Raw genomic sequence first — 54,871 nt, forward strand, 5'->3', positions numbered from 1 at the left:
GAAGTCGGGGTTTTGGAAGTCGCCATCGTTCGCCGCCGTGCAGGCGGTTTAGAAGACGCGATCAAGAGAGCCGGCCGGGATGCCATAGTTCGCCGCCGTGCAGGCGGTTTAGAAGTGAGTCTCTCGGAAGCCGCGCGGAGGCTGGGAGTTCGCCGCCGTGCAGGCGGTTTAGAAGAGCTGGCCAGCCAGCCCCCGGTGCGTCTTGTGGTTCGCCGCCGTGCAGGCGGTTTAGAAGCGCACCGTCATGGACCATATAACCGGCGCCTGGTTCGCCGCCGTGCAGGCGGTTTAGAAGACTTCATTGGGTGGCTCCCGGCCAGGCGGGGTGTTCGCCGCCGTGCAGGCGGTTTAGAAGTGAAGGGGCCGCTGGTTGAGCGCCGGGTGCGTGTTCGCCGCCGTGCAGGCGGTTTAGAAGAAAGCGAAGTCGGGGTTTTGGAAGTCGCCATCGTTCGCCGCCGTGCAGGCGGTTTAGAAGGGGCCATGCCCATCGATCGCCGAACCGCTCTCGTTCGCCGCCGTGCAGGCGGTTTAGAAGACATCCGCGCCGCTCGTAAAGTTTTCGGCATGGTTCGCCGCCGTGCAGGCGGTTTAGAAGTGCTGCGATCCGCAGCATCGGCAATTGCCTGCGTTCGCCGCCGTGCAGGCGGTTTAGAAGTTTTGCAGGTCGGCCCCGATGCGCCGGGCGAGGTTCGCCGCCGTGCAGGCGGTTTAGAAGTACTTGTGGCGCTGCTGGCTACCCTGCGCTACGTTCGCCGCCGTGCAGGCGGTTTAGAAGGCGACGCTGAAGGGCACGATGGTGGGGGCTTGGTTCGCCGCCGTGCAGGCGGTTTAGAAGCCCGCCATGAACGCCGCCGCGGCCGTTGGCACGTTCGCCGCCGTGCAGGCGGTTTAGAAGAGCGCGAAGTCATGCTCATCTGGCCCGAGTTCGTTCGCCGCCGTGCAGGCGGTTTAGAAGAGCGTCCGCAAAATCGGCTACGACATCACCCTGTTCGCCGCCGTGCAGGCGGTTTAGAAGACGATTCCACGCATCGAGTAGTGCAAATAGCAGTTCGCCGCCGTGCAGGCGGTTTAGAAGACGCGGCTTGCCATGACGTGGGACGACCGCATGTTCGCCGCCGTGCAGGCGGTTTAGAAGTTCACCCCTGCTTTTGGGGCGAGTGACGGCCTGTTCGCCGCCGTGCAGGCGGTTTAGAAGACGGCGGCGAGCATGCGCAGGCCGTCGCTTGGGTTCGCCGCCGTGCAGGCGGTTTAGAAGATCGGCTGCGCCTTGAGCCCCTCGCGGTTGTAGTTCGCCGCCGTGCAGGCGGTTTAGAAGAGGGTCGGGACGCGGCCGAAGATTTCGCGGGCGTTCGCCGCCGTGCAGGCGGTTTAGAAGATCCCCCGACAGGGTGTTTCCGTTGCCGCCACGTTCGCCGCCGTGCAGGCGGTTTAGAAGAAACGACGAGCTACCATAGTCCGGGGCAAACGGTTCGCCGCCGTGCAGGCGGTTTAGAAGACGGCCCCAGGGGGCGCGGCGGCCGATGCGGGGTTCGCCGCCGTGCAGGCGGTTTAGAAGAAATGCGGCAGACGGCTATTTCCGGCCTGACTGTTCGCCGCCGTGCAGGCGGTTTAGAAGTTGCGTGGTGCCGTTGGTCAGTTGGTCGTTGCGTTCGCCGCCGTGCAGGCGGTTTAGAAGTCGGCGGCAACCGTCTGACGTGAGAGAGCTTCGTTCGCCGCCGTGCAGGCGGTTTAGAAGAGTTCGATCTGGTGGCAAGATCTGAGCGACGAGTTCGCCGCCGTGCAGGCGGTTTAGAAGAATCAGGCCGATCGTAACGTTATACGGACGTATACGGATGCTTTAGCCTGACTCGCTCCACCAAGAGCGACTCCGTTGAAGCTACGCTATGCGGTAGCCACTCCACCGACTATCACCCCCACCCTGGGCAGCAGCGAAACCAGTGTCGCCGGCGGCGTGTCATACACCGTCTGCCGTGTCATGTACGCCAGCACCGGCAGCGTCAGCTCCCTCACCCCGAACTTCCCCGCCACCTTCCGCGCCTCGGCATACAGCTTCAGCACCTGCCCCCGCACCCCGGAGAACATCGGCATCATCGCCAGCGCCGCGATCTCCTGGGTGAGCCCTGCCACATCATGCCGCTTCGCCCGTTCAACAATCAGCGCCTCGTGCGCCTTGTAGTGCGGGCGGGTGATTCGCCAGGTCCACGTCGTATCCCGCACCTTGCCGATGCGCTTCTCGGTGTGCAGGAGTTCATACAGCCCCCAGCGCAGATGCTGGCCTTGCGCGGTGGTGTCGTAGATCGTTCCGATGTCAGGCGCTCCCGGATCGCCCAGCCCCTGACGCCCTTGGGTGGAAACCAGCACCCAGTCGAGCACCTCATCCTCCGAGTCGGTGATGACCAGATGGCAGGAGGCCAAGCCCCGGCTGCGGTCATAGGCCCGCCCCGGCACGTTCCGGTCAATCCGGAACGGCGCGAGCTTGGCGAGCAGGCGCTCCAGCTTGCCGCGCACCACGCGGCCGGCTGTCCAGAGGACGTGGCCCGACTGGGCGTAGAGCTGAAGGAGCTGCATGGCAGCGGTTTGATTGCGCGGCACCTTCACCGCGCGCAGGACATCGAGCATTCAGGGTTCTCCAAGAGTGAGTCTGATGGAGAGGTATAGGCGCAACGCCCCCGGATGCTGCATGCGATCAGAAAACGGCTCAGTGCATAATGAACTGGGAAACATGCAATCCCGTCATCCCTGCCTTCTGACGCTATACCTTTACGAGGCCATACGGATCGAATCCGTATCGGCAGGAGCGCCAACTCCCGTAGTACGCCATCACGATGGTCCCGGCGCGCCAACGCCGAACCATCACACTCACCGCTCGAGCCGTGCTCGAACCGCCCTTGCCCGGCGGAAGTCTTGTGGCGCCGTATGCTCGTAATGGAGCCTGTACGGTGCGAGGGGGAGGTTGCGGAGTAATCCCGGGCGCTCATCGCCCGGCGTAATCCCGCTGCTTTATCCCATGGCGGCCAGGTGCCTCTACCTGGCGGAAACGGTGCGAACACGAAACGGGCGCGGGGAGCAAATGCCCCGATGACCCTGACACGATGACCAGCGGGTGTGAGTCCCGCCCAGGGCATGCACGGAAGTGCATGACCTGTGCTCGTCAGGATGGCTGCGTAATCGCCTGCCGTGAGGCAGGCCTCGGCCGGATACAGGAAGTCCTGTAGACCGGCCGGGCGAGCGCGACAGTGACCCAGAGTAGCGCCTGGGAAGCGTCGAGCCGCGCTGAGAGCTTAAACCTGTAATGGCGCCGAGTTCCGGTGCTAACGAGAAAGCAAGGAAGCCGCATAGGGCCTACAGTGCCTGCAACGTGGTGGAAGCGACAGACCAGCAACGACATTTGAGTAAGGCAGGGACTTCTCCCGGTTCTCCCGCCTGAAATCCGGTATCCAGCCCGGTTGTCGATGTCTGTCGTGAGCCAGCGGCGTTCCCTTGTGAACGCAAGAACGTGTCTAAGTGGTGCGAAATGCGCTCGGAGGTTCGGTCAGGTGGCACTGACCGGAACGGGGGTAACGACCCCGCCAATCCCGAGAGCGTATGAGCGTGGTCCTTCGATGACGACGCTCGGCCGAAAGCCGAGTCGAGTTGTGGGACCGACAAGACGCAAAGCGATGTGTAGTGATGGCAGTAAAGGCGGGTCTGGTTGGCGCCAGACTCGCTGGATGACGCTCTTGGCAGAGCATCATCCCGGAACCTGTCACGCCCTTCGGCGTGTCAGGTGCGCCCTTCCGGGCGCGGGAAATAGCAGGGCTGCGGCAGTGCCACGGTCCGCCGATATTGCAGGTCATACGTCCGACCCTCAAGGGGTGTGTTTCTCAGTGGGCATACAGCACACCATTGGTCGGCGGTAAGGACATTTATCAACGCTCAGCCACCCCTGCAAAGGGGTGGCTGTTTTGGCGTGCGGGGCTGCGCGCCTCAGTCGTCGCGTGCACGCTCGCTGACGGGCGGATGCGTGGCCACACGATCTTCGGCGCGGGCGATCAGTTCCGATGCGCGCACGCCCAGCGCATCAGCCAGCATGAACAACGTCCCGACGGTGGGAACCTTGCCGTTACGCTCTACGACGCCAACATAATTCCGGCTAACCCTCGCAAGGGATGCCAGATTTTCCTGGGAAATGGCCTGTTCCAGCCGCGCTTCGCGCAAGACTGCGGCAAGGGCTTCGATGCGATCCATTGATACGTCCTGAGGCTAGGCTCCGGAGTATTCATGGATTGGACCCGGCAAGATACACCACCATAGTGTTGCACACTATGGTGTTTTAATGAGAGGCTTCGGCTTGTGGCGATGTGCGCCCTGGACACACTGGAGAACACGACGATGAAACCCGAGTACGAAGCCCTGTCAGGGCTGCCATTGATCTATGCCGTGCTGAAGCGGACTGGCTATGAAATGCTGGGGCGAGCAGAAGGGCCTTTTGCATTCACGCCGCACGGCGAGCCGGCCTTTTCCATCGTGACGGGCGATGCGCGAGCGCTGGTAACGCTGGGTCAGGGTGAGTGCGAGTTGTTCATGCTGGAACAGGCGCGGCAATTGGGCGCCCATTTTCACGTCTCGGAAAATCAGGTGAGGTGCGTGATCGACCAGCATCTGGCCACTGGCGCCTCCTATGCGGAGGCTGCGGGGCGAGCCATGCTGATGTGGAGTGATCCTGGGACGCCTGAAAGTTTGGAGGAATGAGCAGCATGGTTACATATAGTTACAACTTTTCTCTTGTGACCCGCGCGTTTTTTCGATGGTTTTTCCTATACCTAGTCCCGGATAACTGGACTTACGTACATGGAGCACCACCTCGAGACCGCCGACAAGGACGCGCTCTCACCCGCTGAAACCCGCCTCATCGACCTGATCGCCGAGATTGTCGTCGCGCAGATCCTCGGTGAGACGACCCCTTCCCCCCAACTCCCCCCAGGACGCACCCCATGAAGGCCGCCATCTACGCTCGCAAGAGCACCAGCAAGCAGAGCCAAACCTCGATCGAAGATCAGATCCGCAAATGCACGGTCTTTGCAACCCATGAGGGGATGCGGGTGAGTCACACCTTCGTCGACGACGAGATCTCCGGCACCGTCCGGGCCCGCCCGGACTACAACGCGATGCTTCAGGCCGCCGAGAAGCACGAGTTCGATGTGCTGCTGGTCGATGACCTGAGCCGCCTCGCGCGGGATGCGACGGAACAGGGGCTGACGCTGAAGCGCCTCAAGTTTCTGGATATCCGGCTGGTGGGGGTGTCGGAGGGCTATGACTCGAACGCGCCGGGCGAGAAGATCCACGCTGCGGTCAAGGGGCTGCTCAACGAGCTCTATGTAGACAACATCCGCTTCCAGACCAAACGCGGCCTGGAGAGCCGGGCGCTGAAGGGATTGAGCGCGGGCGGCAAGTCCTACGGCTACGACACTTACCCGGTTCTCGAGAACGGGCAGGTAGTCGGGCATGCGCTGTCGATCATTGCAGAGCAGGCGGCGGTGATCCGGCGGATTCACCGCATGTTTGCAGACGGCCATTCCCCGATGGCGATTGCGGCGCAGCTCAACGAAGAGCGTATCCCTTCACCGCGAGGCGGGATGTGGGCGCGCTCGGCGATCCACGGCGACCCGAAGGATGGCAGCGGGATTCTGAACAATGCGCTGTACGACGGACGTCACATCTGGAACCGTGGCCGCTTCGTCACCAATCCGGATACCGGTAAGCGCGTTCGCAAGGCGAACGATCCATCCCTGTGGGTGCAAACGGATGTGCCCCATCTGCGCATCGTGCCGGAGGATCTGTGGGCGAAGGTCAAGGCACGCCAGCAGGCGATCTCGGACAGGAGCGCGCTCAAGCAGATGGCGGCCGGCGAGCGGGCGCGGACTGGCGCGGGGCCGAAGTATCTGCTGAGCGGCTTGCTGGCGTGCGCCGAATGCGGGTCGAACTACGTGGTTGTCGACAGCTACCGATATGGGTGCGCACGGCACAAGGATCGGGGTCCGGCGGCGTGCTCGAACCACCTGAAAGTGGATAGGAATGTGGTGGAGCGTGCAGTGCTGGAAGCGCTGAAGCATCGCCTCCTTACGCCGTCGGCGCTAGCGCACTTCGAGCGCAGCCTTGCTGAGGAGGCGAGCCGCCAGCTTGAGGAGGCGGGCAGCGACGTGAAGCGCACGGATCGGCGCCTGGAGGAGGTGCAGCGGCAGATCGGCCGGATGGTGGAGAGCATCAAGGCGGGGATTGATCCGGCGATTCTGCGCGATGAGCTGAACCGCCTGCATCAGGAGCGCGATGCGCTGGAGAAGACGCATGGAGCGTCGAAGGACGCTGCGCCGCTTGTCTCCGAGATCATCGCCTCCGCCATTGCGCGTTACGACGACCTGATTGCCCACCTGGAAACGTTGCTGGCTACGCGCATTCCCGAGGCCCGGGAAGTGCTGCGGGCTCTTTTCGGCGGGTCGATCCCGCTGCTGCCGAAGGAAGATGGGACGCTAGAAACAAAAATGGCCGGCATGGCTGCCGGCCTTTTTTCGCTTGCTTCTCTGACACCCGATGTACTCACCGAGAGTCAGATAAATGTGGTTGCGGGGGCAGGATTTGAACCTGCGACCTTCGGGTTATGAGCCCGACGAGCTGCCAGACTGCTCCACCCCGCGTCAGAGAGGCCGAACTATAGACATAGACGCATCTAAAGTAAAGATTTATTTGAATAAATCTCAAAAACAAAAAACGTAATCTGGTGCCGGTGAAAGGAATCGAACCCTCGACCTTCGCATTACAAGTTAGAGGGGTCGCACCTTAATTTATATGCTCCACCCTTAACAAACCCATACACAGCAAGGGTTTCGGCTTATACTCACCTTAACGGGCTAGCACGAAAATAGCCCGAAATTGATAGCCCGTGCTAGCCCGGTGCTAGCCCGAAGAATCCAAGGTGGGTAAATGGCAAATCTGAAGTTCTCCAAAACTGCGCTGCTTGGACTTAAAGCGCCCGAGGCCGGGAAGCGACTGACGATCTACGACACCGATGTTCCGAAGCTGGCGATCCGCATGACACACGCCGGAGCACAAACCTTCTACGTGGTGAAGCGGGCAGGCGCGTCCATGGCCTGGGTGAAGCTGGGCAGCTTCCCGGACATGACCGTCGAGCAAGCCCGGAAGGAAGCCGCCAAGGTGCTGGGGGAGTTTGCTGGCGGCGCAAATCCTGCCGCCGTGAAGCGAGCCATTCGGGAAGAGCCCATCTTTGCAGACGCCTTCGAAGACTTCCTGACCGGCAAGCGCAAGCGCGACGGCTCGCCCCTGGCGGAGAGCACCAAGCGCGACTACCGCGACGTGCTGCGGCTGTACCTCGCCCCCATCAAGGGCAAGAAGCTGTCGCAGATCGAACGGACCGACGTGAAGGCGATCCACAAAAAGACCGCGATCAAGAGCGCGGCACAGGCTGACAGGGCCGTTGCTGTCGTTTCGTCCGTCTTCACTTACATGGCGGATCAAGAGGTTTTCACCGGCACCAACCCCGCCAGCCGAGTGCAGAAGAATCCGCCCCCCTCCCGCGACCGATTCGCCCAAAGCTACGAACTGCCGTACCTGCTCGAAGCCGTCGCCCGATCCGACCAACGGGATTACTTCCTGCTGTCCCTGCTCACTGGTGCGCGGCGCTCAAACGTGCAGGCGATGACCTGGCGCGACCTCGACCTGCCCGGCGCCGTCTGGCGCATCGGCAAGACCAAGAACGGCACGCCGCAGAATGTGCCGCTCTCGCCCGAGGCCATCATGGTGCTGAACGCCCGCAAAGAGAACGCCGGCACCTCACCCTTCGTCTTCCCCGGCACCGGCAGGACGGGGCATCTCGTGGAACCCAAAAAGGCATGGGCCACGATCCGACGCACCGCCAGCCTGTTCCGCCTGCTGGATGCCCTCAAGCTGGACGACGACGCCCGCACCGAGGCCGACACCCTTGCCCTCGAAAGCATCGCCAAAGCCGAGCGGAAATATCAGGCCCAAGCCAAGGCCGCCCAGATCGACCCGGCGCACTTCGCCATGACCGACCTACGGATTCACGATCTGCGCCGCACCCTGGGGAGCTGGCAGGCCAAGACCGGCGCATCCCTGACCATCATCGGCAAGAGCCTGAACCACAAGACCCACCAAGCGACCGCGATCTATGCGCGCCTCGACCTCGATCCGGTTCGCCAGTCGGTGAACACCGCAACGGCCGCGATGCTGGAGGCTGCCGGCCTGAAGGAAGGGGCGACCGTGCTGCCGCTGCCCAAGAAAAGCCGCGGTGGTGCGTGAAGCCAGCATCTCGACATGCAGCAGGCCCGACAGAGAAGCAGGCGGCCGGGCTACGGGTGGTGAAAGCATAAGCAAGGGCCTATCGATGCCGCTTGATTTTCTCTCCATCAACCTATAAAAAATATAGGTAATGACGAATCCTGTACCCTTTCGGCTGAACGACGCCAACGCCCTTCGCCTCCTGCGGGAGATTGCCGCCGACTCGGCCCGGGTCGTGCTCCTGACCCACGCCAAGCAGCGAATGCGACAACGGCAAATCACGCTGGCTCAGGTGCTTGATGTGATGCGCAAGGGGAGGATGGCAGAACCGGCAACGGTCGACATTCATGGCAACTGGAAGCTGACGGTTCGTGGCTCCAGTTGTGGACAGGAAATATCGGTGGCGGGTGCCATCGACATGAACCACGAGCCCGGCAAGCGGGTGTTTGTGATAACGGTTTTTGGGAGCGACTGATGTACCACTACACGGAAGGCGGGCTGACGAATGTCTGGCTCTCCAACGGCTTCAGGGAGGAAGACACGCCCTATGGCAAGGGTGTGTCCATCGAGGATATTGAAGGCCTGCATCGCGCGATTGGCATGAAGCTGGTCAAGGAGCGGGCGCAACTAACGGGGGCTGAGTTTCGATTCCTGCGCAAGGAACTGGGGCTGTCCCAGGCAAAGCTCGCCCACTGGTGGGGCTACGAGGCGCAGAGCGTCGCCGGCTGGGAGAAGCGGGGGCGAGTGCCACGCATTGCCGACCGCTTCATTCGTGCGTTCTACCTTGAGAAGGTTTCCGGCAATCCGTCCGTACTGGAGATTGTCGAGCGCCTGGCCGATGCCGACCGGGAGGATGCCCCTAAGCTGACCTTTGAGGAAACGTCGGAAGGCTGGCGGCTCGCCGCCTGATCGAGCACCACCGCCGCGCCTACTCCGACGGGAGGAAAACCGGGTTCCCTTGCCCGGCTGGCGCGGCACCTTTTACAAGGATGAGCGCAAAGGGGCACGACAGTGGGAGTACGCGACCTACTCGCCGAACATGACGACGAGTGTTTCATTTCACTGACAGATTTACTCGATGTTGTCGCTGAAGCAGAAGGTGTCCCAACCAAAGAGGTCGCACGTGCATTCAGCGTTTGCCGTCTGCTGCACAAGGTTGAGATCCAATTGCGCAAATACGACAACAATGAAATTTCTGCAGGTGGCTTGGCCTTAGCCTTCCATAATCTTCAGGAAGCCATCTTAAATACACACATCAACGCATCGGCAGACGTTCTATCCGAAGCTAGGGAGGCTGAGCCTGGTTTTCTCCGCCAAGAGGTTGCCGTCACACTCCAAGAATGTGGAATCAAGGTCCCCCCTTGCTTGTTGAAAGGTCGTAGAACACCACTGTGGAAACACGTATATGCGGTACGTGAATGGGTAAGCCTACAAGCAGCAGCTTCGATCCTTACAGGCAAGGAACCCGGCGCCGCAGATTCAGAGGACCACCAAGATTTCTATCACTGGCGCGAAGCGCTTCAGGATGCCGCAAGCTCTCAACTAATTTCTGTTAAAGATGGCAGAAGCGCCCTTCTAAATAGCACCGAACTGTCCCAAGCAGACATTCGCACATGGTGCGACAGAAACGGTTTTGTGTGGCCAATCCCCATGCATGCGCCCATTTCCGACGCATCGTCGGCCACGTGCATTTCATCGCCCTCCACTCTTGAGGAAGTTACCCGCGAACGCGATGCACTTCGCGCTGAACTGGCCGACGTCACCAAGGAGCGCGATGAAGCCAAAGCCGAAGAAGCTCGAAGATATGACTGCTATTTGACCGAGTGGGAGGGTCGAAAAATCGTCGCAGACGAACGCGACAAGGAGCGCGCGAGATCCGCCGAACTAGCCGCCGAGGTGACTCGCCTAAAGGCAGAGGTGACTAGGCTACAGGCGACGCCTTCTCCGGTCACCATTGATCACTCAATGATCCGCGGGGACACGTTCAAGAAGCTGGCCAGCGCTATCGAAGCCTTCCCCAACCAATACCCCGACCGGGCGAAAAACATTAAGCTGGATGCAGATCTGCGTCCGTGGCTGGGCTGCGTGTTTTCCTGCAATGAGCGGGAAAAGTTGGTCTTCAGTAACATCATCGTCGACCACTTCACACCCGAAGGATGGGATATCGGAAGCTGACAGGCCGCCCACTCCATAACTTTTACCTGACAGGGTTAAACCCCAGCATTGGCGCGCCTGTCAGGCGCCTGACAGGCACCTGACAGCCAGTTACCTGACAGGCTTTTGTGCTTCCTGTCAGGTTCTCGATTAATCAATAGTTCGCTCCGTTACCGCACGCCATCTAGGCAAAGCGGGGTCAACCGGATGCGAACCATGCACACTCAAGCCAATACCCAAACCCGCACCCTGCGGGCCGTCATTGAGTCCAGCGCGGACCTACTCGACGACAAGGCCGCAGCCACAATCCTGGATGTCTCCCCTGGCACCCTGTCCGTCTGGCGCAGCACTGGACGCTACGCACTGCCCTTTTTGAAGGTCGGACGTAAAGTCCGCTACCGCCGGGCTGACCTGATAGCTTGGTTAGACAGCCGCACTCGTGCCACGGGCGCCACGGCGTAAGGGGCAATCATGTACAGCCCCGATACCCCCGCCATGGCCGCCGAGCGTCGCGCGGCCGACATGGCCGAAAACACCCTCGACGCTATCGCCCGCGCAAGGAACCAAAGCGAGGCCGCCGCGAAGCTGAAGGCGCTCCTGATCCTCGCCAGCGGCATGGACCACGCCACCGCGGCCGGCATTGCGGGCAGCCTTGTCGATCCGATCGTGCGCGGCCTGGCGTCCTTGCGTCAGGAGGTCTGACGATGACCACCCAAGCCACCGCGACAGAAGCACAACGCCTGCGCATCCTCGACATGCTGCGCACCGGCAAAAAAACCACGCTCGACTTCCGGCGGGCAGGCGTCATGCAAAGCCAAACCCGCATCTTTGAGTTGCGGGCCCTCGGCTACGACCTGCCCACTATCGGCCGCGTCACCGTCTATGACGACCGGGGCTATCCGCACCGGCGTGTTGCCGTCTATGAGCTGCTGGCCGAGCCGTTGCCCCTCCCGACACCAGGTATCCGACAGCAGCGGGGCGACCGATGACCACCGACGCCCGTCTGTCCGTCGGCCTACCTGGCCACCCTAAAACCAAGCGGCTGATCCGCCGATTGGGCGACGGCGCCGCCTGGAAATTGGTCTGCCTGATCTTGTGGGCGGCCGCAAACCGCTCAGACGGGCAGCTTACCTCCATGACCGCCGACGACATCGAACTAGCCGTGGACTGGGCCGGCGACGAGGGCGCATTTGTCGCGGCATTGGTCGAGTTCGGATTTTTGGACGGCGACGAAGGCAGCTACTCGCTGCACGACTGGGCCGAGCACAATCCCTGGTCTGCGGGAGCCGCGGCCCGGTCCGAAAAGGCCAAGTGGCTTGCGCTCTGCAAGCATTACGGACGCGTCAAGGCTGCTGAGCTGATGCCAGACTATGCTGCCGGCTTGCAGAAGCCTGCTAGCAGCATGCAGGATGCAGACGACAGCATCCATGCGGCAGGAGACAGCATGCGGGATGCTCCGGAGAGCAGTGCACCGTTACCGATACCGTCTCCGATACCGTCTCCGATACCGTCTCCGATACCGATACCGATACCGTCTCCGTCTCAAAGGGCACCGTCCGTCGCTGTCGCGCCGCGCCCAGAAAATCGGTCGCCAGACGAAACAGCGCTTCAGCAGGCTTGCCGGGAGACGTGGAAGGCGTACTCCGATGCCTACCAGACCCGATACGCCACGACACCGGTACGGAATCGGACGGTCAATGCCCAGGTCAAGGGCTTCGTTGAGCGTGTTGGCGGAGCCGAGGCGCCGCAGATCGCAGCCTGGTTCGTTTGCCACCCCGGGCAGTTTTACGTCTCGAGGGGCCACACCATCGGCTCGCTGCTGTCCGATGCCGAAAAGCTGAGGACCGAATGGGCGACAGATCGCGTCGTCACGTCGGGGCAAGCCCGGCAGTCCGACCGGGCAGGGACCACGGCGAGCAACGTCCGGGCAATCCTGGCAGCACGGGGAGAGACGGCATGAGCACCGAAACCCTGAAGGCGATTGCCGTGGTCGCAGAGCTGTCGCCAATCGCCGACGCCATCCGCAGCGCACCGCCAGCCGCCTGGCTCAGCCCCAACACCCCGAAAAGGAAAAAATCCATGACCTCCCTCCTCACCACCGCGACCACCACCGCCACCCCTGGAGCACGCCTGCGCCTGCGGCAGCTCGACCTGGTGAAGACCGTCGGTGCGCGCCTCAGGGCGTCACGCGAGATGAACAATCTAAGCCAGTCGGAAGCCGCGCGGAGACTGGGCTACAGCAATCCGAGCAAGCTGTCAAAAGTGGAAAACGCGACCGACACGAACTCGGTCCCTTTGTGGTTGATACGCGACGCGGCCCGCCTTTACGACGTTTCAGTCGATTACCTTTTCGGCCTGGCTCAGGATTGGGAAACGGGCGTTCCGCGCGGCATCAGCGGATGGGTGCTCGATGAGTGGGAGTGGCAACGTCGCCGCGACGCCGCGGCTCTGGCAAACCTTGCGGCGCGTGTCGATGCATGCGTAACGCTGATCCCCGCGCTGGCAGCAGATGCGGTGGCCGTCCGGGCTGCGCTGGACCGAATCGCCGAATTTAACCCCGAAAGCTGGCCCGAGATTCGCGCGGCCGGAAGGCTATTCACGGCGATCGAGAGACTTGAGCAGAGCACCGCCGCTGCTTCCATCGCCGAACGCCGCCTGCGGCTCGACATCACAAGATCGAAGGCTGCCCGCGCGACCAACGACGCCGCCCCGGCCGCGGAAGACGATCCCCAGGGAGGCCGCCAATGACCCCGACAACCAAATCAGCACCGGTTCTTTCGTCCAAGTGGGACGGCCTGTCCAAGCACCTCCTGGCGAGTTTCTTTGAAGTCGACAACGAAAATGGCACGTGGAAGCGCACGGACAAGACTGATCCGGCCACCGTCATGGCGCCGCTGACCGAGGCCTCGATGGAAATGGCCCTCAACTGGCAGTCTCCATTCGAGCAGGCGGGCCCGGAGACGAAGGCCCCGGCGCTGATGGCAATGCTGCAAAGCGGTGTCCTGCAGCCCATTATCGACGCCGCAATGGCCGGCAAGGGCAATTCGTCTGACGCGGCCGCCGCGCAGAAGAAGTCCGGCGACTTCCTCAAACAGTTCGAGGGGAGGACCGGCATAACCAAACTTAACAGCACCCAAGTATTTTCAGGGATGCCGCCGGTCAAGATCCAGGTTGTTGCGCTGTTCCGCGCCTGGAATGACCCTGCATCCGAAGTGATGGCGCCGGTGGACAAGCTGATGGAATGGGCCTTGCCTGTGGAGCTGTCTGCGGATGGTTCAATATTGGCCCGTGCAGCCAAGACCGCAAGGGGAGAAATGGGGTTCATCGAGGCCCTGCTTCCCTCGCGTGCGCCCGTGCGAATTGCGATGCAGTACAAGGGGCGGACCTACGCCCCGCTGGTCATTGAGAGCATCGGCCAGCCGATGGACGCGCAGGTGGACAGGAACGGGCGTTACGTGGAGCAGCTCATTCCGATGACCCTGTGCACCCTGACTGCACTGGACCGGCAGACGTGGGCGAACTTCAAGACCAGCCCTCTCTGAACTTTCCAGCCCGGAAGCTGCGCGAAACTTTCCCGACCCGCGAAAGTTTCGCCAGTTTCGGCCCCGGCATTAATTTTTTTGCGCCATCGATGAAGCCTTGCAGTGTCGGCAGACCGCGTGCACCAAGGGCTGGGGCTGATGGCTGGGCGTCGGCATCAGCAATACCCATTTCTTGGGTATTGCTACCCACGGCACCCAAGAAAACCCAATACCAACCAGGAAACCCGAAAATGCCCGAAACGATCATCACCCGTGCCGATTCAAACCAAATCCTCGCCGCCGGCTGCATGGACCTAATCCGCCGGCTCGCAGATCGCGTGACGCCCGAAGCCGTCCAGGCCGCGGCCCTCGCCGTCACGGCTCGAATGGGCGACGACTCGCCGAAAGCTGTTGGCATCGCCCTGTTTTTTGCCCACGAAGCCCTCGAAGAGATAGAGCGCGCCACGGCCGAAGCGGAGGCCGCAAGATGAGCCGTGGTCTGACACCGAAGCAGGCCGTTTTCGTTCGCGAGTACCTTGTTTGCCTGAATGCCTCTGAGGCCGCCCGGCGGGCCGGCTACAGCGTGAAAACGGCCACTTGGATAGGGCCGCAACTGCTCGCGAAAACTCACGTCGCGGCAGCGATCGAAGAAGCCCAGCGCGCCCGGCTCGCGCGGCTCGATCTTGATGCAGACGGCCTGGTCAAGCTGTGGTCAACCGTGGCCACGGCCGACCCGCGCGAGGTCGTGCAGTACCGCAGGGATTCCTGCCGGCATTGCTGGGGTGAGGGTTTCAATTACCAATGCACGCCGGCCGAGTTCAAGCGGGCGCAGCTTGTTTTTGAAGAACGTCGGGCAAAGATCATCGCGGACGGCGGCGCCGATGTTGGGGAGTTTCCATCCGTGGCCGGCGACTGGTACGACCGGAGGCGCCGGCCGAACCCCGAGTGCCCGGAGTGCTTCGGGGATGGGGTCGGGCAGGTCCGTATTTCCGACACCCGGGAGTTGAGCGAGGCGGGGAAGGCCATTTTTGCCGGCGTGAAGGAAGGCCGAGACGGCATCGAAGTGAAGCTCCACGACCAGCAGGCGGCGACTGAAAAACTCGGCCGCGCCCTTGGTGTGTTCAGGGGCGGCGAAGGGGCGGACCAAAGCGGCGCCATCACAAGCGAGCTGGCCGCCCGCTATGTGGAACTGATGGAGAAGTCCCGCGCGATGCAGCAAAGGGTGCTCGAAGAGCGCGGGTTGGCAAGCGACGGGGACGAGGCTTGAAAATGCCGCCCAAAGCAGAAGTCACCAGACCAAAACGCCCAAGCGCGCAGGCGGTGCGCGACATGGAGGCAAAAATTGTCGCCTTGGAAGGTGAGCTTTCCCAGCTCAAGCAGCCCCCCGTGACGTACAAAAAAATGCAAGATCGAGTGCGCTTCCTTACGGATGCAAACCATCGGCTTTGCGCCGACCTGCAGCGGCTCCAGGCGGAACTGAGCGCCCTCCGCTTCACCGCCAGCCGGCTTCGCGACGCGACACCAGCAAGCGCTGAGGCGGCCATCGCTCCTGAAATGCTGGCGCGCTTGGTTCGGCTGTGCCACCCCGACAAACACTCCAACAGCGCGGCGAGCAACGAGGCCACGGCGTGGCTGCTGGGCCAGCGAACCTAATCAACGAATCCGGCCCCTGCGGCCTGACGGACAAAAACCCGGAAAACCCGTCATAAAATCAAGAATCGAGCCTCGAAAATCAAGTTTTTCAACATTCAGAGGCCGAAATGACCAACACCGACACCACCCACACCGACGACTTCGAAGACTCGCAACCCCGCAGCTCCGAAGAGCTTGCACGCGACGTGCGTGCCCTTCATGGCGACGTGCCTTCGATGGCCGCGGCAACCGAGCTCCTGGACCGGATGCGCGCCGCGCTGGCCAAGACTGACCCGACCACGATCGCGTTCTTTGCGATGCAGCGTTACGAGGGCCGCGTCGTTGATGGAATCGCCGCGCTGGGCGAGGAGTTTGGCGAGATCTTCGCGGACATGGCCTTCATCTCCGAGCGCCTGGCCGAGGCTGTCGCAGAAGATCGCACCCGAACCGAGCCGCTGGTAAATGAAGCGGCGAGACGGGTGCTTCGGGGCGAGGGCCGACTGAAGGACATCGCGAACCAGATCAAGGCGGCGAAAATGCCCGACCCGTACCAGGTCCGCCAACGCTTCGAACGCGCCGGCCTGTCGTATCCCGAGATCGAAGCACTGACGGCCAAAGGCGATTCTGAACTCGCCGAACGCGTCGCCGCTCTTGAGGGCGAGCGTGCCACCCTGGAAGCCGAGCTTGAAATCATGCGCGCTTACCTGAAAACGCGCGACGAATCCCTGCTGCCAGAGGGCTTCGCCCCGACCCCGGACGCCGGCAAGGTTATGCCGCCGGTTCATCCGCTTATTGCCGCTGCGGGGGCCTGACAATGCCCACGATTGACGAACAAATCGCGGCCGCCGGGCGGCGGATATTGGAACTCAGCTACCCCGCCTGCCAAGCCGCCCGATGTGACGGCGGGAAAAACGGGGAGTTTTACATCCAGGCCGAACGGAACGAACCGGAAATCGCAGCCCTGGTCAAATTCACCCGCACCAAGAATCCGGCCGACCTTCCGCCTGGTTTTAAGGTTCCCGCTGCTGTGCAGCCTATCCAGCCGCCCGCGGCGATAGAGGTGAACTGGAAATGACGGCCGCCACCGCGAAAGCCGCCCACGGCGGCCAGCGCTCCGGTGCCGGTCGCCCAATCGGCGCCGCCAGTATCCGGTCGAGCGCGGCGCAGAAGGCGCGAATTGCGCTCGATGCGCTGGCCCAAGTCGCTGCCGATGACCAGGCACCGGCCGAAGCACGTGTGCACGCTGCGCAAGCGCTGCTTGAAGCGGCCCGTGCGCCCGCGAAGGAGGCTTGAGCATGGCTCAGAACAGCGATAACGAGGGCTTCCTGGTCGGAACCCCGATCACCAGCCTGCGGCGTTCTGGTGCGGGCCAAACCGATTCACTGCTTTACGACATTCGCGCGGAGGTGCGGGGCGTTCACCGGGCGATCCTTGACGGCGTTGCCCGCCCTCTCGCGCTCGCCGGGCGGCAGGCGGTTTCACCGCGACCACTCGGCGGCGCGCGGCCCGAAAAGTCCGCCGCCGTAGCTTCGCCAGCGATGCCGGCGGGCCGGGTTAAGGGTCCGCGGGCTGCGGCTCAGTCGGGAACCCTGCCCAGCGGTGCAGCGGCTCGCCGTGCGCTTGCTGCGGCAACGCCACCGGTAAAGCCTGGCCAGCGGGACGGCAAGGGGCGTTTCGTGAAGCGTGACGGCTCTTCCGGCGAAGGCGCATCGTCGCCGGATACCGGCGGCACAAACTCAGGGGCGGTTCGCAACCTGGCCGAACGGCTTTCAGCCGCGATAGGCCCCGCGTCCGGGCTCGAAGAGGCGGACCCCACTGCGAAGGCGTTCAACGAGGTCGTAGCCCCGTTCTCGCGCGGCCTGGACATGCTGGGCAGGAAGTCCGATGGCCGGCAGGAAGGGCTGCTGAAAAAAATATGGAAAACGCTCAAAGGCATCGAAGAGAAGGCCGTCAATCCAGCTCAAGCAGAGTCCGGCGGCGGAATTTTTATGTTGCTGGGGCGGTTTCTGCCGCTCCTGCTGCCGGCGCTGGTGGGTCTGACGACGGTTGTGGCGGGCGTTGCGGCATTTTTGGGGATCAAGGACTTCTTAGAGGACGATGAAAAGGCCGCGAAAGCAGCAGAGGGAATCAAAAAGGATGTCTCGGAGCCCCTCAAGGAGAACTTGAAAGCCGTTGGCATCGATTCGGACAAGCAGATAGCCGACACCCGGGCCGCTACGCTTGAGAATCGCGATGGAGAGTATGCAAAGGAGGACAAGGCACGGGCCGCCTTCGCCAAATCCAGCGGCATGAAGCCGGGCAACACGGCTTTCGAAGACGCGTTCTACAAGGATCAGCAGGCCAAGGAAGCCGCAGCGGCCGAGCAGGCGAAGAAGGGGCTTGTCCAGCGCGGGTTTGAAAAGGTCAAAGAAGTCGGCAGGTCGCTGTTTGGCAACCGGCAAAAGGATGCAATGGTTGCGCAGATGGCCGCGTCCGGCATCACCGACCCAAAAGAGCAGGCAATGTTCATGGCGCAGCTGGACCACGAATCAGGCGGCTTCTCGAAAACCGAAGAGAGCTTCAGATACAAGAGTGCTGACCGCCTGATGCAGGTGAGCGCAAGCGCTCGAAAGATGGGTAAGCCGGCTGTTGAGCAAGCCATGGCGAAGGGGCCGGAAGCTATCGCCGAACTGATGTACGGCGGACGAATGGGCAACAAGAGCCCTGGCGATGCCTTTGCCTTTCGGGGGCGCGGGGCCATCCAGCTTACCGGCCGAGACAATTACACCCGTGCCGGTAAGGCTTTGGGAATCGACCTGGCGAACCATCCCGAGCTTGCCGCAGAACCTGAAAATTCCGCCAAGATCGCGGCTTGGTACTGGAAAACAAACAAGCTCACCACGGCCGCGAAAAACGGCGACGTTCGCGCCGTCACTAAGACGATCAACGGCGGAACCAATGGCCTCGCTGATCGCACCGCGAAGTACGGGCGGTACCTGTCTGCTGCGACGGCTGGCGCCTTCAAGGTGTCGCCCGCAACGGCCAGCATTCCGGCGGTACGGCCTGTACGGGCCCCTTCCATGCCCGCCGTAGCGGACGCGCCGGCCTTGCAAATTCCGCTTGGAAGCGGTGCCCCTTCAGGGCCGGTCATGGTGAGCCTTCAGGGCGGTGATGTTCGTCAGGATCTGAGTGATCGCCGTATGGCGCACATTGCTACCGGCGGAGTCGCGAACTGAATATCGGAAGCTACCCGGATTCCAGGTAGTTTCCAAAATGATGGACAGGTGCTTGACGGCGCGGCGATTCCGGGCGCATGATTCATTCGCCGCTGCAAACAACAGCGATACAGGCTTGGCAGCCTGGATTACTTGGCGGACAACCGCCCTCAAGCGGTTTTTTTACGTCCGTCGCATGGTGACGCCCCAATGGGCGGGGCCGTGTGGGAGGGGAAACCCTGCCGGTTCCAAGTACCGGTCTGCCAACCTGCACGGTTCCGCCCACCTCGCTTGGCAGCGAGTAAGCGGAGAACATAGCCGCTACTTGGAGCACCACACCATGGCAACCCACGCCCCCAGTGCGCCCGCACTCTGCAGCACCGCACGCCCCAAACACAGCCCTGCCCTTGTCCGCGGCCCGCATCGCCGTATCGGTCGCCCCCGTCCCGCTGCGCCGTCACCGGTAACCGCCCTGCGCGCCATCGTGCTTGAAACGATGGACTACCCGCCCGTGCGCCCGCGCTCCGCTGACAGCTTCCTGCCGGCCGCGCTGCTTGAGGCCGCACAGCAGGCCATCGCCGCCGCTGATCGCAGCACGCGCCGCCCTGGCCGTGCCCGCCTCGCCCTGTCCCTTTCCCTTTCCCTGTACCGCACCATCCGCCGGCTTGCCGGTCCCGTAGCAGCCTATCGCCTCACCTTTGCCCGGAGCATCTGACCATGACCACCAACACCACCACCTTCGCCGCCCTCGAGAAGTCCACCGACGTGGCCGAGCATACCGGCTGCAACCATGTGGCGACCGTGCAGCCGATCGCGACCGGTGCCGATGATCCCGCCACCACGCCCCTGATCGTCGGTGACCCCGTGTCCGATCTGGACAGGCTCGAATCCGGCATCGTCACGGCTGTGCAGCCGGACGGAAACATCACCGTCCAATGGGATAGCGGCCGGTCCTGCGACATGGTGCGCGGTGCACTGCTTCTCGAGTGCTGGGCGCGCATGCCGGCTGCTGAAGCTGCCAAGGTAAAGGGCGCCGTCCTGACCATGCGTGCCCGCCTTGAAGCGGTTGCGGCCTGATAGACCGGATGGAGCTGTGCGCCTGTCACAGGGCGCACAGCAGGCCCGAAAGGCCTCCCGTTGTCGGATATTCTGCCGCCGGCCAAGGAACCGACAGAGGCACACTGACGATTCTTTCCTTTCGTGTCCTACGACACCCCGGCCCCGCGCTGGGGTCGTCGCTTCTGGCGGGCGTGAGGATCTCCCAAGGGTGTGAATCGGGCTCACACCCTGCTGCGCAAGCTCAGAAAAGGGAACCCGTCGCACGACGCCCCGGCAGTGGATCAGCCCGAGCCCGCAGAAGATCAACTGCAGCCGGTGTGAGCATGCCCCGCGCCGCGACCTCTGATTTCGCCCGTAGCCAGTCACCCCACGCTTCGTCCGGCAAGATCACAACCGAGCGCTTTTCGTCACCAGGCTTGTGCATGCGCCCCATGATTGGGTGCCCGTCCGCATTGATCGTCAGCATGGACATGGACCAGGCCGGCAGGCCATCGTCTTTCAATCGCCGTTCCCAGATGCCCGCGATCCCCATAGGCTTGCTGTCGGTGCGCTCAATCCGCCAGCGAACGGCCTTTCCCGTCTCGTAGCACGGCTCGAAAATGGCGTCAGCGGGAATGATGCAGAGCTGCCCGCGCTTCCAGGCCTCTCGAAAGGAAGGCTTCTCCCCAACCGTCTCAGACCTGGCGTTGTAGGTGGAGCGGACAATCTTCGCGTCCGTCGCCCATGCAGGAACCAGGCCGAAGCAGGCCGGCACCCACAAGCGCGGAGCGAAGTTGGTCACAATGGGGGCGATCAGGCCCGGATACGCCTCGCCGTAAGAGAAATCCGGCGGGGGGAGATCAAAGCCCATGAGCTGCTGGCGGGCAGAGGGGGCATAGTTCGAGCACATGGGGCAAGCTTAAGGCAACAGCCCACTTGCGGCCACCGGGCGCTATCCTCCGGGCGCTCGCCCCTGAAGCTCTGGAACGTCCCACCGGGCGAATCCGTCAGGACCAATGACCATCGGCACCTGCGTGCACTCCCATTCCTGCAGCACGGCAGCGCCCCGGTGCTCTTCGTAGCCGCGAATCCGTATCACGCCAGCGAGAATTGACAGAACCTTTGCGTCGTAAAGCACCGCCGCCGGCTCGCCGCTGGCACTCATGAAGCGCCGAAGCTCGAAACGAGCGGCCGTCGCGCTCAAGTCGCCCGCGAGCTGATGCTCAGGCCGCATTGCTTCGTGGTCGGGGATAAGACGGCCCCCTTGACGAAGGCGACGGATGCGGACGAACACGACGGGCACCCAAGGCTATACAAAAATACAGTATAGGTCTGTTTCAGGCCGTCTCATGCAACACCACCCAAGCGTTTCTTTCATTGCTGGGCACTGGATCGAAGACGCGTAAAGGCACCGAAGCCTGCTAATAGGCGGGCTTTCACGTCTGGAACCCAAGGCCCCGACGTTGGCGTTCCCGAAAACGGTAGCCCACCACGAAACCCGGCATGGGCACGGAGCCTACCGTTTTGATGCAAACCAAGCGCCAACAAAACGAGCACTTCCGACCTTGGTGCTAGCCCGGTGATAGCCCAGCAAAAAGGCCAACCCTCACGGATTGGCCTAAGTGCTTGATAAATCTGGTGCCGGTGAAAGGAATCGAACCCTCGACCTTCGCATTACAAGTGCGCTGCTCTACCAACTGAGCTACACCGGCAAATCTCTTAACCTCGCCGCCTGCCGCAAAAAACCGCATGCACATGGACGGAAAAGGCCGGCCTGAACTATCCTTGAAGGCTGTTCAGGCCCGAGTGAGGGTCGGATTATAAACAAACCGTCCCGTTCACGCAGCCTCCACGTACACGCATGTCCACTGCCCTCAAGCCGGACGCCCCCTCCGCGAGCCGGGATGATCCGGCGAAACCGCCTATCCGCCTGCTGTTCATCGAGGACGCCGAAAACGATGTCATGCTGTTGCTGCATCGTTTTCGTAACGCCGGCTATGCGCCCACCTACCTGCAGGTCGCCTCTGAAAGCGGCATGCGCGAGGCGCTTCAGCGGGAAAGCTGGGATGTCATCCTGTGCGACCACAACCTGCCCGGCTTCAGCGCCCAGGCGGCCCTGCGCACGATCCAGGATCTCTGCCTCGACCTGCCCTTCATCATTGTTTCGGGGGTGATGCAGGAAGACGAGGCGATCGCCGCGATGCGTGCGGGCGCCCACGACTACCTCAGCAAGAACAAGCTGGAGCGCCTGATTCCGGCCGTCGAGCGTGAGTTGCGTGAAGTCGGCAACCGCCGCGAGAAACGCCTTGCCGAACAAACCCTGCGCCAGAGCGAAGCGCGCCTCAGGGCTCTCACCGACAATATTCCGGGCGTGGTCTTCCAGATGGGCTACACGCCGGACGGCATGCTCGGCTTCCAGTACCTCAGCGAAGCGGCGGCGATGCTCTTCGGTATTTCCGCCGACGAGCTGATCGGCAGTTCGGCCGGCTGGATGACCTGGCTGCTCAAGGAGGACCTGCCCGGTTTCATGGAGGCGGCCTGTGTATCGAGCGAAAACCTGTCCACCCTCAACTGGGAGGGCCGCATCCAGCTGTCCACCGGCGAACAGAAATGGATCAACCTGCGCAGCTCGCCGCGCCTGTCCGAGCTTGGCGCAGTGATCTGGGAGGGCGTGATGTGGAACATCACCCACAGCAAGCGCGTCGAGGCAGACCTGCGGGAGTCGCGCAGCCAGCTGGCAGCGCTCTCGAACCACCTCCAGCGTATCAAGGAAGACGAACGCGAGCGCATCGCCCGCGACGTCCACGATGTGCTCGGCGGCACCCTGGTGGCGATGAAGTTCGAGATGTCGCTGCTTGAGTCGAAACTCGAGTCCAACCCGGTCCAGGCCCGTGAGCGGGCGCACAATGTCGGGCGCATGGTGGACGACGCGATCGCCACCGTTGGCCGCGTAACCCGCGAATTGCGTCCCGGCATCCTCAAGGATTTCGGCCTCGCCGCAGCGATCGAATCCCACGGGGAGGACTTCGCGCAGCGCACCGGCATCATCTGTAACATTGTTGCCCCGACCACGACCTTGACCCGGGCTACGATACGGCTCTCGCATTGTTCCGGGTTTTCCAGGAAGCACTGACCAACGTCAGCAAGCATGCCCGTGCAAGTGAAGTTAACGTACGGCTCATGCAGGAAGGCGACCAGGTTGTGCTCGATATCACCGACAACGGCTGCGGCCTGGCTGCAACCGACCTGCGCAAGCCCCGCTCTTTCGGGCTGCGTGGCATCCGCGAACGGCTCACCAGCCTTGGCGGACGTCTCGAGCTGAGTCCGGTCGTCCCTCACGGAACACGACTCACCCTGCGAACTCCTCTCCAGCCTCCGCAGCCGGACGAACAACAGAACCCCAACCGGAGTCCCGCATGAACAAGCCCATCCGAGTGCTGATTGCCGACGATCACGCAATCGTCCGCCAGGGCCTGCGACAAATTCTCTCCGACACCCCCGACCTCACCGTTGCCGGAGAGGCGGAGAACGGCGTGCAGGCCGTGCAGATGGTGCGTACCGGCGAGTGGGATGTCGTGTTGATGGACGTCTCGATGCCCGACCGCAACGGCATCGACGCCCTCAAGATCATCAAGAAGGAATTCCCGCGCCTCCCCGTATTGATTCTCAGCATGTACCCCGAGGAGCAATACGCCATTCGCGCCCTCAAGGCCGGCGCTGCGGGCTATCTCACCAAGCAGAGCGCACCGGAACTCCTCGTCACCGCGATCCGCCAGGTGGCCAGCGGCAAGAAATACGTCAGCCCGTCACTGGCCGAAGAGCTCGCCAACGCAATCGGCGACGACAGCGAGCGCCTTCCTCACGAAAAGCTCTCCGACCGCGAATACCAGACGTTGTGCATGATCGCCTCCGGCAAGACGCCGACCGAAATCGCCGAGGCCCTCAACCTCAGCGTCAAGACGGTCAGCGTTTATCGTGCCCGCCTGCTCGAAAAGATGAATCTGCGCAACAACGCAGAGCTCACCCATTACGGTCTCAAGCACGGCCTGGCCGAATAGCCGTCGGCAGGCAACGCTGCCTGCATTTTTTCATTTCGGGTGGGCCGATACGCTCAAGGCATGTCGGGGACGGCCGTTATCAGTCGGGATTACATCACGCTTGCCTTGAGAGCCTGCCCGACCCAACAGCGGAGCAGGATGCCGGATGCTTCCGAAAACCCCTGCTGCCCCGCGCAGACCCAAGATGACGATCGACAACAGCCAGCCCTCCGACATCGCCCGGGAGACCCTGCGTCAGCTCGCGCTACGGCGGATCGCACCGACCCCCGACAACTATCGGGCGCTTTACCACGAGATAGCCGGAACGGTTCCCGAGGAAGCCTTCCCCGAACGCGCCCTCAAGCAGATCGCCACCGCCCTGCCGCGGCACAACCGCGATGCCCTGCGCATTGCCCAGGACTTCGAGTCGGCGATCGGCCGGAGCGACTGGCCCGAGCTTCGCAATGTGCTTGTGGGCGCCCTCTCTGCGCCCGAGAGTCAGGCCATCAATTGGGGCAGCCTGCTCCGCGAGTTCATTGCCGAATGGGATCGGCGCCAGAACGGCCTGACCCAGGCACGCAAGCGCGAAATGCTCGACCGGGTACTCGCTGCCTCCGGCGCCAACCCTGACAAACTGGCCGAACGCATGCAGGGTCTGCTCCGCGCCTGGGCACGCAACTCGGATGAGGATCTGCCGGACACCGACGCACCGGCCGCCCCCTCCAGCCCTGCCGGCGCAGCCACCGGCCACGCCGAAAACCCCGCCTTCGCCACGCTGCTGGCCACCCTCCTCGATGGCCTCGCCGCCCAAGCCCAGACCAGCGAGCCCGCGCTCTCGACCGAAGCCCGCGAACTCGCCGCGGCCGTGCGCCAGCAGCCCGTCGCCCTCAGCGCCGCGATCCTGCAACAGCGCCTCGACAAACTGCGCTCGGCCCTCGAATGGGCTTCCGAAGATCAGCACGCCCTGCGCGATGCCCTCCAGCGCGTGCTGCAGCTGATCCTCGAAAACATCAGCGAACTGGTCGTGGACGACCGCTGGCTGCATGGCCAGATCGTGCTGATGGGCGAAATGTTCGCCCATCCCCTGGACGTACGCGTCCTCGGCGAGCTGGAAAACCGCCTGCGCGATGTCATCCACCGCCAGGGCGCCATCAAGGTCGAACTCTCCGACGCGCAGGCACGCCTGAAGGAGATGCTCGCCCGCTTCGTCGATCGCCTCGGCGAATTCTCCGACTCCACCGGCAGCTACCACGACAAGATCGAACAATCCGCCGAGCGCATCGCCGCCGCCCGCGACATCACCGAACTCACCGATGTCATCGCCGACGTGATGCGCGAAACCCGCACGGTGCAGGAATCCACCGCCCGCTCCCGCGATGAACTCAAAGAACTGCGCGGCCGCGTAAACGACGCCAACTCCGAAATCTCGCGCCTGCAGCTCGAACTCGAACAAACCAGCGAGCTGATCCGCCACGACCCCCTTACCGGCGTACTCAACCGCAAGGGTCTCGACGAGGCCCTCGCCCGCGAAACCGCCCTCTCCCGGCGACGCGGCACGCCGCTCTGCCTGGGCCTACTCGACATCGACAACTTCAAGCGGATCAACGACACCCACGGCCACCAGACCGGCGACGAAGCCCTCCAGCACCTCACCGAGGTCGTGCGCGAAAACCTCCGCCCGCAGGATTCCGTCGCCCGCTACGGTGGCGAGGAATTCGTCATCCTGCTGCCCGACACCGTCCTCGACAGCGCCATCGCCACCCTCGTGCGCCTGCAGCGCGCGCTCACCAAGCGCTTCTTCCTGGCCCACCAGCAAAAGCTGCTGATCACCTTCAGCGCCGGCGTATCCGAACTGAAGGACAGCGAAGAGCCCGAACAGGCCATCGACCGGGCCGACAAGGCCATGTACATCGCCAAGCGCTCCGGCAAGAACCGCGTCATCGCCGCCCACTGAACCCTGCGCCGACAGAGCCGTCCGGACTATGCTAAATTGGTCCGGATATGCATTCGTACTCATTTCGACCAGCGCGCATGCTCTGCGCGCTGCTCCTTCCGCTTCTTCTTGCCCCCTGGCAGGCCAGCCGCGCCGAAGCCCTCGGGCGCCTGTTCTTCACCCCGGCCGAGCGGGCCCGAATCGACCACCCGCCCAAGGTCGAGCCCCCACCTGTTCCGCCACCCAGGCTGGACGGCATCATCACCCGCAGCGCCGGCGCACCCACCCTCTTCCTTGACGGTCGGGCCACCCTTGCCAACCCCCGCCAGGTCAGCGCTGGCGACGGCACCGCGCGCATCACGGGCCCCGACGGCCGCAACCACCGCCTGCGCGTAGGCGACCCGCCGCCCGAGGCCTCGCCCCCCTGATGCACCGGCAAGCTCACCCGGGCCGTCAGCGCGGCATGTTTCTGCCCGCCCTTGTCGTGCTGCTCGCCGTCGGCGGGCTCGGCTGGCTGCTCGCCCGCCAGGACAGCACCGCCAGCCGCAACCTCGCCCGTGAAATGCGCACCGCCCAGGCCCTCGGCCTCGCCCGCGAAGCCCTGCTCGGCTTTGCCGCCACCTATCGCAACAAGGAACACCCCAACTCCGACTTCGGCTACCTGCCCTGCCCCGATCTCGACGGCGACGGTTCATCCGAAACCTGCGGCGGCCAGGACCAGACCAGCGTCGGCCGCCTGCCCTACCTCACCCTCAACCTGCCCGACCTGCGCGACGGCGCCGGCGAATGCCTGTGGTACGCCGTGTCGGGCAGCTTCAAGAACAACCCCAAGCCCGTCGCCCTGAACTGGAACAGCGGCGGCCGCTTCCGCCTTCTGGATGACGGCGGCCGGACAATCGCCCTCCCCGGTGACGAGGCAGGCCTCGCCGCCGCCATCGTCATCGCCGCAGGTCCGCCACAAGCCGGCCAGGAACGCAGCGCCGGCCCCGAGCGCTGCGGTGGCGATAACGAGGCAGGCAACATCACCCAGTACGTCGAAGCCATCCGCACCCTTTCGGGCACCGGCGTCATCGACATCCACAGCACCGCGGGCAACGACCGCATCGTGACGATCAGCACCGGCGACATCTACCGCCTGCTCAAGGGGCGCCCCAGCTACGGCCCCTGGCTGCAAAAAGTGCTGCAGGCCAGCGCCGACTGCCTCGCCAAAGCCCGGCTTCCCGCCGTTGTCGGCCCCGAAAGGCGCGGCCCCGTCGAACTCGGCCAGCTGCCCGCCTTCGACACACTGAGCGGCCCGTGCCGCAACGAAAACCTGCGCGATGCCGCCAACAACTGGTCCGGCGTGATGCGCTACGCCCGTTGCATCGACGACACCGACTGCCTCGCCAGCGCGGGGGGCAAATGCCGCGGCGCCCTGATCTTCGCCGGCGAACGCCTCACCGGCGGCGGCGCCCAGCACCGCCAGGGCAGCACCGGCAAAACCGGCATCGACGACTACCTCGAACCCGCCACCCTCGCCGCCCTCACCACCGGCCAGCTCGCGGCCCTGCCCACCACCATCGCCCTGCCCCTTGCCGACCGGGACAAACCCGTCGCCACCGACGTCGCCCTATGCATTCCCTGATCCTCCACCATCCTCGCCAGGCCGGCTTCACCCTCGTCGAAATGGCGATCGTGCTGCTGATCCTGACCCTCCTCGCCAGCGGCCTCACGGTCGGCCTTTCCGCCCATATGGCTCGCCGCGCCGAAGCCGCAACCGACGACGCCCTCGCCGAAGCCCGCGACGCCCTGCTCGGCCACGTCGTTCTCCGGCGCTACTTTCCCTGCCCGGCCAAAAGCGCCACCGACGGCGCCGAAGACCGGGACAGCCCGACCACCTGCCGCAAATACGTCGGCCTGCTGCCCTGGGCCGCCCTCGGCATCCACGGCATCGACGGCTGGGCTCACCGTCTGCGCTATGCGGTTGCCGCCCCCTACGTCAAGGACATCAACCTCTCCGTCGTGGCGGAAATGGCCAGCCTTGCCGACGGCGCGATAGACATCAAAACCCGCAACATCGACGGCACCGAACTCTTTCTGACCACCACCGGCGGCAAAACCCCGGTGATCCTTCTCTCTCACGGCCCCAACGGATTCGGCGCCACCGACCAGGACGGCAACCTTCTGGCCGCGCCAACCGGCAGCGACGAAGCCCGCAACGCCGGCGGCGACGGCAAGCTTTTTTACAGCCGCCCGCTCTCCGAAAACCCCACCGCCCCCGGCGGCGCCTTCGACGACCGCATCACCTGGCTTTCCCCCAACCTGGTCGCCCACCGCCTGGTCAGCGCCGGCCGCCTGCCCTGAATTCTGTCGTCATTAATCGCATCAAAAAGCTTGATTGTGGCGAAACAACTTCCCACATGCCCGCCCGACGACGGCCTTGACCCTGCTTTCCTGCCTGCGTAAAACTGACTTCCGGGTCAACTCGACGCAGGAAATCCAATGCCGGACCTCCGGCCTCAGTCAGCGCTTTTTCGCCTCACCCGCACCGTTCTCCAGACCGGCCTGCGCCCGCAGGACGGTGAAGAATTGCAGCTTGCGAAAAACCTCCTGAATCTCGCCAGCTCACTCTTTGCCATCGCCACGCTGCTCTGGCTGGCCGCCTGCCTCGGCGCCAACAGCTCCCTGCCGGTCGCCGGAGCCGCCGCCGTGCCGCTGCTGGCCGGGCTCAACCTGGCCCTCTTCGCCCGCCACGGCCACGTCACGCTCTACGCACGCGTGCTGTTCGGCCTGATGCTGGCTTTCCCCGTTGTCACCCAGTGGCTGCTCGGCCCCGTGCCGGCCGCTTCCGGGCTTCCCCTGTGGGCGGCCCTCGCACCGACCAGCGCACTGCTGTGCCTGGGCGTGGCGGAATCGACACCGTGGTTCCTTGCCTTTCTGCTGCTCACCGTTGCAGGTGGCCTGTCGGGCAGCACCTCGGGCAACAGCGCCTTCATGGCTCTCCACGTCACGCTGGTCGCCTCGGTGCTCTACCTGCAACTGCGCTTTGCCATGGGCCGCCGCGGCAAGACCCGCGAGCGCCTTGCCGACGCCCACCGCCAGCTGCGGCAGGAGCAGGAACGCTCCGAGCGCCTGCTCCTCAACATCCTGCCCGCCCCCATCGCCGCCCGCCTGAAAGACAACTCGGTCACCATCGCCGACGGCCACCCGGAAGTCGTCGTCATGTTTGCCGACATCGTCGACTACACCCGCATCGCCAGCGGCATGACCCCGCCCGCGGTGTTCGAGATGCTCAACCGGATCTTCTGCCGCTTCGACGAACTCTCCGGGCACCACGGCCTCGAGCGCATCAAGACCATCGGTGACGGCTACATGGTGGCCGGCGGACTGCACGCCCACCCCATCGAAGCCCACGCCGCCATGGCCGCCCTGGCCCTCGACATGCAATCCACCCTGCGCGACCACGAATTCACCGACGGTCTCGCCCTCGAAGTGCGCATCGGCATCGCATCCGGCCCGGTTGTGGCCGGCGTCGTCGGGCGGGGCAAGTTCATCTACGATCTGTGGGGCGACACGGTCAACCTGGCCCACCGCCTGTGCACTGAAGGCGAACCGAGCGTCATCCAGTGCGACAGCCATACCTTCGAGCGCCTGCGCGGCGCCTTCGTGTTTGCCAAGCCGGTTCTGCTGCTGCTCAAGGGCAAGGGCTACGTGCCCGTCTATCGCCTCAGAAACCCGCGTATCTTCGCCGTTCCCCCACCCAAAAAATCCCCCACGCCCGCAGCCGCCTGACCCTGACAGGGGCTGGCCACAGCCCCAAAAAATCCGATCTGCATTAAACTCTCCATCCTGTATGAATAAACATCATCCGGCACCCTGAAGGGCAACCGGAACGGAACGGGAGACTTTCATGAAGAATCGGCAGCAAGGCTTCACCCTGGTCGAAATCGCCATCGTGCTGGTCATCATCGGGCTGCTGCTCGGGGGTGTGCTCAAGGGACAGGAATTGATCAACAGCGCCAAGGTCAAGAACGTCATTGGCGAATTCCGCAACGTTTCCACCTATATCTTCGGCTACCAGGACCGCTTCCGGGCCATGCCGGGCGACGATGCCGGCGTTGCCAACCGCCTTGCCGGCGCAGTAAGGGCCAGCACCGGTGGCACATCAGGCAACGGACGCCTCGAAGGCAGCTGGAACTCGACCACCGCAACGGATGAAAGCGTGCTGTTCTGGCAGCACGTGCGCCTGGCCAACCTGGCCAGCGGGGATGGACGCAACCCGGCGGGCGATGGCGTGACGATCCTCGACTGGCTCCCGCGCAACGCCTTTGGCGGCCGCGTGGGAGTCACCGGCATCAGCCCGCTGGCCGGCTGGAACGGCTCTTTCTTCATCTGCCAGGACAATCTCGCAGGCAGCTTTGCACGCCAGATCGACATCGCCCTGGACGACGGCCTGCCCGCCACCGGAACGGTACGCCTGCTTGCCAGCGGAGCAGCCGGTGGCGCGGCAATCGCCCCGGCCGACCTCACCGACGCCGGCCTCTACACGGTCTGCGCCGCCTACTAGTTGTTCAGAGTTGTTCCGCCCCTGCGCCAAGCGCGCGGGCGCCCTGATTTCAGGGGATCCAGCACATGGCCGACACCGCCTACACGCCCTTGAGCAGGCGGGTTTCGGCGCCAGACAACTGCGACGGCGTCCCCAGCAACACCAGCACATCATCCTGAGCCAGCCGCATGCCTGGCTCGGGATCGATCAGTCGCACACGCTGCCGGCGCAGCGCGCTGATTTCCACGCCATGCTCCTGGAGACGCAGATCGGCCAGACTCTTGCCGATCGCGTTGGCCCCGGCATTCAGCGTCACCGAATGCAGCCGGATTTGCTGACGCTCCTCCAGCGCCTCCTCATGGAGGTGCTCGCCGCCCCGATACACGCCGCGCAGCAGGTGATAGCGCTCGGCGCGAATCTCCCGGATGCGTTTGAGAATGCGCGGCAACGGAACGCCCACCAGCGCCAGCGCGTGAGAGGCCAGCATCAGCGACGACTCGACCGCCTCCGGCACCACCTCGGCCGCCCCCGCCTCGCGCAGACGATCGAGGTCCACCTCGTCCGCGGTGCGCACCACCACCGGCACATCCGGCCGGCAACTGCGCACCATGCTCATCGCACGTAGCGCGGCCTCGGTGTCGGCATAGGTGATGACCACCACCGACGCCCGCGAGATTCCGGCCGCCATCAGGGTTTCACGCTTCGCCGCGTCGCCGAACACCACCGTCTCGCCCGCCGCCGCCGCGTCGCGCACCCGCTCCGGGTCGAGATCGAGCGCGATGTAGGTGATTCCCTCCTGTTCGAGCAGGCGCCCAAGGTATTGGCCATTGCGACCAAAACCGCAGAGGATCGCGTGCTTGTCCACGAACATCGACTGGGTCGCGATACTGGTCAGCTGGAGCGAACGGCTCATCCATTCGGATGGCACCAGGCGCAACACGATTTTCTCGCTGGCCTGCACGATCAGTGGCGCCAGCAGCATCGACAATACCAACGCCGCCACCACCACTTGCGACAGCGCAGCCGGCAGCAGTTTCGCCTCGCCGACCTGCGACAGCAGCACGAAGCCGAATTCACCGCCCGCACACAACCACAGGCCGGTGCGTGCCGCCGTGCCCTGCGGGCTGCCCAGCATGCGCGAGGCGGCCCCGACGATGACGAACTTCCCGACCAGCAAGGCCGCCAGCATCGCCAACACCGCCGGCAGGCTGAGGATGATCCGGCCGACATCAAGAAACATGCCGACGGTTACAAAGAACAGGCCCAGCAGCACGTCGCGGAAAGGCTTGATGTCCTCTTCCACGTGGTAACGGTACTCGGTTTCGGAAATCAGCATGCCGGCCAGAAAGGCGCCCAGCGCCATCGACAGACCGACGATTTCGGTCAGCCAGGCCAGGCCCAGCGTGATGAACAAAACGTTCAGCATGAACAGCTCGGCCGATTTCTGCCGCGCAACCAGGTAAAACCAGCGCCGCATCAGGCCCTGCCCGAAAAACAGCACCACCCCCAGCAACACCGCCGCCTTTGCCGTTGCCAGCGCCAGCGTGCCGAGCAGCGCATCGGTCGGCTGCGACAGCGCGGGAATCAGTATCAGCAGGGGCACCACCGCCAGATCCTGAAACAGCAACACGCCTATCGTTTCCCGCCCGTGCTTCGAATCCAGCTCGAGACGATCGGACAGCAATTTGGAAAGGATCGCCGTCGACGACATGGCCAGGGTGCCGCCCAGAGCAAAACTCGCGCCCCAGCCCAGTCCGGCCAGCCTGCCGACAAGCATGACCAGCACGATCGACGCCAGTACCTGCATCGCCCCAAGCCCGAAGACGATGCGCTTCATGCTGTAAAGCCGCGGCAACGAGAACTCCAGCCCGATCGTGAACATCAGGAAGACGACCCCGAATTCGGCCAGGTAGCGGGCCCCGCCGGTGTCCGGCATGAGGTTCATCGCATGCGGCCCGACGGCGGCCCCGACCATCAGGTAGCCAAGCACCGGCGGCAGGTTCAGGGAACGGAAAATCCCGACCACAAGCACAGCGCCGGCAAGCAGGGCGAGCACCAACTCGAGGGTATTGATCATGGGGGTTTGCGAGGACGCCCGAAGCGGGCGAAATAGTCGTTCTGATATACTCCTGAGCCCGATTATACCTACGCTGCCCATGAGCTCAGCCCCTATTGCCGCCCCGCACGACCGCATTCTCGAGCTCGCCCGCCGCGTTCTCGAGATCGAGGCCAACGCGGTTCACGCGCTGGCCGACAGGCTGGATGCAGGCTTCGCGGCCGCCATCGAGCTGATCCTTGCCTCAAAGGGCCGGGTCATCGTCTCCGGCGTCGGCAAGTCGGGCCACATCGGCCGCAAGTTCGCGGCCACCCTTGCCAGCACCGGCACCCCGGCCTACTTCGTGCATGCCGCCGAAGCCGCCCACGGCGACCTGGGCATGATCACCGCCGACGACGTGCTGATCGCCATTTCCTACTCCGGCTCCGGCGAAGAACTCCTCAAGATCGTTCCCCTCGTCAAGCGCCAGGGCGCCCGTCTGATCGCCATCACCGGCAATCCGGAGTCGCCCCTCGCCCTCGAAGCGGACGTACACCTCGACGGCTCGGTGAAAGAAGAAGCCTGCCCGCTGAACCTGGCCCCCACCGCCAGCACCACCGCGGCCCTCGCCCTGTCCGACGCCCTCGCGGTGGCCCTCCTTGATGCCCGCGGCTTCGGCGCCGAAGACTTTGCCCGCTCGCACCCGGGCGGCACCCTCGGCCGCCGCCTGCTGACCCACGTGTCGGATGTGATGCGCAGCGGCAAGGCGGTGCCGCAAGTCCCCGAAAACGCCCTGCTCGCCGACGCCCTGATGGAAATGACCCGCGCCGGCATGGGCATGACCGCGATCGTCGATGCCGACCAGCACATCATCGGCATCTACACCGACGGCGATTTGCGGCGCTCCCTCGCCAGCAACTGCGACTTCACCACCGCCCGCGTGGCCGATGTGATGAGCCGTGGGCCCAAAACGATCCAGGCCGAAGCGCTGGCCGTCGAAGCCGCCGAAATCATGGAAACCCGGCGCATCAGCCAGCTGCTGGTCACCAACCGGGATGGATGCCTCATCGGCGCCCTCAATCACCACGATCTCATGCTCGCAAAGGTCATCTGATGTCCTTCGCCCTGCCACAACTCATGCAGAGCCCCCGATGAACGGTCGCGGCCACAGCCTTTTCCCGCTCATCGTGCTGACCCTGCTCGCCGGCGTGTCCGTCTGGCTCGACCGGATAACCCAGCAGGAGCCGGTTGCCAAGACGGATAGAACCCGCCACGAGGCAGACTTCACCGCCGACAAGCTCACCCTGCGCCGCTTCGACCCCACCGGCAAGATCCAGTACGTGCTGGTCGCCGACAGCATGGTGCATTACGCCGACGACGAATCCACCGAACTGGTGCGCCCGCGCCTCAACTACCTCAACCGGCCGGAGCCGGTCTGGGTCGAGTCCAATTTCGCCACCGTCAGCAAGGACGGGGCAACCGTCGTTCTCACCGACGACGTTTTTCTGCGCCGCGCAGCCCACGCCGGCAAGCCGGAATCGACGCTGCGCACCGAAGCGATGACCGTCTGGCCCGACGATGAGAAAATGCGTAGCGACAAGCCGGTCACCCTGACCCAGGGCAAGACGGTCATCACCGCCGAGCGCATGGAAAGCGACAACATCGTTGGCGAAGTCCGGCTGCAAGGCCAGGTCCGCGGCACCCTCTACCGAAATACCCCGACGCCGAAACCATGAAACCAGCCCCCCGGCAGCTCGCCACCCTCGTCACCCTCGCCCTCCTGGCCATCGCCTCACCGGCGGCCCACGCAGAAAAGGCGGACCGCACCAAGCCCGTCAACATCGAGGCCGACCGGGTAACGGTGGACGACAAGAACAAGATCCACATCTTCGAAGGCCACGTCGTGCTGACCCAGGGCACACTAACTCTGCGCAGCGACAAACTCGTCGTCAGCCAGGACATCGAGGGCTACCAGCGCGGCATTGCCACTGGTGGCGAAGGTGGCCTCGCGCGCTTTCGCCAGAAGCGCGAAGGCAAGAACGAATGGGTCGAGGGCGAAGGCGAGCGCATCGAACACGACGCCCGCAGCGAACTGTCCCAGTTCTTCCAGCGCGGCCGGGTGAAAAGCGGCACGGACGAAGTCCGCGGCCAGTACATCCAGTTCAATGGCGCAACCGAAACCTATCTCGTGACCAACGGCCCCAACGCCACGACCATCCCCAGCCAGCAGGGGCGCGTCCAGGTCACCATCCAGCCCAAGAAGAAAGACGGCGCCACTCTTCCCTGATCAGTCCGCCCGCGTGCGCAGCCGCTTTCCCGCTGCGCAGCGACCCCGGCGGGCAGCACGGTCAACCCCATGTTTTAAAACAGGTTTGAACCGCCAGAACATTTTTGCTGCGATGCAACAAAAATGTGTTGACAGCGCCTGCGACGTGAATATAATTGACTCCAATGCTGCAACGCACCAAAACGGAGCGCTGCACAACCGGATTCAAGTTAGCAAATTCACTCTAGGAGATTATTACCATGACTACCGCCGAACAATTCGTCGCTGCCAACAAGACCAACGTTGAAACCCTGCTGACCCTGGCCAACACCGCCTTCGCCAGCGCCGAGCGCATTGCCGCCCTGAACCTGAACACCGCCCGCGCCGTTCTGGAAGACACCGTTGCTTCCACCAAGGCCCTGCTGGCTGTCAAGGACGTGCAAGAGCTGGTTGCCCTGCAATCCACCCTGGCCCAGCCGCTGGTCGAAAAGACTGTTGCCTACTCCCGCAGCATCTACGAAATCGCCTCCCAGACCCAGGAAGAAGTTTCCAAGGTTTTCGAAGCCCAGGTTGCTGAAGCCAACAAGACCTTCGCCGCCGCCCTCGACAAGGCTGCCAAGTCCGCTCCGGCTGGCTCCGACGTCGCTGTCGCCGCTGTCAAGTCCGCCATCGCCGCCGCCAACTCCGCTTACGACAGCGTGACCAAGGCTGCCAAGCAAGTGGCCGAAATCGCCGAAGCCAACGTTGCCGCCGCCACCAGCGCCACCGTCAAGGCTGTCAGCACCACGACTCCCGCCAAGTCCTCCAAGAAGGTTGCCTAATAGGCTGCCCGACTGGACGGTGAAGCCTCCGGGCCTCACCTGACTGGCTGAAAAAGCCCGCACTGCCTCGGCAGCGCGGGCTTTTTTGCATTCTTGCGGGCTCAATCTTTCTCGTCAAATTCCTGGAATCGGCAACGGTTTGGATGCAGAGCCGCGGTATACGTGATATTTTTCCCAAGTTGTGAAATCGCATTTCACAAGCGAGCCGGGCTATCGAGGGATGCTCGGGAGTGTCGTCAAAAAAATTCAATACTGAGGGATGGATTCATGGCTACTGGGAAATCGAAGATCATTTACACGCTCACGGACGAAGCGCCTCTGCTGGCCACGTGTGCATTCCTTCCCATCATCCGGACCTTCACCGGGCCCGCAGGCATTGAAATCGAAAAGGCCGACATCTCCGTGTCCGCCCGTGTCCTCGCCGAGTTCTCCGAGTGTCTGAGCGACGAGCAGAAGGTACCGAACACCCTGGCCGAACTGGGCAAGAAGACCCTCGAGCCGGACGTGAACATCATCAAGCTGCCCAACATCAGCGCCTCCGTGGGCCAGCTGAAGGCCTGCGTGAAGGAACTGCAAGCCAAGGGCTACCCCATCCCCGACTACCCGGAATCTCCGACCACCGACGAAGAAAAAGCCATCGTCACCCGCTACGGCAAGTGCCTGGGCTCTGCGGTCAACCCGGTTCTGCGCGAAGGCAACTCCGATCGCCGCGCACCGCTGGCCGTCAAGAATTACGCCCGCAAGAACCCGCACTCCATGGGCGAATGGAAGCCTTGGTCCCGGACCCACGTGTCCCACATGCACCACGGCGACTTCTACCACGGCGAAAAGTCCATTACCCTGGACAAGGCGCGCAACGTGCGCATGGAACTGATCGCCAAGGGTGGCAAGATCACGGTGCTCAAGCCGAAGCTCGCCCTGCTGGAAGGCGAGATCATCGACTCCATGTTCATGAGCAAGAAGGCGCTGTGCGACTTCTACGAGCGCGAACTCGAGGACTGCCGCGAGTCCGGCATCCTGTTCTCGCTGCACGTCAAGGCCACGATGATGAAGGTGTCCCACCCCATCGTGTTCGGCCACTGCGTCAGGATTTTCTACAAGGAAGCCTTCGAGAAGCACGAAGCGCTTTTCAACGAACTGGGCATCAACGTCAATAACGGCATGGTCGATCTGTACGAAAAGATCAAAACCCTGCCGGAATCCAAGCGCGACGAGATCATCCGCGACCTGCACGCCTGTCAGGAACATCGTCCGAAGCTGGCGATGGTCGACTCGGCCAAGGGCATCACCAACTTCCACTCCCCGAACGACGTCATCGTCGACGCCTCCATGCCGGCCATGATCCGTCAGGGCGGCAAGATGTGGGGCGCCGACGGCAAGCAGTACGACAGCAAGTGCGTGATGCCGGAATCGACCTTCGCCCGCATCTACCAGGAGATGATCAACTTCTGCAAGACCAACGGCAACTTCGACCCGAAGACCATGGGCACCGTGCCCAACGTCGGTCTGATGGCCCAGAAGGCCGAAGAGTACGGCTCCCACGACAAGACCTTCGAAATTCTCGAAGACGGCATCGCCAACATTGTCGACATCGACTCCGGCGAAGTGCTGCTCACCCAGAACGTGGAAGCCGGTGACATCTGGCGCATGTGTCAAGTCAAGGATGCACCGATCCGCGACTGGGTCAAACTGGCCGTCACCCGTGCGCGCAACTCGAACACGCCCGCCGTCTTCTGGCTGGACCCCTACCGTCCCCACGAAGCCGAACTGATCAAGAAGGTTCAAACCTACCTGAAGGATCACGACACCACCGGTCTGGACATCCACATCATGTCCCAGGTTCGCGCCATGCGCTTCACCCTGGAGCGCGTGATCCGTGGTCTCGACACCATCTCCGTGACCGGCAACATCCTGCGCGACTACCTCACCGACCTGTTCCCGATCATGGAACTCGGCACTTCCGCCAAGATGCTGTCCATCGTTCCGTTGATGGCCGGCGGCGGCATGTACGAAACCGGTGCTGGCGGCTCCGCGCCGAAGCACGTACAGCAGCTCACCGAGGAAAACCACCTGCGCTGGGATTCGCTGGGTGAATTCCTCGCCCTCGCCGTCTCGCTGGAAGATCTGGGCCTCAAGACCGGCAACAAGCGTGCCGGACTGCTCGCCAGGACCCTCGACGCCGCCACCGGCAAGCTGCTGGACAACCGCAAGTCACCCTCGCCCAAGACCGGCGAACTCGACAACCGCGGCTCCCAGTTCTACCTGGCCATGTACTGGGCCCTGGAGCTGGCCAACCAGACCGAGGACGCCGAACTGGCTGCACACTTCGGCAAGCTGGCCAAGCTGCTGACCGAAAGCGAAGCGCAGATCGTTGCCGAACTGAAGACCGTACAGGGCAAGGCTGTGGATATCGGTGGCTACTACAAGGCCGACTCCGAAAAGTGCAAGGCCGTCATGCGCCCGAGCCCCACGCTGAACGCCGCCCTGAAGGCAGTCCGCGCCTAAGCTGAACACACCCTGCCCGCAAACCACCGCGGGCAAAGGGCAAAGAGACGGGGGCATCCTGAAACGGATGCCCCCGTTTTTCATGGGTCGGCCAATACAGCCAATGCGGCCAGCTTACATGCGGGCAATCATCGCATCACCAAACTCGGAACAAGACAGCTCGTTGGCGCCTTCCATCAGGCGGGCGAAGTCGTAGGTGACCTGCTTGTCGCCAATGGCCGCCTCCATGGAACGAATCACCAGCTCGGCGGCCTCCTTCCAGCCCATGTGACGCAGCATCATTTCGGCCGACAGGATCAGCGAACCGGGGTTCACCTTGTCCAGGCCGGCGTACTTCGGTGCAGTGCCGTGGGTGGCTTCAAAACAGGCGTATTTATCGGAGATGTTGGCCCCCGGGGCGATTCCGATACCGCCGACCTGCGCCGCCAGCGCATCGGAGATGTAGTCGCCGTTGAGGTTGCAGCAGGCAATCACGTCGTACTCGGCCGGACGCAGCAGGATCTGCTGCAGGAAGGCGTCGGCGATGGCGTCCTTGACGACGATCTCGCGACCGGTCTTCGGGTTGGTGAACCTGCACCACGGGCCTCCGTCGATCGGCTCGGCGCCGAACTCCTGCTTTGCCAGCTCATAGCCCACGTCACGGAACAGGCCTTCCGTGAACTTCATGATGTTGCCCTTATGCACCAGGGTCACGCTCTTGCGGTCGTTGTCGATGGCGTACTTCATGGCCGCGCGAACCAGCCGTTGAGAACCCTCGACCGACACCGGCTTGATGCCGATACCGCAGTGCTCCGGAAAGCGGATCTTCTTGACGCCCATCTCGTCCCTGAGAAACTTGATGACTTTCAGCGCCCCTTCAGAATCCGCCGCCCATTCGATGCCGGCGTAGATGTCCTCGGTGTTCTCGCGAAAAATCGCCATGTCGGTCTTGGTGGGATCCTTCAGCGGCGAGGGCACGCCCTTGAAATAACGCACCGGGCGCAAGCACTGGTACAAGTCCAGCTCCTGGCGCAGCGCCACGTTGAGCGAGCGTATCCCCCCACCCACCGGCGTGGTCATCGGCCCCTTGATGGACACGGAATATTCCTTGAGGGCGTCGAAGGTTTCCTTCGGCAACCACTCGTCGGGGCCGTAGAGCTGGGTGGATTTCTCACCGGCATAGACTTCCATCCAGTGAATCTTCTTCTTGCCGCCGTAGGCCTTTTCAACTGCGGCATCGATGACCTTGATCATCACCGGGGTGATATCCACCCCGATACCATCCCCTTCGATGAAGGGAATGATCGGGTTGTCGGGCGTAGCCTGGCCCGGAACGATTTTCTGACCGCCAGCCGGCACCTTGATGAAAGAAGTACTCATTCCAACTCCCTCGAATAATTTTCCGATGTGTGGACGAACCGGCCGGTTTGTGTAGCGCCAAGCGCAATCGAGCACCCGCAGAACAGCTCCGTGCGCAGAGCGGCGCGCCCCGCCGACTCACGGCCTGCGCCGTTCAACCCCGTTGCCGGGACGGTGCAGGCTGCAATGATTATGGCTGAAATGGCAGCGTGCCGACAGCGCCCCCCGCACGCCCGTTTTACGGCGCCGCAGCATGCCTTCCAGCAGAAATCCCGGTGCTAAACTCGAAGCCTGATCCGGGCCGGAACGGCGCCGGCCCGCACCGCAAAAACGCATCCAAATGCTGATTCGGGGGAAGAACGATGGAGGCCAGCACCAACGAAAAACCGGTCGCCCAGGCGATTGCGCAAGCCATGATCGAGGGCTTCAACAAGCACTACCGGATCTTCCGCGAGACATCCCGGCGGGCCAAGGAGAGCTACGAAGCCGCCGACTGGCAGGGCCAGCTGTCAGCGGTGCGCGACCGGGTGCAGTTTTACGACGACCGGGTGAACGAAGCCGTGCAGCGCCTGCACGAAGAGTTCAACGCCGAATCCATCGACGACGCCACCTGGCAGGCGGCCAAGCTCCACTTCATCGGCCTTCTGATCAACCACAAGCAGCCCGAGCTGGCCGAAACCTTCTTCAACTCGGTCACCACCAAGATCCTGCACCGGGAATACTTCAGCAACGAGTACATCTTCACCCGGCCAGCCATCTCCACCGACTACATCGAATCCTTCCCGCCCACCTATTCCAGCTACTACCCGGCCGACGAAAGCCTGCGCAGCACCATCCGGCGCATCATCGAAGACTTCGACTGGCAGCTCCCCTTCGAAAACCTCGACCGGGACGTGGGTTACGTGATGCGCACGGTCGAAAAACATCTGGGCGACTGGCCGAAGATGGAGGTCAACTGCCAGCTCCAGATCCTCTACTCGGCCTTCTACCGCAACAAAACCGCCTACATCATCGGCAAGGCCATCAACGGCTACCAGGAATACCCCTTCGTGATCGCGGTGCGCCACGGCAGCTCGGGCATGCTCTACCTGGACACCATCCTGCTCGACACCTGGCGCATCTCGCTGCTGTTCTCGCTGTCGCGCGCCTACTTCCTGGTGGATATGGAAGTACCGTCGGGCTACGTGCAGTTCCTCCGCGGCATCATGCCCAACAAGCCGCGCTCCGAGCTTTACACCATGATCGGCCTCGGCAAGCAGGGCAAAACCAACTTCTTCCGCGATCTTGTCGCCCACCTGCGCCACTCCAACGACCAGTTCATCGAGGCGCCCGGCATCCGCGGCCTGGTGATGCTGGTGTTCACGCTGCCGTCCTACCCTTATGTCTTCAAGATCATCAAGGACGTGTTCGGCAGCTCCAAGAACATGGATCGCGCCACCGTCAAAAAAAAATACCTGCTGGTCCGGCAGGTGGACCGGGTCGGACGCATGGCCGACACCCTGGAATTTTCCAACGTCGCCCTGCCCCGCAGCCGCTTTCACCCGGATCTCATCGCCCAGCTGCGGCTACTCGCCCCCTCCGTGATCGAGGAGGCCGGCGACAGCCTGGTCATCAAGCACCTCTACATCGAGCGCCGCATGACGCCGCTCAACCTTTACCTCGACAAGGCCACCGAAGAGCAGGTCGACCACGCCGTGCGCGAATACGGCCAGGCCATCAGCGAGCTGGCCATCGCCAACATCTTCCCTGGCGACATGCTGTGGAAGAACTTCGGCGTCACCCGCTACGGCCGCGTCGTGTTCTACGACTACGACGAGATCGAGTACATGACCGACTGCAACTTCCGCAAGATTCCTCCAGCGCCCAACGAAGAAGCCGAAATGGCCAGCGAGCCCTGGTATTCGGTCGGGCCGCGGGATGTCTTTCCGGAAGAATTCGCCACTTTCCTGCTCGGCCAGCCCAGGATCCGCAAGGCCTTCATGAAACACCACCGCCAACTGCTCGACGCCCGCTTCTGGCAGGACGCCCAGCAAAAAATCCGCGACGGCTACGTCGAGGATTTTTACCCCTATCCCGCCGAACTGCGCTTCTGCAACGCCTTTGCCGACGAAGCCCCAGCACCATCCGGACAAGCCGCGCCGCCGCCCTTCTGAGCCTCGAAAGAGCGCCGGCCGACCCGGCGTTTTTATGCAGATTCAGGTAAACCCCAGTGTCGCCCTCCGCCTGCAGGCACCACCATGGCATTGAAGTCGCTACCCGGATGGCACTTCCAAAACCAATAAATGGAGGAGACACATGAAACACCGTTTTCGCTTGCGAGCCCTCGCCCTTGCAGTCGGCAGCACCCTGATCCTGTCCGCCTGCGGAGGCGGCGGAGGAAGCAACCGCAGCAACAGCACGCTAAGCGGCATCGCGGCCGAAGGCCTGGCCATCTCCAATGCCACCATCAGCATCAAGGATGCCCGGGGCACCACCCGCAGCGTGACCACCGACGCCAGCGGCAACTACCAGTTCGACACCGCCGGCCTCACCTTCCCGCTGATGCTCCAGATCACCGGCAGCAAGGGCATCTGGCATGCCATCGTCACCAGCGACGATCTCGGCAAGCCGGCCAACATCAACAACGCCACCAACAGCGTCGCCCTCCTCGCCCTCGGCGCCAGCTCCGGCGCCACCCTCCAGGCCGCCTTCGCCGCAGGCAGCTTCAGCACGGTGAGCGGTGCAGCCGTTCAGGAAGCCGACCGCAAACTCCTCGACGCCCTCGAAGCCGAACTCGGCAAGCGCCCCGAAAGCCTTCGCACGGCGCGCTTTACGCCCGGCACGCCCGACGCCGACGGTGACGAGACCGATCGCCTCCTCACGCTGGTCAACACCCGCCCGACGAGCGGCGGCGGCTTCGGCACCTACAACGTCATGCCCGAGCACGTCTGGCCCGACAGCTACACCACCCAAACCTACGACGGCACGAACGACGACCTGCTCACCGCCGGCTACGGCACAAGCGGCCTCGCCGGCGCAACCACCGCACTCTTCGGCAACGCCGCCAACCTGCGCCGCTACGCCATTCATACCAACTACCGGGCCCTGATCGACGCCAACAAGGCCACCGGCGGCTTCGGCACACTCTATGGCCCCAACATCGCCATCGACGGCAGCCCGACCCTCGGCGAAGGCAAGATCCCCGGCCTCGAAGCCATCGCCTACTCGGGCGATGCCAGCGGCAAGCGCAAGGTCACGCTGATGGTGCAGGTGCCCGACAGCTTCAACATCGCCGCCCCGTGCATCGTCACCGCCACCTCGTCGGGCTCCCGCGGCATCTACGGCGCCATCGCAACCGCCGGCGAGTGGGGCCTCAAGCACGGCTGCGCCGTCGCCTACACCGACAAGGGCAGCGGCAACGGCATGCACGATCTCGCCCGCGACACCGTCAACCTGATCGACGGCACCGTTTCCCCGGCCAGCACCGCCGGCAAACACGCCCACTTCGCCGCCGATATTTCCAAAACCCAGCTCGACGCCTTCAACCTCGCCTTCCCCGAGCGCATCGCCTACAAACACGCCCATTCCGGCCAGAACCCCGAAAAGGACTGGGGCCGCAACACGCTGGACGCGGTCGCCTTCGCCTTCTACGTGCTCAACGAAAAATATTCACAGGCTGACGCCACCGGCCAAAAGCCACGCCTCATACGCCCCGGCAACACCGTGGTGATCGCCTCGTCGGTCTCCAACGGCGCTGGCGCCGCCCTGATGGCCGCTGAACAGGACAAGCTCGGCCTCATCGACGGCGTCGCCGTCAGCGAACCGCAAATCCAGCCCCGGGATGTAAGCGGCCTCGCCATCAGGCAGGGCAGCAGCACCGTCGCCACGATCGGCAAGCCGCTGATCGACTACTTCACCTACGCCAACCTCTACCAGCCCTGCGCCGCCCTGGCCACCGCAGCCGCCAACTCACCGCCCGCCGCCGCGCTGCAGCTTTATGCTGCCAACCGCTGCACATCGCTGAAGGAAAAAGGCCTGCTCGGCGCCACCACGCCCCTGGCCCAGGCCAATGAAGCCCTCGAAAAACTCCACGCCTACGGCTGGAGCAGCGAGCACGACCTCTACCACGCCACCCATCACGCCTTCGCCACCCCGTCCATCGTCGTCACCTACCTCAACACCCTCGGACGCTTCAGCGTAACGGACAACGTCTGCCACTTCAGCTTCGCCACCACCGGAACAGGTGGCGTCGTCGCGGCAACATCAAGCGCCGTGCAATCCATGATCTTCTCGATCGGCAACGGCGTGCCGCCCACCGGCGGGATCAACCTGGTTTACAACGATGCAGTCGGCGGCCCCACGCGGGACATCAACGCAAAATCCCCCTCCACCAACCGGGCCGACAGCGCCCTCGACGGAGCCCTGTGCGCCCGCGCGCTGGTCACAGGCATCGATCCTGTTACCGGCGCCAAGCTCACCGGCACGCTGCTCGCGCAGTCGGAAAAAGTGCAAAGAGGAATTCGCGAAGTGCAGGTGGAAGGCCGGCTCGGCGGCAAGCCGGCAATCATCGTGTCGGGCCGCTCCGACACCCTGATTCCGGTCAACCACGCCTCCCGAGCCTATGTGGGCGCCAACCGTAAAGCCGAGGAAAACAGCAAGTTGCACTACTACGAGGTTACCAACGCCCAGCATTTCGACAGCTTCATCGACCTGCTGCCGGGCTACGACACCCGCCTCATCCCGCTGCACGTGTACTTCAACCAGGCCATGGACCTGATGTTCGCCCACCTCAAGAACGGCACCGCCCTGCCCGCATCCCAGGTTGTGCGGACCACGCCGCGCAGCGGCACGGACGGCAGTGCGCCGCCGATCACCGCGGCCAACGTCCCGCCCATTGCGGCAACTCCGGCCGCAGGCGACGTCATCAGTTACAGCAACAGCACCCTCAGCGTGCCCGACTGACCCGCCCCGGCATCTCGTTAAAAAGCCCGGCTCGAAACGAGCCGGGCTTTTTGTTTCAGCGTGTCACCGTCAAACCCAGCCAGATTCGCTGATCCACGGCCCGGGGCCCGCAGCCAGCGCGTCCCGGATGTAGGGCACGACGGCCTCCGGCAAGGCATCCGGCGAGCACCAGCACAAATCATCGCAGCGATGCGGCTCGGCAATCGAAGGCTCGCCCGACCACCCCCCGGCGCTCAGAAAAAAATCAATGCGGTTTGTGTCGGATCTTCGGTGCACAACGCCAACCACCGCCAGCGAAGCCTCGTCAAGCTCGATGCCCAGCTCCTCGCGCATTTCGCGCACCGCGGTGGTACGCAGCGATTCGCCCTCCTCCACATGCCCGCCCGGCAGGCTGTAGAGGCCATCGAAAAACCCCGTTCCGGCTCGCCGCATCAGCAGCACGCGCCCGTCCCGCTCAAGCAGCACGTGCACGCCGGCAGGAATTCCGGCGTGGCGCATCAGTGCTTCCCCGTGCTTCCAAAGCCACTCTCGCCGCGTTCGCTCGCGTCGAAGGTTTCAACCACGTTGAACGCCACCTGCAGCACCGGCACCACCACCAGCTGGGCTACGCGCTCCATCGGCTGAATGGTGAAATGCTCGTGGCCGCGATTCCAGACCGACACGAAAATCTGCCCCTGGTAGTCCGAATCGATCAGCCCGACAAGATTGCCCAATACGATGCCGTGCTTGTGGCCCAGGCCCGAGCGCGGCAGGATCATCGCTGCCAGCCCGGGGTCAGCCAGGTGAATGGCAATGCCGGTGGGCACCAGCGTCGTGTGACCGGGCGCCAGAACCTGCGGCGCATCAAGGCAGGCCCGCAGATCCAGACCGGCCGCGCCGGCCGTGGCATAGGCCGGCGGCTGCTGCCGGAGGCGGTCGTCGAGAATCTGGATATCAATGCTGTGCATGGTCGTTTTGCTCACGAATTGAGGTTTCAGTTTTTGGGCAGCAGGCGGGCCATGTGGGCAACGATGTCCCGCGCCACGTCGGGCTTGGGTGCCTTCGGCAGCGGATGCCGGCCGGCATCGTCAAAAAGCACCACCTCGTTGTCGTCGCCGCCCAGGCCGTCCTGCACCAGGTTACCGACGATCAACGACAATTTCTTGGCCTTGCGCTTGCCTTCGGAGTACTCGTCCAGGTTGCGGCTTTCCGCCGCGAAACCCACGCAGAACGGTGGATTCGGAAGGCCGGCAACATCGGCGAGAATATCCGGGTTGGGCGTCAGCGTAATGCTCATCTCCGCTCCGGATTTCTTGATCTTGTGTTCAGCCGAATTGGCCGGGCGGTAGTCGGCCACCGCCGCCACGCCGATGAAAACATCCGCGCCGGGCAGCGCGGCAAACACCGCTTCGCGCATTTCCAGCGCACTTTTCACGCTGACCCGCGTGCAGCCCGCCGGCACCGGCAACGCCACCGGGCCGCTCACCAGAGTGACCTCGGCCCCCGCCTGCTCGCAGGCGCGGGCCAGCCCGTAGGCCATCTTGCCCGAACTGGAATTGGTAATACCGCGCACCGGGTCTATCGCCTCGAAAGTTGGCCCGGCCGTCATCACGATACGCCGCCCGGCCAGCACCTTGGGCTGGAAGAAACCGATCACCGCCTCGCACAAGGCTTCTGGCTCCAGCATGCGCCCGAGGCCGACTTCGCCGCAGGCCTGCTCGCCGGCAGCCGGCCCGAACAGGGTCACGCCGTCGGCCACCAGTTGCGCCCCATTGCGGCGGGTGGCCGGGTGCTCCCACATCTGGCGGTTCATCGCCGGCGCCACCAGCAGCGGACAATCCCGCGCCAGGCACAGGGTCGTGAGCAGATCGTCGGCCAGGCCATGCGCCAGCTTCGCCATCAGATCGGCCGTCGCCGGTGCCACCAGAATCGCATCCGCATCCCGGGTCAGGTCGATATGCGCCATGTTGTTATCCATGCGCGGATCCCACAGATCGGTCCACACCCGGTTGCCGGACAAGGCCTGGAAGGTCACCGCGGTGACGAAACGCGCCCCGCCTTCGGTGAGCACAACATGCACATCCGCCCCCGCCTTGCCGAGCAATCGCACCAGCTCCGCAGCCTTGTAGGCCGCAACCCCGCCGGTCACGCCCAGCACCACTTTCCTGCCCTTAAGTTCACTCATGCCAGTGGTATTATCCGGATCCTTCAGAAGCTAGAATTGTACACGCCATGGCAATCACCGACTGGCCTGCCGACGAACGCCCGCGAGAGCGCCTGCTCGCCCGCGGCGCAGCCGCGCTGTCCGACGCCGAACTGCTGGCACTTTTCCTGCGGGTCGGCATCCGCGGCAAAAGCGCCGTCGACCTGGCGCGCGACCTGATCAAGCATTTCGGCAGTCTCTCCTCGCTTTGCGCAGCTTCGGCACCGGCCTTCTCGGCCATTCCCGGCATGGGCCTCGCCAAATACGCCCAGCTCCAGGCCGTCCTTGAACTCGCCCGCCGCGCCCTTGGCGAGGAAATGGCCCGGCGCGACGTACTCGACTCGCCGGCCGCCGTACGCGACTGGCTGCGCCTCAAACTGGGGCAACTCCCCCACGAAGTCTTCATGATCCTGCTTCTTGATGCCCAGAACCGGGTGCTGAACAGTGAAGAACTCTTCCGCGGCACCCTGTCGCAAACCTCCGTCTATCCACGCGAAGTCGTCAAGCTGGTCCTCGAACGCAACGCCGCCGCGGTCATCCTGGCCCACAACCACCCTTCCGGCGTCGGCGAGCCCAGCCACGCGGATCAGGCCCTGACCGAAACCCTCAAAAAAGCGCTCGCGCTGGTTGATGTACGGGTACTCGACCACTTCATCGTCGCCGGCAACGCCACTCCGGTATCCTTCGCCGAGCGCGGCCTGCTATAGCTTTCCAGCCGCCGCAGCGGTCATCCGTTACACCGATTGCACCAAGGCCTTGATTAGAGTGAACTTAGTCGCTTATAATCGAGAGTCTTACCGAATCAAAACAAGTTTGGAGCAACAAATGGCTCGCGTTTGCCAAGTGACCGGAAAAGCACCGATGGTGGGCAACAATGTTTCCCACGCGAACAACAAAACCAAGCGCCGTTTCCTCCCGAACCTGCAAAACCGCAAGTTCTGGAGCGAAGCCGAAAACCGCTGGGTGCGCCTGCGCGTATCCAACGCTGCCCTGCGCACCATTGACAAAAAAGGCATCGACGAAGTCGTCGCAGAGCTCCGCGCTCGCGGCGAGAAGGTCTAAGCCGTTTAACACCTGGAGATAGATCGACATGGCAAAAGGCGGCCGCGAAAAGATCAAGCTCGAGTCCACTGCTGGGACCGGGCACTTTTACACCACATCCAAGAACAAGCGCACCACCCCGGGCAAGCTTGAGTTCAACAAGTACGACCCGGTCGTGCGCAAGCACGTGGCATACAAGGAAGTGAAGCTCAAGTAATTGCTTCCGGTACGCGATTACCGCTTGTTGCCCTAGAAAAACCCGCCTCGAGCGGGTTTTTTTCTGCCCGCTCACCTGGCTGCTTTTTGCTCACAACCAAACACCGGGCAAATTCGGAACAAAGCATCCGCCGGGCAAGAATGGCCTGCACAAAACAAAACCGCCGGCACACTTTCGTGTGCCGGCGGTCTGGATCACGACGCAGGGGAAACCCCTACTCAATCGCGAAAATCAAGCACGCTGAATGTTCGAAGCTTGCTTGCCCTTCGGGCCTTGAGTGATGTCGAACTGAACCTTATCCCCCTCCTTCAGCGACTTGAACCCGGCCATCGTGATGGCGGAGAAGTGCGCGAACAGGTCTTCACTACCATCGTCCGGCGTAATGAAGCCGAAGCCCTTGGCGTCGTTGAACCACTTAACAGTACCAGTTGCCATATTGCAAATTCCTTCTTGATTTCAGTAATACGATCCGGACTTCCGGGGGTGCGGCCGAACCCGGCCAGGCGGCAGAATTTACAAAGAATTTCAAAGACGTTGTCCAAAAAACTCTTTGCATGAAGCGCCGCCAGAACCTTAGGCGCGAACACACTATTGCTTTTACGTGACTTACCCCATCGCGTCAACGCATTTTATAAGCCACCACAATTGCTGCATTACAACAATTCTTTCCGGAGTTTTGATGGTTTTGGGTACAAAAACAATCAAAACCCTTATGTTCTAGCGACTTATTTTTTATTGCAGCGCAACAATTGCCCACACTCAAAGCACACAGCCACGCGCCGAAAAACTGTGCCAATTGTCTCTTGCACAATCATCGCGGTTGTTTAGAATGAGTCGCATGGTCATCAAAAAACAGGAAGAATCGGCTATCGAATCAGAGGTCACGCGGGTCAAGCCGCCGCCCCTCTACAAGGTCATGCTCCTTAATGACGATTTCACCCCGATGGATTTCGTGGTGGCCGTGATACAGAAATTCTTTGCCATGGACCGCGAACAAGCAACGCGGATCATGCTCAAAGTCCACAGAGAGGGCGTTGGGGTGTGCGGAGTCTTCCCGCGGGACATCGCCGCAACCAAGGTCGAGCAGGTCATCGCGTACGCGCGCCAGCATCAGCATCCGCTGGCATGCGTCATGGAGGAAAACTGAAATGATCGCGCAAGAGCTTGAAGTCAGTCTGCACATGGCTTTTGTCGAAGCCCGACAAAAGCGCCATGAGTTCATCACCGTGGAGCATCTTCTGCTTGCGCTCCTGGACAATCCCTCCGCTGCAGAGGTTCTGCGGGCTTGCGCCACGAAGACCGACGAACTGCGCAAGGAACTGACCAACTTCGTAAACGAACACACACCCAAGGTCGAAGGCACCGAAGACATCGACACCCAGCCCACCCTGGGCTTCCAGCGGGTGATCCAGCGCGCGATCCTGCACGTCCAGTCTTCCGGCAAGAAAGAAGTCACCGGCGCCAATGTGCTCGTCGCGATCTTCGGCGAGAAGGATTCCCACGCCGTCTATTTCCTCCAGCGGCAGAACATTTCGCGCCTCGACGTGGTGAACTTCATTTCCCACGGCATCACCAAAACGCCTCAGCCGGGCACCACTCCGCAACGCCCTTCGGGCGAATCCGAGCAGGGCGAGCAGGAACAGGAAGCCGGCAGCGCCGGCGGCGCGCTCGACAACTACACGCAAAACCTCAACCAGCAGGCCATGCTTGGCAAGATCGATCCGCTGATCGGCCGCGAGAAGGAGGTCGAGCGGGTCATCCAGACACTCTGCAGGCGCCGCAAGAACAATCCGCTGCTGGTCGGTGAAGCCGGCGTTGGCAAGACCGCCATCGCCGAAGGCCTGGCGCGGCGCATCGTCGAAGGCCGGGTGCCCGACATCCTGGCCGACGCCCAGGTCTACGCCCTCGACATGGGCGCACTCCTGGCAGGCACCAAATACAGGGGCGACTTCGAACAGCGCCTCAAGGCCGTGCTCAAGCAGCTCACCGAGCACCAGAACGCCATACTTTTCATCGACGAGATCCACACTCTCATCGGGGCCGGCGCGGCATCCGGCGGTACGCTGGATGCCTCCAACCTGCTCAAGCCCGCCCTGTCGTCCGGGCAGCTGAAGTGCATCGGCGCCACCACCTACACCGAGTTCCGGCAGATCTTCGAGAAAGACCACGCCCTCTCGAGGCGCTTCCAGAAGGTGGATGTCGTCGAGCCGTCGGTCATTGAAACCGTCGAGATCCTCAAGGGCCTCAAGTCGCGTTTCGAGCAGCACCACGGCATCAAGTATTCCGCCTCGGCTCTGTCGAGCGCCGCCGAGCTGTCAGCCCGCTACATCAATGACCGTCACCTGCCCGACAAGGCCATCGACGTCATCGACGAAGCCGGTGCTGCCCAGCGAATCCTGCCCAAGTCGCGTCAGAAGAAGCTCATCGGCAAAACGGAGATCGAGGAGATCGTCGCCAAGATCGCCCGCATTCCGCCGCGCAATGTTTCCAACGACGACCGCGCGGCCCTCAAGACGCTCGATCGCGACCTGCGCAACGTCGTCTTCGGCCAGGATCCGGCGATCGAAGCCCTCGCCAAGGCGATCAAGATGTCCCGCTCCGGCCTCGGCAACCCGCAGAAGCCGATCGGCGCCTTCCTGTTCAGCGGCCCAACCGGCGTCGGCAAAACCGAAGTCGCCCGCCAACTGGCCTACACGCTGGGCATAGAACTGGTGCGCTTCGACATGTCCGAATACATGGAACGCCATGCCGTGTCGCGGCTGATCGGCGCCCCGCCGGGCTACGTCGGTTTTGACCAGGGCGGCCTCCTGACCGAACAGGTCAACAAGAAGCCCCACTGCGTGCTGCTCCTTGATGAAATCGAAAAGGCTCACCCGGACATCTACAACATCCTTCTGCAGGTGATGGATCACGGCACGCTGACCGACAACAACGGCCGGCAGGCCGACTTCCGTAACGTCATCCTGATCATGACCACCAACGCCGGCGCCGAGTCGATGCAGAAGTCCGTCATCGGCTTCTCGGCCAAGCGTGAAGTGGGTGACGAGATGGCCGAGATCAAGCGCCTGTTCTCACCCGAGTTCCGCAACCGCCTTGATGCCACCATTTCCTTCAAATCGCTGGATCCGGAAATCATCATGCGGGTGGTGGACAAGTTCCTGACCCAGCTCGAAGCCCAGCTCCACGAGAAGAAGGTGGATGCCCACTTCACCGACAAGCTCAAGGAATGGCTCGGCCGCGAAGGTTTCGATCCGCTGATGGGCGCCCGCCCGATGGCCCGCCTGATCCAGGACACGATCCGTTCGGCGCTCGCCGACGAACTCCTGTTCGGGCGCCTGGCCGGCGGCGGCAGCGTCATCATCGACATCGACAGCCAGGGCAAGGTGCAGCTGCAATTCGAGGAAATGGCGGAAGCTGCGGTATAGTTTTCGTTCGCCTCGAAGCTCATGACACGCGGGCGGCCTTGGCCGCCCGTTTTATTTGTGCGGCGTTTTTTCGCTCGCTTTCGATTTCACGGAGTAGCCATGGAATTCCAGACCACCGATCTTTGCGACGCCAACGAAGGCAAGGTACGCGCCGTCGCCCCCATGTTCCGCAGCTTTGGAGGCAGAGCCCGCTTTGCCGGCCCGATCCGCACTCTGAAAGTTTTCGAGGATAACGCGCTGGTCCGCTCGACGCTCGAAGGCCCCGGCCAGGGCTGTGTGCTGGTGGTCGATGGGGGCGGCTCGATGCGCTGCGCGATGGTCGGCGACCAGCTCGCCCTGCTCGGCGTGAAGAATGGCTGGGCCGGAATCGTCGTCTACGGCTGCATCCGTGACTCCGGCCCGATCGCCGGCATGGACATCGGCGTCTTCGCCCTCGGCACCCATCCGATGAAGAGCATCAAGAAAGGCGCCGGCGATGTGGACATCCCGGTGAGCTTCGGCGGCGTGAGCTTTACGCCCGGGCAGTGGCTGTATGCCGACGAGGATGGCGTGATCGTTTCGGAGTCGCCGCTACTGTAAGTCACGCAAAGAACGACGCGGTGCAGCGATTTTTTATTTCACAAACCTCAACAGCGTTTTAACAGGTGAAATAAAAAAATTAAGACTTTGATTTAATGAAACTATTTATTTCTTATGTCTTATATAAGACCTATTGCTGCCATGCAAAATCATCCCTATACTCTCATCTGTTGATCGACGTACCGGAATGAGTCACCCCTCGACCCGCCGGCACCGGTCAAGCAGCTCAGGAGTTCGCGCACGACACTGCCCTTTAGAGGCAACTGCCTGCGTAATCCGGCTTTCCCTTGTCTCAACATCATTTAAGGATTTCACATGTCCCTGACTCGCGAACAGCAAATTGCCGCTCTGGAAAAAGACTGGGCCGAAAACCCCCGCTGGAAGCTCGTCAAGCGCGGTTACTCCGCGGCCGACGTCGTTCGCCTGCGCGGCAGCCTGCAGCCTGAGCACACCCTGGCCCAGCGCGGTGCAGAGACGCTGTGGAACAAGGTCAACGGCGGCGCCAAGAAGGGCTACGTGAATGCCTTCGGCGCAATCTCTGCCGGTCAGGCCATGCAGCAAGCCAAGGCCGGCCTCGAAGCCGTGTATCTGTCCGGCTGGCAGGTCGCTGCCGACGGCAACACCTCCGAAACCATGTACCCGGACCAGTCGCTGTACGCCTACGACTCCGTGCCGACCATGGTTCGCCGCATCAACAACACCTTCAAGCGTGCTGACGAGATCCAGTGGGCCCGTGGCATCAACCCGGGCGACGAAGCCTTCGTCGACTACTTCCTGCCGATCGTTGCCGACGCTGAAGCCGGTTTCGGCGGCGTGCTGAACGCCTTCGAACTGATGAAGAACATGATCGCCGCCGGTGCTGCGGGTGTTCACTTCGAAGACCAGCTGGCTGCCGTCAAGAAGTGTGGCCACATGGGTGGCAAGGTGCTCGTTCCGACCCAGGAAGCCTGTGAGAAGCTGATCTCCGCTCGTTTCGCCGCCGACGTGATGGGCGTTCCGACCCTGATCCTGGCCCGTACCGATGCCGAAGCCGCCAACCTGATCACCTCCGATCACGACGCCAACGACAAGCCCTTCCTGACCGGTGAGCGCACCCAGGAAGGCTTCTACCGCGTCAAGAACGGTCTCGAGCAGGCCATCAGCCGCGGCGTTGCCTACGCCCCCTACGCCGACCTGGTGTGGTGCGAAACCGGCACGCCCGACCTCGGCTTTGCCCGTGAATTCGCCCAGGCCGTGCAGGCTGCCTGCCCCGGCAAGCTGCTGTCTTACAACTGCTCGCCCTCTTTCAACTGGAAGAAGAACCTTGACGATGCCACCATCGCCAAGTTCCAGGACGAGCTGTCCGCACTGGGCTACAAGTACCAGTTCATCACCCTGGCCGGCATCCACATCAACTGGTTCAACACCTTCCAGTTCGCCCACGCCTACGCCCGCGGCGAAGGCATGAAGCACTACACCGAAATGGTGCAGGAACCCGAATTCGCCGCTCGCGAAAAGGGCTACACCTTCGTGTCGCACCAGCAGGAAGTCGGCGCTGGCTACTTCGACGACGTGACCACCGTGATCCAGGGCGGCTCCTCCAGCGTCAAGGCACTCACCGGCTCCACCGAAGAAGAACAGTTCCACTAAGACCCCGATCGCCGGCCCCTCGCCGGCGCGCTTGGTTGAAGACCCCCGCGGGTGCGAACCCCGGGGGTTTTTTCATGCCCGGCGGCCGGAGATGGGCCGGGGAAGCCCGCTCCGGTAGAATCACCGGCCGCCTTCAGCCTCCCCCGCCCCATGCAATCCCTCTGGATGATCGTAGCCAGCCTGCTGTTTGCCTGCATGGGGGTGTGCGTCAAACTGGGTTCGGCCCATTTCTCCACCGGCGAACTGGTGTTCTACCGCGGCTTCGTCGGTTTCCTGCTGATGTTGATGCTGACGCATCTGCAAGGGATACCCCGGACCACGCCGCACTGGCGCCTGCAGGTATCGCGCGGGCTCTCCGGCACCGTGTCGCTGATGTGCTACTTCTTCGCGCTCGGCATCCTGCCGCTGGCCACCGCAGTCACCCTCGCCTACACCTCGCCGCTGTTCGTCGCCCTGCTGCTCGTCCTGTGGTTTCGGGAACGACTCGGAATCAAGGCTTTCGCCGCTATCGGCCTGGGATTTGTCGGCGTCGTGCTGCTGCTCAAGCCAACGCTTCAGGCCGAGCAGTGGGTCGGCGCGCTCGCCGGGCTCGGCTCCGGCCTGATCGCCAGCGTGGCCTACGTCAATGTTCGCGAACTCGGCCGTGCTGGCGAGCCGGAAGCCCGCACGGTGCTGTGGTTCTCCGGCGTCACCAGCCTCTTTGGCCTGGCGTGGGCGCTGGCGGCCGGCGAGCTGCACGCCATCGACTCAGAGCGAGCAGCCATCATTCTCGGCGTCGGCGGCTTTGGTGGCTGTGCCCAGCTCGCCATGACCCGGGCCTATCGTTACGGCAAGACGGTCGTCTCGGCCAACCTGTCCTACTCGACAGTGATTTTTTCCAGCCTGTTCGGCGTGGCGCTGTGGAACGAGCGCCTGCCGTGGACCTCGATCGCGGCAATCGCCGTCATCATCGCCAGCGGCGTGCTGGTTTCCCTTTCCTCCCGGCAAACCACGCCGGCAGCGGAGTCTGATTGAAGCGGGTGCACCGCGGGACTACACTGACGGCATCCCGTCATTTCCCAAAGGAAGCAGGCCATGATCACCACCGAAAACAAGGAAAACCGGGTCAACATCACGGTCTTCAGCGAGTTCACGCTGGCCGACTTCAAAGAGTTCGAAGAGGCCGTCAATTACAAGGTGCGCTTCGAGGGGCCGGTGAACCTGCTGTTCGACCTGCGCGAGATGAGCGGCTTCACCGTCGACATGGCGCTGGAAGAAATCCGCTTCGCCCGCGCCCATTCCAGCGACTTCGCCCGCATCGCGATCCTCACGGACGATCAGTGGATCACCTGGAGCGCCTGGCTGTCGCAGATTTTCGTCGATGCCAAGGTCCGCGTCTTCGAGGATGCGGACGACGCAGAAGCCTGGCTCAGCGGCATCGAATCACCCGTTGTCTGAGAACCCTATCGTGCCCGCGCCCTTCACGAGCCTCGTCAGCGTTCACGAACTGGCCGCCCAGGCCACGCCCGCATGGCGGATATTCGACTGCCGCTTCAACCTGGCCGATCCGCCGGCCGGCCGTCAGGCCTA

At 63.0% G+C, this 54,871-nt stretch carries 58 protein-coding genes, 2 tRNA genes, 1 pseudogene and 1 CRISPR repeat array (1 of these 62 cut by a window edge); of the genes and pseudogenes, 48 read left to right on the top strand and 13 right to left on the bottom strand.

Annotated features, from left to right (window positions below):
- Window positions 1–27 precede the first annotated feature (27 nt).
- Window positions 28–1,795: a CRISPR direct-repeat array (repeat unit 28 nt; unit sequence GTTCGCCGCCGTGCAGGCGGTTTAGAAG).
- An 86-nt stretch (window positions 1,796–1,881) separates the two neighbouring features.
- Window positions 1,882–2,619 carry a hypothetical protein gene (locus tag Q1W26_RS11885; RefSeq protein ID WP_300440199.1) on the bottom strand — a complete coding sequence of 246 codons (738 nt, stop codon included), beginning with the start codon at window positions 2,617–2,619 and terminating at the stop codon, window positions 1,882–1,884.
- A 1,347-nt stretch (window positions 2,620–3,966) separates the two neighbouring features.
- Window positions 3,967–4,227 carry a helix-turn-helix transcriptional regulator gene (locus Q1W26_RS11890; RefSeq protein WP_300440200.1) on the bottom strand — a complete coding sequence of 87 codons (261 nt, stop codon included), beginning with the start codon at window positions 4,225–4,227 and terminating at the stop codon, window positions 3,967–3,969.
- Between the two features lie 144 nt (window positions 4,228–4,371).
- Here Q1W26_RS11890 and Q1W26_RS11895 point away from each other — a divergent pair, with 144 nt between their 5' ends.
- The 3 genes and pseudogenes from Q1W26_RS11895 to Q1W26_RS21510 all read left to right on the top strand — a co-directional run.
- On the top strand, window positions 4,372–4,731 hold the full coding sequence (locus Q1W26_RS11895; RefSeq protein ID WP_300440202.1) for a hypothetical protein: 360 nt from the start codon (window positions 4,372–4,374) through the stop codon (window positions 4,729–4,731).
- A gap of 99 nt (window positions 4,732–4,830) precedes the next feature.
- Complete coding sequence (locus Q1W26_RS11900) at window positions 4,831–4,977, top strand: hypothetical protein (RefSeq protein ID WP_300440203.1); 147 nt, start codon at window positions 4,831–4,833, stop codon at window positions 4,975–4,977.
- Window positions 4,974–6,077 (top strand): annotated as a pseudogene (locus Q1W26_RS21510) (recombinase family protein); the annotation flags it as partial. The gene Q1W26_RS11900 and the pseudogene Q1W26_RS21510, both read left to right, overlap by 4 nt.
- Window positions 6,078–6,113: 36 nt before the next feature.
- Here the strand turns inward: Q1W26_RS21510 and Q1W26_RS11905 are convergent.
- Both Q1W26_RS11905 and Q1W26_RS11910 read right to left on the bottom strand, forming a co-directional pair.
- The gene (locus Q1W26_RS11905; protein WP_300440204.1) at window positions 6,114–6,326 is read right to left on the bottom strand and encodes a hypothetical protein; all 213 of its coding nucleotides are present in this window, start codon (window positions 6,324–6,326) and stop codon (window positions 6,114–6,116) included.
- Between the two features lie 268 nt (window positions 6,327–6,594).
- A tRNA-Met gene (locus Q1W26_RS11910) sits at window positions 6,595–6,671 on the bottom strand.
- Between the two features lie 286 nt (window positions 6,672–6,957).
- On the opposite strand from Q1W26_RS11910, the gene Q1W26_RS11915 reads away from it, so the two are divergent.
- From Q1W26_RS11915 to Q1W26_RS12005, 19 genes are all read left to right on the top strand, one after another.
- Window positions 6,958–8,310, top strand: coding sequence for a tyrosine-type recombinase/integrase (locus tag Q1W26_RS11915; RefSeq protein ID WP_300440206.1), 1,353 nt, complete (start codon window positions 6,958–6,960; stop codon window positions 8,308–8,310).
- A gap of 130 nt (window positions 8,311–8,440) precedes the next feature.
- Window positions 8,441–8,764 (top strand): DUF4258 domain-containing protein, encoded by a 324-nt coding sequence (locus Q1W26_RS11920; RefSeq protein ID WP_300440208.1) that lies wholly within the window; start codon window positions 8,441–8,443, stop codon window positions 8,762–8,764.
- Entirely contained in the window at window positions 8,764–9,198 is a 435-nt protein-coding gene (locus tag Q1W26_RS11925) for a hypothetical protein (RefSeq protein WP_300440210.1), read from the top strand. The genes Q1W26_RS11920 and Q1W26_RS11925 overlap by 1 nt, the downstream gene beginning before the upstream one ends.
- A gap of 102 nt (window positions 9,199–9,300) precedes the next feature.
- Complete coding sequence (locus Q1W26_RS11930) at window positions 9,301–10,464, top strand: hypothetical protein (protein ID WP_300440212.1); 1,164 nt, start codon at window positions 9,301–9,303, stop codon at window positions 10,462–10,464.
- Between the two features lie 195 nt (window positions 10,465–10,659).
- Complete coding sequence (locus Q1W26_RS11935; RefSeq protein WP_300440214.1) at window positions 10,660–10,905, top strand: helix-turn-helix domain-containing protein; 246 nt, start codon at window positions 10,660–10,662, stop codon at window positions 10,903–10,905.
- Window positions 10,906–10,914: 9 nt separating this feature from the next.
- Window positions 10,915–11,145: a hypothetical protein gene (locus Q1W26_RS11940; protein WP_300440217.1), complete on the top strand. Its 231-nt coding sequence runs from the start codon at window positions 10,915–10,917 to the stop codon at window positions 11,143–11,145.
- Window positions 11,146–11,147: 2 nt separating this feature from the next.
- Window positions 11,148–11,432: a helix-turn-helix domain-containing protein gene (locus tag Q1W26_RS11945; RefSeq protein WP_300440220.1), complete on the top strand. Its 285-nt coding sequence runs from the start codon at window positions 11,148–11,150 to the stop codon at window positions 11,430–11,432.
- Complete coding sequence (locus tag Q1W26_RS11950) at window positions 11,429–12,403, top strand: hypothetical protein (protein WP_300440222.1); 975 nt, start codon at window positions 11,429–11,431, stop codon at window positions 12,401–12,403. The genes Q1W26_RS11945 and Q1W26_RS11950 overlap by 4 nt, the downstream gene beginning before the upstream one ends.
- A complete protein-coding gene (locus Q1W26_RS11955; RefSeq protein WP_300440224.1) occupies window positions 12,400–13,191 on the top strand; it encodes a helix-turn-helix transcriptional regulator in 792 nt (263 codons plus the stop codon). The genes Q1W26_RS11950 and Q1W26_RS11955 overlap by 4 nt, the downstream gene beginning before the upstream one ends.
- Entirely contained in the window at window positions 13,188–13,985 is a 798-nt protein-coding gene (locus Q1W26_RS11960) for a hypothetical protein (RefSeq protein ID WP_300440226.1), read from the top strand. The genes Q1W26_RS11955 and Q1W26_RS11960 overlap by 4 nt, the downstream gene beginning before the upstream one ends.
- A gap of 230 nt (window positions 13,986–14,215) precedes the next feature.
- Complete coding sequence (locus Q1W26_RS11965) at window positions 14,216–14,455, top strand: hypothetical protein (RefSeq protein WP_300440229.1); 240 nt, start codon at window positions 14,216–14,218, stop codon at window positions 14,453–14,455.
- Window positions 14,452–15,231 (top strand): terminase small subunit, encoded by a 780-nt coding sequence (locus Q1W26_RS11970; protein ID WP_300440231.1) that lies wholly within the window; start codon window positions 14,452–14,454, stop codon window positions 15,229–15,231. The genes Q1W26_RS11965 and Q1W26_RS11970 overlap by 4 nt, the downstream gene beginning before the upstream one ends.
- Before the next feature lie 2 nt (window positions 15,232–15,233).
- Window positions 15,234–15,617: a hypothetical protein gene (locus tag Q1W26_RS11975; protein WP_300440233.1), complete on the top strand. Its 384-nt coding sequence runs from the start codon at window positions 15,234–15,236 to the stop codon at window positions 15,615–15,617.
- Between the two features lie 107 nt (window positions 15,618–15,724).
- Window positions 15,725–16,408: a hypothetical protein gene (locus Q1W26_RS11980; RefSeq protein WP_300440235.1), complete on the top strand. Its 684-nt coding sequence runs from the start codon at window positions 15,725–15,727 to the stop codon at window positions 16,406–16,408.
- 2 nt (window positions 16,409–16,410) lie between these two features.
- Window positions 16,411–16,671, top strand: coding sequence for a hypothetical protein (locus tag Q1W26_RS11985; protein WP_300440238.1), 261 nt, complete (start codon window positions 16,411–16,413; stop codon window positions 16,669–16,671).
- Window positions 16,668–16,889 (top strand): hypothetical protein, encoded by a 222-nt coding sequence (locus tag Q1W26_RS11990; RefSeq protein WP_300440241.1) that lies wholly within the window; start codon window positions 16,668–16,670, stop codon window positions 16,887–16,889. The genes Q1W26_RS11985 and Q1W26_RS11990 overlap by 4 nt, the downstream gene beginning before the upstream one ends.
- A gap of 2 nt (window positions 16,890–16,891) precedes the next feature.
- Window positions 16,892–18,811, top strand: a complete 1,920-nt coding sequence (locus tag Q1W26_RS11995; RefSeq protein ID WP_300440244.1) for a glycoside hydrolase family 19 protein — start codon at window positions 16,892–16,894, stop codon at window positions 18,809–18,811.
- A gap of 319 nt (window positions 18,812–19,130) precedes the next feature.
- Window positions 19,131–19,505: a hypothetical protein gene (locus Q1W26_RS12000; RefSeq protein WP_300440247.1), complete on the top strand. Its 375-nt coding sequence runs from the start codon at window positions 19,131–19,133 to the stop codon at window positions 19,503–19,505.
- A 2-nt stretch (window positions 19,506–19,507) separates the two neighbouring features.
- On the top strand, window positions 19,508–19,867 hold the full coding sequence (locus tag Q1W26_RS12005; RefSeq protein ID WP_300440250.1) for a hypothetical protein: 360 nt from the start codon (window positions 19,508–19,510) through the stop codon (window positions 19,865–19,867).
- 223 nt (window positions 19,868–20,090) lie between these two features.
- Here the strand turns inward: Q1W26_RS12005 and Q1W26_RS12010 are convergent, their stop codons facing one another.
- The 3 genes from Q1W26_RS12010 to Q1W26_RS12020 form a co-directional block, all read right to left on the bottom strand.
- Window positions 20,091–20,699: an SOS response-associated peptidase family protein gene (locus tag Q1W26_RS12010; RefSeq protein ID WP_300440253.1), complete on the bottom strand. Its 609-nt coding sequence runs from the start codon at window positions 20,697–20,699 to the stop codon at window positions 20,091–20,093.
- Between the two features lie 81 nt (window positions 20,700–20,780).
- Entirely contained in the window at window positions 20,781–21,122 is a 342-nt protein-coding gene (locus Q1W26_RS12015; protein WP_300440256.1) for a hypothetical protein, read from the bottom strand.
- 342 nt (window positions 21,123–21,464) lie between these two features.
- A tRNA-Thr gene (locus Q1W26_RS12020) sits at window positions 21,465–21,540 on the bottom strand.
- Window positions 21,541–21,689: 149 nt separating this feature from the next.
- On the opposite strand from Q1W26_RS12020, the gene Q1W26_RS12025 reads away from it, so the two are divergent.
- From Q1W26_RS12025 to Q1W26_RS12065, 9 genes are all read left to right on the top strand, one after another.
- The gene (locus Q1W26_RS12025) at window positions 21,690–22,961 is read left to right on the top strand and encodes a histidine kinase (RefSeq protein ID WP_300440259.1); all 1,272 of its coding nucleotides are present in this window, start codon (window positions 21,690–21,692) and stop codon (window positions 22,959–22,961) included.
- Window positions 22,934–23,248 carry an ATP-binding protein gene (locus tag Q1W26_RS12030; protein WP_300440261.1) on the top strand — a complete coding sequence of 105 codons (315 nt, stop codon included), beginning with the start codon at window positions 22,934–22,936 and terminating at the stop codon, window positions 23,246–23,248. The genes Q1W26_RS12025 and Q1W26_RS12030 overlap by 28 nt, the downstream gene beginning before the upstream one ends.
- Entirely contained in the window at window positions 23,245–23,886 is a 642-nt protein-coding gene (locus tag Q1W26_RS12035) for a response regulator transcription factor (RefSeq protein ID WP_300440262.1), read from the top strand. Before Q1W26_RS12030 ends, Q1W26_RS12035 begins: the two co-directional genes overlap by 4 nt.
- Window positions 23,887–24,070: 184 nt before the next feature.
- Window positions 24,071–25,819 (top strand): diguanylate cyclase, encoded by a 1,749-nt coding sequence (locus Q1W26_RS12040; protein ID WP_300440264.1) that lies wholly within the window; start codon window positions 24,071–24,073, stop codon window positions 25,817–25,819.
- Between the two features lie 77 nt (window positions 25,820–25,896).
- Window positions 25,897–26,226: a hypothetical protein gene (locus Q1W26_RS12045; protein ID WP_300440267.1), complete on the top strand. Its 330-nt coding sequence runs from the start codon at window positions 25,897–25,899 to the stop codon at window positions 26,224–26,226.
- A 35-nt stretch (window positions 26,227–26,261) separates the two neighbouring features.
- Window positions 26,262–27,422, top strand: a complete 1,161-nt coding sequence (locus tag Q1W26_RS12050; RefSeq protein WP_300440269.1) for a hypothetical protein — start codon at window positions 26,262–26,264, stop codon at window positions 27,420–27,422.
- Entirely contained in the window at window positions 27,410–28,141 is a 732-nt protein-coding gene (locus tag Q1W26_RS12055; protein ID WP_300440271.1) for a type II secretion system protein, read from the top strand. The genes Q1W26_RS12050 and Q1W26_RS12055 overlap by 13 nt, the downstream gene beginning before the upstream one ends.
- A 138-nt stretch (window positions 28,142–28,279) precedes the next feature.
- Complete coding sequence (locus Q1W26_RS12060; RefSeq protein ID WP_300440273.1) at window positions 28,280–29,569, top strand: adenylate/guanylate cyclase domain-containing protein; 1,290 nt, start codon at window positions 28,280–28,282, stop codon at window positions 29,567–29,569.
- Between the two features lie 118 nt (window positions 29,570–29,687).
- Window positions 29,688–30,344, top strand: a complete 657-nt coding sequence (locus tag Q1W26_RS12065) for a prepilin-type N-terminal cleavage/methylation domain-containing protein (RefSeq protein WP_300440276.1) — start codon at window positions 29,688–29,690, stop codon at window positions 30,342–30,344.
- Between the two features lie 79 nt (window positions 30,345–30,423).
- Here the strand turns inward: Q1W26_RS12065 and Q1W26_RS12070 are convergent, their stop codons facing one another.
- A complete protein-coding gene (locus Q1W26_RS12070) occupies window positions 30,424–32,400 on the bottom strand; it encodes a monovalent cation:proton antiporter family protein (RefSeq protein WP_300440279.1) in 1,977 nt (658 codons plus the stop codon).
- Between the two features lie 79 nt (window positions 32,401–32,479).
- Between Q1W26_RS12070 and Q1W26_RS12075 the strand changes: the two genes are divergently transcribed.
- The 5 genes from Q1W26_RS12075 to Q1W26_RS12095 all read left to right on the top strand — a co-directional run bounded on the left by Q1W26_RS12075 (window position 32,480) and on the right by Q1W26_RS12095 (window position 37,950).
- Entirely contained in the window at window positions 32,480–33,472 is a 993-nt protein-coding gene (locus Q1W26_RS12075) for a KpsF/GutQ family sugar-phosphate isomerase (RefSeq protein ID WP_300440282.1), read from the top strand.
- 37 nt (window positions 33,473–33,509) lie between these two features.
- Complete coding sequence (gene lptC / locus Q1W26_RS12080; protein WP_300440285.1) at window positions 33,510–34,094, top strand: LPS export ABC transporter periplasmic protein LptC; 585 nt, start codon at window positions 33,510–33,512, stop codon at window positions 34,092–34,094.
- The gene (gene lptA, locus Q1W26_RS12085) at window positions 34,091–34,645 is read left to right on the top strand and encodes a lipopolysaccharide transport periplasmic protein LptA (RefSeq protein WP_300440288.1); all 555 of its coding nucleotides are present in this window, start codon (window positions 34,091–34,093) and stop codon (window positions 34,643–34,645) included. The genes lptC and lptA overlap by 4 nt, the downstream gene beginning before the upstream one ends.
- A gap of 239 nt (window positions 34,646–34,884) precedes the next feature.
- Window positions 34,885–35,445 (top strand): phasin family protein, encoded by a 561-nt coding sequence (locus tag Q1W26_RS12090; protein ID WP_300440291.1) that lies wholly within the window; start codon window positions 34,885–34,887, stop codon window positions 35,443–35,445.
- Window positions 35,446–35,712: 267 nt separating this feature from the next.
- Window positions 35,713–37,950, top strand: a complete 2,238-nt coding sequence (locus tag Q1W26_RS12095) for an NADP-dependent isocitrate dehydrogenase (protein WP_300440294.1) — start codon at window positions 35,713–35,715, stop codon at window positions 37,948–37,950.
- 114 nt (window positions 37,951–38,064) lie between these two features.
- On the opposite strand, the gene icd is transcribed toward Q1W26_RS12095, so the two are convergent.
- Window positions 38,065–39,309, bottom strand: a complete 1,245-nt coding sequence (gene icd / locus Q1W26_RS12100; protein ID WP_300440296.1) for an NADP-dependent isocitrate dehydrogenase — start codon at window positions 39,307–39,309, stop codon at window positions 38,065–38,067.
- 341 nt (window positions 39,310–39,650) lie between these two features.
- Between icd and aceK the strand changes: the two genes are divergently transcribed.
- On the top strand, window positions 39,651–41,441 hold the full coding sequence (gene aceK / locus Q1W26_RS12105) for a bifunctional isocitrate dehydrogenase kinase/phosphatase (RefSeq protein WP_300440299.1): 1,791 nt from the start codon (window positions 39,651–39,653) through the stop codon (window positions 41,439–41,441).
- Window positions 41,442–41,583: 142 nt separating this feature from the next.
- Window positions 41,584–44,229 (top strand): 3-hydroxybutyrate oligomer hydrolase family protein, encoded by a 2,646-nt coding sequence (locus Q1W26_RS12110; RefSeq protein WP_300440302.1) that lies wholly within the window; start codon window positions 41,584–41,586, stop codon window positions 44,227–44,229.
- Between the two features lie 69 nt (window positions 44,230–44,298).
- Here Q1W26_RS12110 and Q1W26_RS12115 read toward each other — a convergent pair whose 3' ends face one another.
- The 3 genes from Q1W26_RS12115 to coaBC are packed head-to-tail and all read right to left on the bottom strand — an operon-like array spanning window position 44,299 to window position 46,393.
- A complete protein-coding gene (locus tag Q1W26_RS12115) occupies window positions 44,299–44,727 on the bottom strand; it encodes an NUDIX domain-containing protein (RefSeq protein WP_300440304.1) in 429 nt (142 codons plus the stop codon).
- Entirely contained in the window at window positions 44,727–45,176 is a 450-nt protein-coding gene (gene dut / locus Q1W26_RS12120; protein ID WP_300440307.1) for a dUTP diphosphatase, read from the bottom strand. Before dut ends, Q1W26_RS12115 begins: the two co-directional genes overlap by 1 nt.
- Window positions 45,177–45,202: 26 nt before the next feature.
- Window positions 45,203–46,393, bottom strand: a complete 1,191-nt coding sequence (gene coaBC, locus Q1W26_RS12125; RefSeq protein WP_300440310.1) for a bifunctional phosphopantothenoylcysteine decarboxylase/phosphopantothenate--cysteine ligase CoaBC — start codon at window positions 46,391–46,393, stop codon at window positions 45,203–45,205.
- Between the two features lie 47 nt (window positions 46,394–46,440).
- On the opposite strand from coaBC, the gene radC reads away from it, so the two are divergent.
- From radC to rpmG, 3 genes are all read left to right on the top strand, one after another.
- Window positions 46,441–47,118: a DNA repair protein RadC gene (radC, locus tag Q1W26_RS12130; RefSeq protein ID WP_300440312.1), complete on the top strand. Its 678-nt coding sequence runs from the start codon at window positions 46,441–46,443 to the stop codon at window positions 47,116–47,118.
- Window positions 47,119–47,236: 118 nt separating this feature from the next.
- A complete protein-coding gene (rpmB, locus tag Q1W26_RS12135; RefSeq protein WP_153161167.1) occupies window positions 47,237–47,473 on the top strand; it encodes a 50S ribosomal protein L28 in 237 nt (78 codons plus the stop codon).
- Between the two features lie 28 nt (window positions 47,474–47,501).
- Window positions 47,502–47,669, top strand: coding sequence for a 50S ribosomal protein L33 (rpmG, locus tag Q1W26_RS12140; protein ID WP_148577838.1), 168 nt, complete (start codon window positions 47,502–47,504; stop codon window positions 47,667–47,669).
- 231 nt (window positions 47,670–47,900) lie between these two features.
- Here the strand turns inward: rpmG and Q1W26_RS12145 are convergent, their stop codons facing one another.
- Window positions 47,901–48,104, bottom strand: coding sequence for a cold-shock protein (locus Q1W26_RS12145; RefSeq protein ID WP_300440315.1), 204 nt, complete (start codon window positions 48,102–48,104; stop codon window positions 47,901–47,903).
- Between the two features lie 403 nt (window positions 48,105–48,507).
- Here Q1W26_RS12145 and clpS point away from each other — a divergent pair, with 403 nt between their 5' ends.
- From clpS to Q1W26_RS12180, 7 genes are all read left to right on the top strand, one after another.
- Complete coding sequence (gene clpS / locus Q1W26_RS12150) at window positions 48,508–48,816, top strand: ATP-dependent Clp protease adapter ClpS (protein WP_300440318.1); 309 nt, start codon at window positions 48,508–48,510, stop codon at window positions 48,814–48,816.
- 1 nt (window position 48,817) lies between these two features.
- A complete protein-coding gene (gene clpA / locus Q1W26_RS12155) occupies window positions 48,818–51,094 on the top strand; it encodes an ATP-dependent Clp protease ATP-binding subunit ClpA (RefSeq protein WP_300440321.1) in 2,277 nt (758 codons plus the stop codon).
- 99 nt (window positions 51,095–51,193) lie between these two features.
- Complete coding sequence (gene rraA, locus Q1W26_RS12160) at window positions 51,194–51,673, top strand: ribonuclease E activity regulator RraA (protein ID WP_300440324.1); 480 nt, start codon at window positions 51,194–51,196, stop codon at window positions 51,671–51,673.
- Between the two features lie 315 nt (window positions 51,674–51,988).
- Window positions 51,989–53,302, top strand: a complete 1,314-nt coding sequence (gene aceA, locus Q1W26_RS12165) for an isocitrate lyase (RefSeq protein WP_300440327.1) — start codon at window positions 51,989–51,991, stop codon at window positions 53,300–53,302.
- A gap of 150 nt (window positions 53,303–53,452) precedes the next feature.
- Window positions 53,453–54,316 carry a DMT family transporter gene (locus tag Q1W26_RS12170; protein WP_300440330.1) on the top strand — a complete coding sequence of 288 codons (864 nt, stop codon included), beginning with the start codon at window positions 53,453–53,455 and terminating at the stop codon, window positions 54,314–54,316.
- Window positions 54,317–54,376: 60 nt separating this feature from the next.
- Window positions 54,377–54,739 carry an STAS/SEC14 domain-containing protein gene (locus tag Q1W26_RS12175; RefSeq protein WP_300440332.1) on the top strand — a complete coding sequence of 121 codons (363 nt, stop codon included), beginning with the start codon at window positions 54,377–54,379 and terminating at the stop codon, window positions 54,737–54,739.
- A 10-nt stretch (window positions 54,740–54,749) separates the two neighbouring features.
- Window positions 54,750–54,871, top strand: partial view of a sulfurtransferase gene (locus tag Q1W26_RS12180; RefSeq protein WP_300440335.1) — the start only. It continues 730 nt past the right edge of the window; only the first 122 of its 852 coding nucleotides appear in the window; its start codon is at window positions 54,750–54,752; the stop codon falls past the right edge of the window.

Origin of the sequence: Zoogloea sp., from assembly GCF_030157465.1 — a bacterium.
Classification (GTDB): domain Bacteria; phylum Pseudomonadota; class Gammaproteobacteria; order Burkholderiales; family Rhodocyclaceae; genus Zoogloea.

What these genes read in the sequence shown, in the direction of transcription:
- Q1W26_RS11885 (WP_300440199.1), bottom strand. Translation starts at nt 2,619, where the DNA reads ATGCTCGATGTCCTGCGCGCGGTGAAGGTGCCGCGCAATCAAACCGCT.
- Q1W26_RS11890 (WP_300440200.1), bottom strand. Translation starts at nt 4,227, where the DNA reads ATGGATCGCATCGAAGCCCTTGCCGCAGTCTTGCGCGAAGCGCGGCTG.
- Q1W26_RS11895 (WP_300440202.1), top strand. Translation starts at nt 4,372, where the DNA reads ATGAAACCCGAGTACGAAGCCCTGTCAGGGCTGCCATTGATCTATGCC.
- Q1W26_RS11900 (WP_300440203.1), top strand. Translation starts at nt 4,831, where the DNA reads ATGGAGCACCACCTCGAGACCGCCGACAAGGACGCGCTCTCACCCGCT.
- Q1W26_RS11905 (WP_300440204.1), bottom strand. Translation starts at nt 6,326, where the DNA reads ATGCGTCTTCTCCAGCGCATCGCGCTCCTGATGCAGGCGGTTCAGCTC.
- Q1W26_RS11915 (WP_300440206.1), top strand. Translation starts at nt 6,958, where the DNA reads ATGGCAAATCTGAAGTTCTCCAAAACTGCGCTGCTTGGACTTAAAGCG.
- Q1W26_RS11920 (WP_300440208.1), top strand. Translation starts at nt 8,441, where the DNA reads ATGACGAATCCTGTACCCTTTCGGCTGAACGACGCCAACGCCCTTCGC.
- Q1W26_RS11925 (WP_300440210.1), top strand. Translation starts at nt 8,764, where the DNA reads ATGTACCACTACACGGAAGGCGGGCTGACGAATGTCTGGCTCTCCAAC.
- Q1W26_RS11935 (WP_300440214.1), top strand. Translation starts at nt 10,660, where the DNA reads ATGCACACTCAAGCCAATACCCAAACCCGCACCCTGCGGGCCGTCATT.
- Q1W26_RS11940 (WP_300440217.1), top strand. Translation starts at nt 10,915, where the DNA reads ATGTACAGCCCCGATACCCCCGCCATGGCCGCCGAGCGTCGCGCGGCC.
- Q1W26_RS11945 (WP_300440220.1), top strand. Translation starts at nt 11,148, where the DNA reads ATGACCACCCAAGCCACCGCGACAGAAGCACAACGCCTGCGCATCCTC.
- Q1W26_RS11950 (WP_300440222.1), top strand. Translation starts at nt 11,429, where the DNA reads ATGACCACCGACGCCCGTCTGTCCGTCGGCCTACCTGGCCACCCTAAA.
- Q1W26_RS11955 (WP_300440224.1), top strand. Translation starts at nt 12,400, where the DNA reads ATGAGCACCGAAACCCTGAAGGCGATTGCCGTGGTCGCAGAGCTGTCG.
- Q1W26_RS11960 (WP_300440226.1), top strand. Translation starts at nt 13,188, where the DNA reads ATGACCCCGACAACCAAATCAGCACCGGTTCTTTCGTCCAAGTGGGAC.
- Q1W26_RS11965 (WP_300440229.1), top strand. Translation starts at nt 14,216, where the DNA reads ATGCCCGAAACGATCATCACCCGTGCCGATTCAAACCAAATCCTCGCC.
- Q1W26_RS11970 (WP_300440231.1), top strand. Translation starts at nt 14,452, where the DNA reads ATGAGCCGTGGTCTGACACCGAAGCAGGCCGTTTTCGTTCGCGAGTAC.
- Q1W26_RS11975 (WP_300440233.1), top strand. Translation starts at nt 15,234, where the DNA reads ATGCCGCCCAAAGCAGAAGTCACCAGACCAAAACGCCCAAGCGCGCAG.
- Q1W26_RS11980 (WP_300440235.1), top strand. Translation starts at nt 15,725, where the DNA reads ATGACCAACACCGACACCACCCACACCGACGACTTCGAAGACTCGCAA.
- Q1W26_RS11985 (WP_300440238.1), top strand. Translation starts at nt 16,411, where the DNA reads ATGCCCACGATTGACGAACAAATCGCGGCCGCCGGGCGGCGGATATTG.
- Q1W26_RS11990 (WP_300440241.1), top strand. Translation starts at nt 16,668, where the DNA reads ATGACGGCCGCCACCGCGAAAGCCGCCCACGGCGGCCAGCGCTCCGGT.
- Q1W26_RS11995 (WP_300440244.1), top strand. Translation starts at nt 16,892, where the DNA reads ATGGCTCAGAACAGCGATAACGAGGGCTTCCTGGTCGGAACCCCGATC.
- Q1W26_RS12000 (WP_300440247.1), top strand. Translation starts at nt 19,131, where the DNA reads ATGGCAACCCACGCCCCCAGTGCGCCCGCACTCTGCAGCACCGCACGC.
- Q1W26_RS12005 (WP_300440250.1), top strand. Translation starts at nt 19,508, where the DNA reads ATGACCACCAACACCACCACCTTCGCCGCCCTCGAGAAGTCCACCGAC.
- Q1W26_RS12010 (WP_300440253.1), bottom strand. Translation starts at nt 20,699, where the DNA reads ATGGGCTTTGATCTCCCCCCGCCGGATTTCTCTTACGGCGAGGCGTAT.
- Q1W26_RS12025 (WP_300440259.1), top strand. Translation starts at nt 21,690, where the DNA reads ATGTCCACTGCCCTCAAGCCGGACGCCCCCTCCGCGAGCCGGGATGAT.
- Q1W26_RS12035 (WP_300440262.1), top strand. Translation starts at nt 23,245, where the DNA reads ATGAACAAGCCCATCCGAGTGCTGATTGCCGACGATCACGCAATCGTC.
- Q1W26_RS12040 (WP_300440264.1), top strand. Translation starts at nt 24,071, where the DNA reads ATGACGATCGACAACAGCCAGCCCTCCGACATCGCCCGGGAGACCCTG.
- Q1W26_RS12045 (WP_300440267.1), top strand. Translation starts at nt 25,897, where the DNA reads ATGCTCTGCGCGCTGCTCCTTCCGCTTCTTCTTGCCCCCTGGCAGGCC.
- Q1W26_RS12050 (WP_300440269.1), top strand. Translation starts at nt 26,262, where the DNA reads ATGTTTCTGCCCGCCCTTGTCGTGCTGCTCGCCGTCGGCGGGCTCGGC.
- Q1W26_RS12055 (WP_300440271.1), top strand. Translation starts at nt 27,410, where the DNA reads ATGCATTCCCTGATCCTCCACCATCCTCGCCAGGCCGGCTTCACCCTC.
- Q1W26_RS12060 (WP_300440273.1), top strand. Translation starts at nt 28,280, where the DNA reads ATGCCGGACCTCCGGCCTCAGTCAGCGCTTTTTCGCCTCACCCGCACC.
- Q1W26_RS12065 (WP_300440276.1), top strand. Translation starts at nt 29,688, where the DNA reads ATGAAGAATCGGCAGCAAGGCTTCACCCTGGTCGAAATCGCCATCGTG.
- Q1W26_RS12070 (WP_300440279.1), bottom strand. Translation starts at nt 32,400, where the DNA reads ATGATCAATACCCTCGAGTTGGTGCTCGCCCTGCTTGCCGGCGCTGTG.
- Q1W26_RS12075 (WP_300440282.1), top strand. Translation starts at nt 32,480, where the DNA reads ATGAGCTCAGCCCCTATTGCCGCCCCGCACGACCGCATTCTCGAGCTC.
- lptC (WP_300440285.1), top strand. Translation starts at nt 33,510, where the DNA reads ATGAACGGTCGCGGCCACAGCCTTTTCCCGCTCATCGTGCTGACCCTG.
- lptA (WP_300440288.1), top strand. Translation starts at nt 34,091, where the DNA reads ATGAAACCAGCCCCCCGGCAGCTCGCCACCCTCGTCACCCTCGCCCTC.
- Q1W26_RS12090 (WP_300440291.1), top strand. Translation starts at nt 34,885, where the DNA reads ATGACTACCGCCGAACAATTCGTCGCTGCCAACAAGACCAACGTTGAA.
- Q1W26_RS12095 (WP_300440294.1), top strand. Translation starts at nt 35,713, where the DNA reads ATGGCTACTGGGAAATCGAAGATCATTTACACGCTCACGGACGAAGCG.
- icd (WP_300440296.1), bottom strand. Translation starts at nt 39,309, where the DNA reads ATGAGTACTTCTTTCATCAAGGTGCCGGCTGGCGGTCAGAAAATCGTT.
- aceK (WP_300440299.1), top strand. Translation starts at nt 39,651, where the DNA reads ATGGAGGCCAGCACCAACGAAAAACCGGTCGCCCAGGCGATTGCGCAA.
- Q1W26_RS12110 (WP_300440302.1), top strand. Translation starts at nt 41,584, where the DNA reads ATGAAACACCGTTTTCGCTTGCGAGCCCTCGCCCTTGCAGTCGGCAGC.
- Q1W26_RS12115 (WP_300440304.1), bottom strand. Translation starts at nt 44,727, where the DNA reads ATGCGCCACGCCGGAATTCCTGCCGGCGTGCACGTGCTGCTTGAGCGG.
- dut (WP_300440307.1), bottom strand. Translation starts at nt 45,176, where the DNA reads ATGCACAGCATTGATATCCAGATTCTCGACGACCGCCTCCGGCAGCAG.
- coaBC (WP_300440310.1), bottom strand. Translation starts at nt 46,393, where the DNA reads ATGAGTGAACTTAAGGGCAGGAAAGTGGTGCTGGGCGTGACCGGCGGG.
- radC (WP_300440312.1), top strand. Translation starts at nt 46,441, where the DNA reads ATGGCAATCACCGACTGGCCTGCCGACGAACGCCCGCGAGAGCGCCTG.
- rpmB (WP_153161167.1), top strand. Translation starts at nt 47,237, where the DNA reads ATGGCTCGCGTTTGCCAAGTGACCGGAAAAGCACCGATGGTGGGCAAC.
- rpmG (WP_148577838.1), top strand. Translation starts at nt 47,502, where the DNA reads ATGGCAAAAGGCGGCCGCGAAAAGATCAAGCTCGAGTCCACTGCTGGG.
- Q1W26_RS12145 (WP_300440315.1), bottom strand. Translation starts at nt 48,104, where the DNA reads ATGGCAACTGGTACTGTTAAGTGGTTCAACGACGCCAAGGGCTTCGGC.
- clpS (WP_300440318.1), top strand. Translation starts at nt 48,508, where the DNA reads ATGGTCATCAAAAAACAGGAAGAATCGGCTATCGAATCAGAGGTCACG.
- clpA (WP_300440321.1), top strand. Translation starts at nt 48,818, where the DNA reads ATGATCGCGCAAGAGCTTGAAGTCAGTCTGCACATGGCTTTTGTCGAA.
- rraA (WP_300440324.1), top strand. Translation starts at nt 51,194, where the DNA reads ATGGAATTCCAGACCACCGATCTTTGCGACGCCAACGAAGGCAAGGTA.
- aceA (WP_300440327.1), top strand. Translation starts at nt 51,989, where the DNA reads ATGTCCCTGACTCGCGAACAGCAAATTGCCGCTCTGGAAAAAGACTGG.
- Q1W26_RS12170 (WP_300440330.1), top strand. Translation starts at nt 53,453, where the DNA reads ATGCAATCCCTCTGGATGATCGTAGCCAGCCTGCTGTTTGCCTGCATG.
- Q1W26_RS12175 (WP_300440332.1), top strand. Translation starts at nt 54,377, where the DNA reads ATGATCACCACCGAAAACAAGGAAAACCGGGTCAACATCACGGTCTTC.